Origin of the sequence: Fodinibius sp. Rm-B-1B1-1 (assembly GCF_038594945.1) — a bacterium.
Classification (GTDB): domain Bacteria; phylum Bacteroidota; class Rhodothermia; order Balneolales; family Balneolaceae; genus Fodinibius; species Fodinibius alkaliphilus.
In genome coordinates this window covers 1,211,100-1,268,770 of the sequence record NZ_JBCFYD010000001.1, presented here as the reverse complement: position 1 = coordinate 1,268,770, position 57,671 = coordinate 1,211,100, and the positions used below count along the sequence as shown (strand labels likewise).

Sequence of the window (57,671 nt, the reverse complement as noted above, 5' to 3'; positions counted from 1 at the left end):
ACGATAAGCCTGGAGTCTGGTTTTATTTTAGCCATACTTTTATCCATAAATTGTACCAGCGCAAATCCATTTTGGTCGGTACGTAGTGTATCACCATCAAACAAGGGTCGGCCTCGCTCTTGGATATCCGTAATCGTACCATTATTCTCAAGACCTACACTCGGCTTAAATTTTTGCACAAAAGCCAGCGGACGATCATCAACACTGTATATAGTTGCTCCAATACCAATAATACCTATAACCAACAGCGGTACGATATATGCAATTGCTTTATTCATATTGCCAATCAGTTTTCAATAATTATTGATACGTCTCCCTGATTATTCTTTCTCGCAAGCTCCATAAGCTTCTGCATAGCTTGACTACGTCGAAACGTTTGCCCTTCAATTTCAATTGATTCCAAAGAAAAACCATTTTGCTGCAACTCCTCGAACCGATCTCCCAAAATCTGTTTCAGTGCTCTTACTGTTTCGCCAGCTTGCGAACTATTTGAAGCAGAGCCCACATCACCCAGCGTAAAACTCCAAATCTCCGACTCCCTTTCCTGTTTACCACTACCGGTTTTTAGCTGATTAATAATACGCCAGTAATATTGTGTATCCTCTTCTAAATCCTGCACCCCCGAATTTGGGTACTGGTATCCAGATCCATTAACCACAACATCCAACATCTCGTAGTCAACCAAAGAACCACCTCCATTGGTACCCACTGATTCTATTGGCTCGGTACTAAGTGCTCCTTCCATAAGCGATTCTGGACTCTCATTATTTCGGGATTCAACGACAATAAGTCGATAGGTACCTCCCGTCCCACCTTGCCACTGAAAGTTAGGATATCGGTTCGAGATAACGATTCCTGATCCAAGCTCATCTCCCGGCGCAAGCAGATAAAAATCACGGGTATCTTCTGCAATGTTTGCTCCTATTTCATCAGCCTGGGAAGCCAAAAGCTCTCCACTCGTCGACCCCCGGTATACTTCAACACGCACCTGATAACGATCAGCTGGAAGTGAAGTTGTACCCTTTAAATTGTTATAAAAGTTACGACCTGCTTCGGTAAAATGATGTTCAAAACTGAGTGTTTCTTTAATCCCGGGCAATCCATCAACCGAATTATTATTAGTCGCATAAACCCGCTGCCCCGCATCCAGGCTAAAGGGCGTACCTGCAACCTGTCGAACTTCTAAAATTCGTCCAATTTTATTGGACTCAAAAACTATCCGAAAATAAAGATCTTCTATACGTTCTGAAGTATTGTTATTTTCAAGAGATAACTGAAATAAGGTAGGCCCCTGCAAATCATTCGCCAATAATGACTGGATACTTATAAATTGAGCATTCTCCAACGTTTCACTCACCTCAAAATCCAGCGTCAGCTGCCCATACACAAGGTTAGAGCTACTTGCGCATAACAAAAAAAACAGAATCCCACTTATTGTTCTATAAACCTTTAACCACATCGCCATAACCCCTCAAAATTATTTCATCCCACCGAACCAACGGCATTAATAAGTTGTATTCTCTTGATGCAACATCGTTTATCAGAATACCCGGAACAATAACCTTTGTCACAAGTATTAAGCAGTGTTAGTCAAGAAATATGGTATTTGGCAGAAATGCAAAAAAACAAAAAGTGGAGCTACGGGGACTTGAACCCCGGACCTCTTGCATGCCATGCAAGCGCTCTAGCCAACTGAGCTATAGCCCCATTTCGGAGTCGATAAATATAAAGAAAATTTTATTGAATGTAACACCTCTTTATAGATTAACTTTATTTTGTTTTTGACTATATTAGATAACATATTGTAACCAATATATTTAACGAGCATTTATAATTTTTCTGGAAAATTCTATCTTTCAACTGATCACACTTCAACTTTAAACCTATACTTGTAACACGATGATAAATAAACAATTAATACTACTTCTTTCTTCCGTGTTTCTTGGGATGGCGTTGCTCTCTGGCTGTGCTGGTTCCGAAGAACTTAGAGCCCCCTCAGAACGTGATATGGAATATCTCCAATCATTAGATGAGGAAACACTCCGGTCTCTTGACACCGACGATGATGGCCTGAGTGACTGGGCAGAAATGAATGAACACAATACTGACCCTTTAAGTGCCGACAGTGATGGTGACGGCCTTACTGATGGCGAAGAGATCAACGAATACGAAACTGATCCTAATAATGAGGACAGCGACGGTGACGGGCTAACCGACGGTGACGAAGTTAATTCGTATGAAACTGACCCGTTAGAAGAAGATACTGATGGTGATGGCCTAACTGATGGTGAAGAAGTTAATGAGTATAACACTGATCCATTGAGCGCTGACAGCGACGGTGACGGACTCACTGACTACGAAGAAGTTAATGAGTATAACACCGATCCTAACAACGCTGACTCTGATGGCAATGGCTTCACTGACGGCCAAGAGGTTGAAATGGGTACAGATCCCAATGATGCAAATGATCCTCCCTTCATCAAAAAAGGTGATCTTGGAACCGTAAACTTCGACTTTGATAAGTCAAATATTGATGAAGCTGCTGCAAAAGTTCTTAATGAAAACATTGAGCAGCTGATGAACTCTCAGAAGTTCAGAATTCGAATCGATGCGTATACTGACCATGTTGGTGGAGACCAGTATAACTTGCGTCTCAGTAAGCGTCGTGCAGAATCTGTTAAACAATTTTATATCGAAAACGGTGTTTCTGAAAACCGTATCGAGTCTCGTGGTTTAGGCAAAGCTCCTCAACCATGTATGGATCAAACGGAAGATCAAGGTTGCCGCGAAAACCGCCGCGCCGAATCTCATCCGTTGAATCCTTATCAGTACGAGCCTAATAACTAAGGCTTATACAAAGTATTGATCTTTAAAAGGCGACCTCATTTCGAGGTCGCCTTTTTTATTATACGGTTCCCTATACCATATCTTCTTTTACGCAGATTTATCCCCTCATATAAAATAGATCCTCCGCCATTTCGCAATTAACCCAAGACAAGAATAATAATTACTGCTGACATCAGAGGTTGGCTCAAAATCCGATGCAGTAAAGCTTGCAGGTAACCACACATAATAGATCTTCATAGGTGATCTAACAGCTAAACACACTACTAAATCAGGGGTGGCAGATAACTAATTTTATACTCAGACCTCTCTCCATTTCTCTTTGGATACATCCAATAAAAAATCCTCACAGAATTAACTGTGAGGATCTAAAAATACGCTTTGTAAATTTTTTAGAAGATATCAGAGCTTCCAGCTCAGTGTACCCAAGGCCCAACGGCCAGGCATTTCGGCCCCAAGCACATCCTGATTTTTCTGATCAAATATATTATCAATCTGTAGCCCAAGTGAAAAATTTTGTGTTATTTCGTAGCCAAATTTCACATTCCACAAACTATAGATTGAAGACTTAAATACTCCAATAGTTTCGTTTTGGACAGACTGTCGTTTTTTCCAAACCATACTAACTGTTCCGTCAAAGGCTCCTTTATCAACAGTAACAATCGCATTTAGCATATGTCGGGCATAATTGGATATATATTTTGAGGCTACATCCTCACCGCCAAAAAAGTCTGTAAAGGAGTACCCTAACGTACCATTTGCCAACCAGTTATTACCCAAGTTTTTATTTATTGATAACTCAGTTTCTAATCCGGCTGTTGTGACACTGTTAATATTTTGGGCATATAAATAGTTCGTACCTGCTTGTAGGTTCTCATCATTGCGAATCTGATTAGAATTGGTAACCACATAGTCTATCAAACCATCCGACTCACGAACAAATCCGGTTGTTGAGAAACGCACATTTTTCCACGGAAACAGATCTATACCTGCTTCACCAGACCATGCACGTTCTGCCTGCAACCAAGGGTTACCAACATTTCGTCCCCCCGCTAACGGACCTGCTAAATTAGTAGATATAAATCGCTCTGTATAGCCCGGAGCGCGAATGCTGCGCCCCCCTGAGGCCCGTAAAATCCACTGCTCTTGCTGATACGAGAAACTAAGATGTGGCATAAGCTCAGTGCCATAATTATCATCGTGATCCAATCGCAAACTACCCGAAACTGTCATCGGATTTGAGGGCTGCCATTGTAACATCGTAAAACCAGCATAATGCCAATTGCTGTGGTCACCACGATCACTACTCCGAATCATCCTGTTATCCAGCTGTATTCCATATGTAACATCCCAATCAGTCGACAGCTTTCGGTATTGATACAGCTGCATCGAACCCATTGTGGTAGTATGCCTATTGCCCGGGAAATCCGGATTAAAAATATATTCATCATTGGTACGCTTCAGAGATCCTTTTAAAGTCGTAACACTGTTTTGGGTACTCCGCTGCAAACGCATCTGATTCCACCATACCGAAACCGTTTCCGTTGCCTCATCCAAAGGACTCGCGGTATAATAGTATTTTGCATTAAAATCACGATAATCATAACCGGTTCGAAGTGCCAGATCCCAGTTATTATTTAACTTAACCCCTCCAGATACAGAACCATTGGCAATATTAAAGCGATTCTTGTATCCACCCGATAATTCTTGACCGGGACTTCGGTGCCACATGCCCCCGCCACTAAAACGAGCATTTTCTTGGCTATGATAAAATCCTCCTTTTCCCATTGTGAGATCGGCCTGACCATAGCCACCTTTTATTTGAGCAGTGGTTTTCTGTTCACTCGGCTGGCTACCAAAGGTATGGGTAATAATATTAATCACACCTCCAACCGCATCCGCGCCATATTGCGCAGCTGCCGGCCCGTGTAATACCTCAATGCGTTGAATTTCTGATGAGGCCACCGGAATATTAGAATTGAGGTGAGCAGTCAAAGGTTCATTAATACGCATTCCATCTACCAATACCAGCACTTGTGAAAACGTACTCCCACGGAGACTAAAATCTGACTGAGTACCAAAAGCTCCACGCGACTGTACTTCCACCCCTGGAATATAGCGGAGTAGTTCATCAGGCGTGTGAGCGGGCGTATCATTTATCATCCGATCAGAAATAGTCGTAATGCTCCGCCCCGATCCTGCTGCAGTTTGAGGCACTCTGCTTGAAGAAACAACAACTTCCTTAGAAACTACAAGCGTGTCTAACGTTTCACCGTTCTGATCCTGTGCTACTGTTGTTGCAGGTATGACCAAAAACAACAGTAGCACTATTTTTACTCCAAATAATATCGAAAAATTCATTCTTGCTTTGAATCTCATAACTTCAATTTTTTTAATATTTCGTTAACAAATACTCTGTTTTAACGGTGCCGAACTTATCGTTTATTCACTCACAAAAAAAGTTTATTGATTCACTTAAGCATTAAAATCGGATGGAAACTTATTTGATAGAATAGTTGAACCAGAGATATATGTTTTAACATTATTGATCCATCCACCATCATGATGATTACTTGGCCGAGCCTACAATCTATTTTATATGAATCATTAAACATCTCTCTAACACTCCCAAAACAAACGCAAACTACAGCTCGCTTTTTTCTTTTCTGGGATTACATTACCCAAAAACTTCTATTCTTGTCATCTTGAATTCATTTCAGAATCTAAGGGACAGATTGCGATCAGATAAATCCATAGTAACACTTATTGATATCCCAAAATAAAAAGCCCCGGCAGAATACCTACCGGGGCTTATATTATCAGTCACAACAAATATTAATAGCGATCAAACCACTCTAAAATATGTGCAACCTTGCTCATCAGGTTACTGGGTCGGCTGGCAATACCATGACCGGAACCTGGAATACGGACCATTGCTGATTCCACTTTTTGCAGCTGCAGGGCCCTGTAATATTGCTCCGTTTCAGACATAGGCGTACGATAATCTTGCTCACCGGTAAGCAACATTGTAGGCGTCGTGACATTGCCCACCAGCGAAATCGGTGAACGATCCATATAGTGATCGCGATTTTCCCATGGGAAACCAGGGAACCAATACTTGTGATATGAAGAACCATCTGAGGTCAACACAAAACTATACCAATTAATCACTGGCTTTGCCACGACTGCTGCATTAAAGCGGTCAGTCTTGCCAATCGCCCAGGCCGACAGCACTCCGCCACCACTACCCCCAGTAACATAGAGGCTATCAGTATCCACATAACCTTTATCAATCACCGCATCTACACCGGACATTAAATCATCGTGGTCTTCGCTGGGATAGTTTTTATCTATATAATTACCAAACGCTTTGCCGTAGCTGGTACTTCCACGCGGATTGATATACAGAACCACATATCCCTGCGCTGCCATCAATTGTAGCTCAGCTGTAAAACGATCACCGTAATTGGTATGCGGACCGCCGTGAATTTCTAAAATCAACGGATACTTTTTATCAGGATCAAAGTGTGGCGGCTTTACCACCCAACCCTGAATTTGTTGTCCGTCATAAGAAGATTCGTACCAAATCTCTTCCACTTCGCCCAGCGTCTTATGCCCAAACAAATCCTTATTGACCTGTGTCAATCGCCTCATTTCGCCGGTTTTATTCGCTACGGCAACATCTCCGGGATGTGACGGAGTGGCATACGTATAGGCAATTCTTTCATTCGCTGTAGTATAAGAACCACTGCCATAGGGTCGCCCAATCGTTGTGCCTCCACGATCATCAAGAATTTTTTGAACTTCACCATCTCCATTCAAAGACAAAAATCCAACCTTTCCATTGCCTTCATCATCATACTGTACAAATACGCCGCTTCCATCATCAGCCCATTGCAAATTACTTACGCTACGATCAAAATTATCGGTCAACGACCATTTCCCAGAGCCATCCGCATTCATCACATAAGCATTGCTTAGCTGATAACTTTCCATCGTGTCATCATAACCAAGGTAGGCAATCTGCTCTCCGTCGGGCGAAATCGTTGCGCCGTAGTCTGGACCACGCCGATCAGTAAGCTGTGTCATCGTACCATCATCAACAGAAACCTTATAAAGCTCGGTATCGCGCTCATTATATTGCCAATCTTCTTTTCGGTTAGACGATATTATAAGATGTTCTCCATCAGCCGTCCATTCAGGAGCACTGTGGTTATAGTCTCCTTCCGTAATTTGTCGGGGTGTTCCTCCCTCGGCAGGAATGACAAACACATGCGTAAAGCCATCTTTGACAAATCCCGAAGCCCCATCGCGCCGATATTCGAGGTCATCAATAACATTTGCCGGGTCAGCCCAGTTTGCTCCATTAGGCTTTCCGGGCAACGAAACCATCGGCTTATCACTGACAGGCACAAACATGGTAAATGCGATATAGTCACCATTAGGCGACCAACTTATAGAACCAGGAGATTGTACCAGATTTGTAATCTTTGCTGTTTCACCCGTATCCATCCAACGAATGTATAACTCATTGGAACCACTCTGGGTAGATGCAAATAATAGCCGATCTCCACTGGGCGACCATCGTGGTGAAAAGTTGTTATTATTGCCCGAGGTTAACGGACGATGACGACTACCATCCGCATTCACAATCCATAAATTAGAACGCCGCTGATCTTCCATGATATCCATAAAGTTACGCTGGTAAACTACCTGTTCACCGTCCGGTGAAATTCGCGTATCCGATACGTATTCCAGATCAAAGACATTTTCGAGCGTCAACACGTCCGATTGGGCAACGGCCTGATTGGAATAAACCAAAGCCAAGACCACTACCAACATAGAGAGAATTCGTTTTTTCATGATTATTTATTTAGATGATGAATTAAAAATCAAAAATGAGGGTTTCCTCATCCGCCGGCTGGCGGACAAGATAGTACATTAATTAAAAATCTTATCTGGTTCCGATGCTCCGCTTCGGAACCAGCAGTATCCCCATTGCATCGAAATCGGAGATGAGAGTTACAGAAACCTTAATCTCGTATCAACCCTGATGGATAAGAAACCACGCTTTCGTGTCCATTTTTACCTACGGCCGAAACCCCAAAAAGGTAATTGTCAATGACAATATTTTCGAGTGTAAATTCACTCACATTTCCTACATATCGCTGACTTTCCCAAAGAGATTCAGATGTTGGCCGCCAATAAATTTTATACCCCTTAATGAGGTCACTATCAGGTTTTTCCCAACGCAACGTCGTTGACGGCTGAACTGCGCCGCCAATTTCAACATTTTTGGGCGCAGGTGGAGCTTTGGCTAATGAGGCCATAGCAAGCGCATTCACAGCTGTTAATTTCTTGGCATATTCGAAATTAACGTGCTCAATTACGTCCCCATATTCAATACCATCTTCGGTGCGGATATCCTGATGCTGCTGCGTATAATTTTCATGGGCCTCCATAATTCGAACACCGGCAAATCCGGCTTCGTTAAATGGGCGATGATGCCCGCCACGGCCAAAACGATCCAAACGATAAATCAGCATCGGATCCATCTGTGGCATATAAAGCTCAGTGGTTTCGTAAATATAGCGTGCTAACTGTCGCGAAATGCCATCATTTTCTCCACCGTAAAAACGCTTCATCTGTAGATCACGCTCAGAGGCCTGAGAAGAATAAGGCTCTGAGAAGATGCGAAATTCACGATTATCAATTACCCCATCAACGCCCTCAATATTTCCGATCATATCATTATTGAGAACGCCGATGATGTTCCATCCTTCTTCTTTGGCCATCTCAGCCATATGACCTCCGCCATAAAGCCCCTGTTCTTCGCCCGAAAGCCCGGCCAAAATAATGCTGTTTTCAAACTCATAATTGGATAGCACCCGTGCGAGTTCGATAGCCCCCGCCATTCCAGTAGCATTATCATTGGCGCCCGGTGCATCAATTTCTTCATCCATAATATCAGAGGCACGGCTGTCTATATCCCCACTCATAATCACGTAGTTATTGGGATGCGTATTACCTTTCAGCACGGCGTACACGTTTACCACCCACGTATCTTCATCAATGCGACTGTCGGGATCAGCCTCCACAAGGGTACGCTGATATTTAACCTCAAGGCAACCGCCGCACTCTTCGCTAATTTTTTCAAATTCCTGTTTAATCCATCTACGAGCAGCGCCAATGCCACGATCGGATGAAGTAGTATCCGACATCGTATGGCGCGTCCCAAAATCAGCCAGGGTTCGAATATCGGATTCCAACCGATCAGCACTTACCGCATCAATAATTTCATACATCTGGGGATCAATCGTAAAATCCTGTGCCTGAGCATTCTGAAAAAACGCAAAGAAGAAAAGTAGTGGAAAGAGCAATAATCGTTTCATTATAAAAGTAGTTTATTTAAAATAATTTGGAGTACACTATAACCAGTAGTGCTTTCCAAAACTTACATAATTCGAACTTTTATGCGAATTGGTTTTACAAATTAATACTTTTGGAATCGTTACCGCCATCAATGATGATTTTACAGAAATTAGCGGCCCATAGAATCTCTTATGACAAACGAAGAAAACAGCTTAGAGTCCACAACCAATAATACTCGACAAATATCGAGCAAGGAGTTAATGCTACTCTCCATTCTTTCAGCATTAACCTACCTTCTAATCGCTTTTCTTATTTTCCAATATATCCACGATGAAAACGTATTCACCGCTTTTGAACACGGCTACTCACCCAGCTTTCAACTTTTAATTGGGATACTATCCGGTATCTTAGCAGCGGGGATCATCGGATTTACCATTAAGCGTCCGCCGGTAGCCGACGTGCTTAATGATTTTTATATCGTAGAGGCAATTTCGAAAATGAATCTCACCAATTTTGACCGTGTTCAGCTATCAGCCTTTGCAGGAACTGGTGAAGAACTGCTTTTTCGCGGTGCCATTCAACCACTACTTGGCAACTGGGTAACTTCCGCTATTTTTATTGGCATCCACGGCTACTTTAAATTTAAATCTATCGGTCACATTATTTTTGGCGTGATGATGTTTAGCCTCAGCATGATGTTGGGATACCTTTTTGAACACGCTGGACTTATCGCTGCCATGAGTGCCCATGCTATTTATGACGTAATTATGTTGCAATTAGTACAAAAAGGTAAGGAATAAAGAAGGGGTGAAAACGAATTCTTCAGGAAGGAATTTGGGAATATAACTGGTGCAAATATCAGTACGATTCCAATGCCATCATTTTACTACTTCATCATCGGCAAGGGATTAAGAGGGTTCTTCAACGTTTGTTTGGCCGTTCTTTTGAGCAGCATCTTATGAAAATTTCATTGAAAAATTGGTTCGTTACACTTTTCGAACTTACTCTTTTGGTAACCCGAACCGGACCAGCCCCAACGAGAAATCAACCACATCTCCTTTCCGAAATAGTTCTATTAGCGGCGAATCATACTCTTCAATTTTTCTGATTTTGTGGTGTCTGAGAATCATTACTTTGATTTCTTCGGTCCAGATCTCGATATCATGAAAACAGACGGCAATTTCTATTTTTTGCTGCTGCTCGGAAGGACAGTCGTTCAGCATGAAGCAGAAGGTAACCATGCGAACCACATGATTCCTATACCCGGCAAAATCAAAACCGATGGTATCTTACCAGTCTGAAAGAATTTCGTCGATTCGTTCCGTATTTGCTTGTTTGTTCATGGCGATAAAACTATGATTACCACACAGATCCTATGTTTCCATCTTCAGGAATCGAGCATTAATCGCTACAATCACGGTACTCAAAGACATCAAAATAGCGCCTAACGCAGGACTTAAGATAATGCCAAAGGTATATAGTGCCCCGGCCGCCAGCGGGATTGCTCCAATGTTATAGCCCGATGCCCACCACAGGTTCTGCACCATTTTTCGGTAGGTCGCTTTGGAGAGTTTGATGAGCGCCGTCACATCTTCGGGATTGTCTTTCACCAGCACAATATCGCCGGTTTCCACCGCCACATCCGAGCCAGCTCCAATGGCAATGCCCACATCAGCCGTTGCCAATGCGGGAGCGTCATTTACGCCATCGCCGGTCATGGCAACCAGCTTGCCCTGATTTTGTACTTCTTTTACCTTATCGGCCTTTTCATCGGGTAGCACTTCAGCAAACACCTGATCGATGCCCAGTTCTTTGGCAACATATTCAGCAGTCTGCTTGTTATCCCCGGTGAGCATGATGCATTCGATACCCATCTCGTGCAGGGCATTGATGGCATGTTTGGAGGATTCTCGAATCTCATCACCCAGCGCAATCGCTCCGGCCAGTTGATCGTCAATGATCACAAAGACCACAGTTTTTCCCTGCGAAGATATTTCCTCAACCTCTTCTTCCCGGTAACTCAATTCATGCTCGCGGATATAACCAGGACTTACCACTTTTACCGACTTCCTATTCACAGTTCCTTCAATTCCTTTTCCGGTGATGGAATTAAATTCGTCCGGTTCCCAAGTCTCGTCCGCTTTTTCAAGAATCCCCTTCGCCAGCGGGTGCTCGGAATTGGTTTCCAGCGAAGCAGCATATTTTAGGATCTCATCATCGGTGAAATCATTTCCAAAATTGAGAATGTCAGTAACAGTGAAAGTGCCTTCTGTCAGCGTTCCGGTTTTGTCGAAGATAACGGCATCCAAGTTTCGGGCCTGCTCAAAGGCGGCACGATCACGAATAAGAAATCCATTGGTCGCGGCAATACTGGTGGAACGGGAAACAACCAATGGGATAGCGAGGCCTAATGCATGGGGGCAGGTAATGACCATCACAGCCACGGTGCGATTCATGGCAAAATCAAAACTTTGTCCGGTGAAGAACACCCAGGCTCCAAAGGTAATAAGTCCGGCGGAAATGGCCACAATGGTCAGCCAGAAAGCCGCACGATTCGCCAGATCCTGGGTGCGGGATTTACTTTGCTGTGCCTCCTCTACCAAATTCATAACCTGGGACAAAAAGGAGTCATCGCCGGTCTTGGAAATTTCGATCGTTAGCGAACCTTTTTCATTGACCGAACCGCCGATCACTTCATCGCCTTTGGCCTTGTCCACCGGCTTCGATTCTCCGGTGAGCATCGCTTCATTCACACTCGATTCTCCTTTCACTACGTTGCCATCAGCAGGAATTTTCTCACCCGGTTTGATGAGTACTCTGTCACCTTGCTTCAATTCTTCGACAGGCACATCTTCTGTGGAGCCGTCCTCTTTCACGCGATGTGCCTGGCCGGGTAAAAGTTCCGCCAGTTCTTCCAGCGCAGAGGATGCGCTTAATACCGAGCGCATCTCCACCCAGTGGCCCAACAACATAATTCCAACAAGAGTAGAAAGTTCCCAGTACAGCAGGTCGCCTTCGAACCCAAACACCACGGCCGTGCTGTAAAAATAGGCGATGGAGATAGCCAAACCGATCAGCGTCATCATGCCGGGCTGCTTTTTCTTCAGTTCATCCACCAGTCCGCTGAGGAACGGCCACCCGCCGAAGAAAAAGACGACGCTTGACAGTACAGCGAGAATCCAGGAATCACCGGAAAATTTCCATTCTACCCCCAGAAAATGTTGGATCATTGGAGAGAGCGCCAGGATGGGCAGGGTCAGCACAAGTACCCACCAAAAACGGAACTTGAAATCTTGCACCATCTGCTTGTGGTGTTCGCGGTGAGAGTGTCCGCCATGATCCCCGTGATCGTGATCGCTATGATCAGCGTTTCCTTCATGACCTTTATGATCATCGTCGTTGTCATGCTGATGATCTCGGTGATCCTGCTTCATATCATGTTCTTGATGTTGACTATGGTCGTTAGTCATAGAATGTCCCTCAATAATGTTAGCGTTACTTTCGTAAGTGAATTGATACAAGACAGTAGCGCTGGCAAGTTATTTAATACCTACAAAATCATAGCCGGCTTCTTTGATGGCTTGTTCAAAATCATCTGTAGAAACAGCATCCGGATTATAGGTCACCAAAGCTGTGCCGGATTCCAGATCCACAGCTGCTTCAACAGCACCTTCTTTGCTTGCAAGGGCTTCCTGTATGGTATTGGCGCATCCGGAGCATCCCATTCCGCCAATATTTATGGTTATTTGCTTAGTTGATACTTCTTGTGTACTCATAACTAATATCCTTTAGTATTCAGTGTTATTTCGATCATAACCTAAGTGTTTCAAGGCAGGCCCACGTTACAGGATTCTGAATAAATGTTACAAAATTTTTGGGTGGTATATATTTTGTATAGATATATAAGAAAGGAGCTATTACCCACTACTTTCAAAAGAGCTTTTGTTATCTACTTATTAAAATGCTTCTCCAAACTGTAAATAAAACCCTACAGACTCTTTACTCACGCCAAAATCAATCCGTACGTTGGTAGGGTCGTCTTTATTGATATTAAACCGCAATCCCGCGCCGGCGGTCCACTTATAATTTCTCAAAGTAAACGAATCAAAGCGATCCCAAACTTCTCCGGTTCCAGCAAACACAGTAAAACCGAATCTTCCTATGGCATGCTGTCGGAGTTCCCCTTGGATTTGGGCCGAATTTTGATCTCGATAGCGCCCCCCGTAATACCCCCTGTTGATACGATCACCACCAACCATTGCCATATCGTTGAACGGAGGACTCCCGGAATTAAGCTGAATAAGGCTTTGTATCGCCAGAACAGAACGAACGCTACTACTCAGTGGAATGTATTTCCGGGCATCCAGCTCATAAAATGTAAAAGAACGGGAGTTGCCCAGCCATGAAGGATTTCCCAGCAGCGAAAACTGCACGAAGCGATTTTCAGTCGGAGTCATGTTACTATTTCGGCGATCCCATCGCGCGATCCAGCCTATTCCTGCTGCGATATTTTTATAAGCATCTATATCCCCGGGAATAGCCACCCGTTCTCCTTCGGTATTTTCAAATTTAAGATTATATAACTTCGACCAGCGCAGGTACGGACCGGCAAAAAACCCCGGGCGAATTTGTCGCAACGCGTTCTGTTCCAAGTTGATTTGAGTATAGAGCACTGTAAGTTCATTAGACTCTGTTGTAAAAGGTCCCACACCCCAGTAGCTTTCCGGGAAATAATTGACAAAATAATTTCCGTTTAACATCCACAATTCTTCCGGCAAAATAATATCAGGTAGTACACTCACAAGAATTTGGTTCTTCGTTGTATAAATAGCCGACATCATTATGCTTGAGGAGCGCGTTTTTTGGTCGGCCGCTCCAACTTTAAATTGCGGAACCACCACAGCTCCAAACATGAATCCTGTCTCCGGACTTGAACCAATCGCCGGCAGCAAAAGCACTTTATTTTTGTAATCAGATTGCACCGAAGTGCTGTCCTGTGCGCTGACTGTTTCAAGTCCCATAAATAGGACTATCAATAAAGGGAGGATGATTTGGGTTTGGGCTATTTCCAAGGTTCTTTTACCTCATTGATTCGCTTTACGTTTATCACTTCCCCATTAAATTTATCTTGTTCTGCTATAAAAGGTGTGTGCGCAGATTGGTCAAAAACCACCAGTGCTTTACCTTCAGGAGCTTCCACAAAACGATAATACTCCTTGACCAGCTCATGAGGAGTATTGTAATCCTTGGCACCGGTGAAAAAATGTACCGGCACATCAAGAGTATCAATTTCGGTGAATAAATCGGTGTTATTAGTTTCCACCCACATTGGTCCGCTACCCCGATTGGCGCCATTAAACCATTGCTTAAAATCAGCGAAAGTATATTCATCAGCCCCTAATGCTTTCCATGCAAGCGTAACAAAACCTGCATCCATTCCACCGCCAAAAGCATCAATCATTTTTGCAAACTGAACAAACCGATCGTGGTTATCAAACGGCGGACTCCCGAGCTCCCTGAACTTTCGCTTCTCTTTTCGAGATCCATCTTGTTCTATCTCCTGACCTAGCCACTGATAAGAAAGCGTGTCGGCTTTACGGGCATTTACCACTTGGGAGACCGAAATAAACGCATCATAATCTTCAGGATATCGGTCCACCACATGAATACCTAATAATGTCCCCCACGAATGACCTAAAAGGTAAATCTTTTCGCGGTCGAAACGCTTTTTCAAATATTGCGTCACTTCGTGTGTATCCAGAATAAAGCGGTCAAGACTCATCGACTCTTCTTGAAATCCGCTGTGGTTTGATTTCCCCGCACCGCGCTGATCCCAGTGTACAACGATATATTCCTTTTCAAGTTCTTTAGTATAGGCATGGTGGATTGGCATTTGGGCGGATCCTGGTCCACCGTGAAGCCAAAGCAGGATGGGATTATCCGCATTTTCACCTCTTATCAGGAGCCACTGCTCCATCTCCCCAATTTCAACCGCAAGCAAATCTGCCACAGAATTTGGCGCATCAATTTTTGATGTATGGGCCCCGCATCCTGCTAACACAAAAAACCCTAATAGGTATAAGTTCTTTTTCCACATTACAGAAAAAGAAAGAAGATCATTTTTCATTTTTTGATTCAAAGCTAATGTTACGCTTGACCATTTCTACCTTTAACTTTTCAGGTATATCCCGGCATTCACAGTTTTTAACATGCTCCAAATGCCATTCAATACGTTGTTCTGTTGTTGGATTCTTTGGCATAGGATGCTTCTTATGCCAGCTGGCGTTTATATTCATAGGAAACCTCTCATTTTGTGTTACAAATTACCTGATCCAAATCCCTTCGAAACGAATACGGCATCTTATCCGAATAGCCAAAGCGGATAAGTAGCAGCGGATGTTTTGAACCAAGATTAAACTTCTCAACAAGTTTTTGTCTTACCTCTAACTCCTCACACGGCATATTCACATGGGCATGACTGATATTCAATTTGGTGGCTGTAAGTCCAAATCGCTGAAAAGCACGTCCAAGCGTAACCCATTGAGAAATTTCGTTCTGATCTACAGTGAATAAAGCAAACCCGGCAGTTGCATCGATTAGTTTCTTCCAGCGCTTAGCTTCACTGTTTGCAGTAACAAAATATTTCATCACAATATTACCGATAAAGCTGTTCATATTGGGCAGACCCATGCTCTTAATCCATAGACCATCGCCTTTCTTTTCAGCTTCAGCCTTAGAAAAACGAAACCAGTCAACCAACTCTTCGACAAACTCCCTGTTTTGAAACTGATTATTACTCCCCTCAATAATAAGTGGCTCCAATTTATTAATTTCACTTTCTCCGGTCAGGACTATCAATTCAATGCCTTCAAGCTCAAAGGAATTGCTCAATACACTTAAATCAGCTTCCGGCACCTTATAGTCGGAATATTCATTTCTGGTGGATTGTCTGTCTTCTATATACGCAAAGAGCGGGTCTTTTTTAATGGAATCGTCGGTAGCAAGAGAGATTACAATAAACGGTTTACTGTCTTCTACTTCATTGGTACTCACATTGGCCTGTAGCCCGTAATAAGTAGCGGCAATAACAATATTTTCGGCGGCACATCCCAAGCTGATGTAAAGCGCATGATTGTCACTATCTACTACGGGCAGCGCACGCGAGAAATCAGGGTAAAGATTAATTTCATTTTCATTCACAGAATAAAGCCATGGCTGTGTGTTATGTCCCGAAGGAGCTTGTATTCCATAGCGGATGATTTCTTTTAAGTCAGTTAGGGGTTCCATCTCTTCTAAAATTAGGTTCAAATAAAAAACGTATAGCTGGTAATTGAACAATAATGAATAAACCTATTGCCAATAATCCGTAAATAAGCTGTAGCGGCGGATCAGAATGATAACCCACCATTGCTATTTCAACACCTATCCAGATAATCAGTGCCATACTTACCAAAAGTGCTCCCCACCATCCCCAGAGTTTCCGCTGCCACAACCCAAGGCACACTATTAGCGGGAAAATCCCCAGAATCGTGAAAAGAATAATTCCCGGAATCAGGTAGTCGCTGAAAAGCGATCCTTCAAGAAGACTGATTGGCATCTGTAATGCGCTGCCGGTTGGATTCCATATAAGAGCCCCTCCACCGAAAAGACCACTTATTCCCTGGAAAACAAGAAAAGCCAGAAGAAGGTAATAGCTTACTGGTTTTGACTTAAATGTGCTCATCATGATCCTCCTTTATATTCCTTAAAATGGCTATTACACAACCAATTGAAATCAGCCCAAAAAGAGGAATAATCACAATGGCTGGCATCACCTGTTGTCCGAGCAGTCCCATAGCAATGACCTTTGCCGTAAGAGCGGTCATTAATATGGACAGAAATATGAAGTAGACGGGAGTAAGTAGATATCCGAGCGGTCTTTTTTTCCAAAACAGCAGTCCAGATACAAATGCAAGCGGCAGCAATAAACCCAGATCAAGTCCCTGTACAATTAACGTAGTGTAATGCTCGACCTCTTTAGGGATGATCGATCCATCCAGTAGCGGCGGAACCACGATACCCAGCCACATAGCTGCAATAGCTACGCTCTGAAAGATCAGGAATCCACCTGTCCATCTTACCGGTGTTGCTTCTCTGTACCGGTCGGCAAGGTTATCCACGTCAAAGGAGAGCAATGTCTGTGCCAAGGCAAAAAAAGATGTACCCAACAACGCTACATAAACCAGAAACATCATATTATACATCCCCATCACCAGGTAAAAAAGATATGTCACTAAAAAATATCCGAGCGTGCCCGCCAATAGGTAGCGGCCTTTTGTAGATCCTTTTCGCGCCCATAAAAGCGATAACAATAACAAAGGAACAGCCACAAAAAATGTGATATAATCCTGGGCAATACCCTGTGGTGCCACATCCTGCGACATGTGCTTGTAAAGCCCCGTACCATAAACGGTTACTGTTTCACCGCGGACGGTTTCGATTGCATACGGACCCGGACCACCCGACGAAAAAATACCCGATGATGCAGCAACAATAGCAAGTATCATAATGATAGAGGAAAGCAGGGTAATGGATTTCTTATTATTCATATTATTTATCCCTATTTGATGATTACTTCTATACTTATTTGTACTACAAAATTAATGCCATTCAGATAGCCTCTTAATTATTACTCCTTATAGCAAAACCAGCTTCTGTGGGCTTTTGAGTATGGCAATCCTGCAAATTACAAGTTGACAAGTCATGCATTAATGCACAGTAGAATTATCTGAACAAAAAACCACAACAAAGTAATAGAGCGTTACAATGCTCCTTTCATCTTTTTCTTCATTTCTAAGTATTCAAATTAGTTGGGTACATATTTTGCACTTCTAATACTTATGAGAAACCTATTCTATTTTATATTGATTGTAGTTATCACTGCCTGTGGAAGTATCAGCAATCCGGACGTTGCCGTAAATAACCTGCAACCACGTTCCAACATATCGAATAATCAACTTGACAGCATATTCCAAACGCTCCGTTACTTTCCAAACAAAACCCAGCTTTCTATAGCATTGGTTGATGATAGCACAACCACCTTTTACGGCGCAATACGGGAGAATGACACGGTAAAAACCATTAGTAACCAGCCGAACGTATTTGAGATTGGGTCACTGTCCAAGGTATTTACCGCTGCCTTGCTTGCAGACCTGGCAACCGAAAATAAACTTCAGCTCAATCACCCTATTCAGGCATATCTGGATTTCCCTCTGCACGACAGCCTCCAAATTACATTTAAAGAATTAGCCAATCATACCTCGGGCTTGCCTCGCATTCCTTCAGGTTTTGTTTGGGAATCGCTTTGGCATATGGATAATCCCTACAGAGATTACAATGAGGAAAAACTACGAGAGTACATGAGCAGTGAAATGGAACTCGAAGAAGATGGAAGCTCTTTTCAATATTCCAATATCGGGGCTGGCATCCTGGGATATGCACTCACACAAATAGAGGGAAAATCCTACGAGGAGATGCTACAGCAGAAGATTTTTGGTCCTCTGGACATGCAGTATTCTACTACCCAACGAGCATTAGTCGAAGATAAACTCGTGCCGGGTCTCAATAAACGAGGAAACCCAACTACCAACTGGGATCTGGGAGCCATTCCAGGCGCCGGTGCCATTCTATCCACGGCTGAGGATCTGGCTAAATATGGAGAGGCTAATTTTGATCCGGATAACAAAGTCATGAGACTGCAACAAGAACCTACGTTCACCATAGATGAAGAAAAGGATATAGGCCTCGGCTGGTTCATCATAAAACAAGATTCTACAACATCTTGGCATTGGCATAATGGAGGCACAGGAGGCTACCGTTCATCCATGGTGTTGAATATTGCTGACAAAAAGGGCGTGATCGTTTTATCGAATATCTCCGCCGGGCATTCCCATGCTGGGAATATCGATTCACTGAGTTTTGATCTACTCAAAAGTATGGAAAAAGCAGTGGAGCAATCATCAAATTAAATGGGGCTATCATGTTAAAAATATCTATATCAATAATTATTCTTATGCACGGGCTTATCCACCTGATGGGGTTTGTCAAAGCTTTCAACCTCGCAGAAATTGAAGCGTTGACACTTCCTATCTCCAAAACAGCCGGACTCTTCTGGTTGCTCACTTGTTTACTGATGCTGGGAACCGCAAGTGCTTATTGGACCAAGCTTGATTGGTGGCCTATAATAGGCATTGTTGCCATTGTGCTTTCACAAGTACTCATTTTTATGAGCTGGCAAGATGCCAAGTTTGGAACGATAGCCAACGTTATAATCCTAACAGTTATTTTATGGAAATACTTTTCTTGAAATCTCTATTGGTGTAGAATCTAAAAAAAGTTTGTCCGAGACTGTACCCCCACCCGGAATCGAACCAGGATTTGAGGTTTAGGAAACCTCCGTTCTATCCACTTGAACTATGGGGGCAAATTGGCCCGTTATTTATAACGATAAGTAGACTGGCTACTAATATATAAGTTGTGTTTAGAGGGAATCGTAGGTCTCAATATTCAGAATACAGAAGTCATCAGCCCTCCCTCTAAATCTAACTACCGGATTTCTGTATTTTATTACTTTTACTGTAACTTAATATCCGAAAACCAGTACAACCTTCCTTCCGATTCAGAAAATATGTTGTCCATGTCTATAAGTAGTAAAACCGCTTCGTTGCTCCTTCTCCTGCTACTAATTAGCTCATCAGTATACGCCCAAAAAACAATTAACGGCACCATCACTGATATCAAAACTGGTGAAACGCTACCCTCGGCAAATATCCTGATCGAAAATACATATAGGGGTACCATCACCAATAGCAACGGAGAGTTTTCATTGACGATTCCCGATTCTCTTCTTCCCGCCACACTCATTGTCCGCTATATCGGATATGAAACAAAAGAGCTGTCAATTACCCGTAATTCATCATTCAACCAGCATATACCGCTTACTCCATCAGTCACTGAAATGCAGGAAATTGTGGTCACTGATGAAGATCCCGGCATGCGCATCATGCGCGAAGTGATCAAACGCAAACAGCAATGGCGAAAAGAGCTCGAAACCTATACAGCAGAAGCCTACACCCGCCAATCATTATCGAACGACACCGCCATTGTTTCAATTACCGAGTCAGTTTCTGAGGTATTTTGGGATAAACAGCAAGGTCACCGCGAGATACAAAAGTCTAAACGACAAACGGCTAATATAGAAGCAGCAAGTAATTTTGCTGGGGTCAGTTACCTCCCCAACTTTTATGATGATGACATTGAAATTGCTGAGTTCGAGCTGGTGGGCATTACTCACCCTGATGCACTCGATTACTACGATTTTAAACTGCTTGATCAAACATCCATTGATGGCCAGGCAGTGTACAAAATTGAAGTTAATCCAGCCCGTAAGCTGCAACCCCTTTTCAAAGGCACAGCCTACGTGCTGGCCGGGGAATATGCCCTGCTCCAGGTTGACCTTGAACCCAATGACGTCGTTAAATTTCCTGCACCTGTAAAATCATTCAGTACCTCATACCAACAGCAGTTCAATAATTTTGGACAAGATTTTTGGCTGCCTGTGGATGTCCGAATCGGCGGGGATATTAAAATAAAAATTGTGGGACTCGATTTTCCCATGATCAAGTTCAAACAGCTTTCACGCATCACAAATTACGAGATAAATACCACGCTGCCCGACTCTCTCTACGAACATAAAGATCGCTTCAGCGTTGACAGTACGACCGTTCAATCCGATTCGCTGATCACCCAGCAAGTTAATACCGTCCCCTTGTCCTCTGACGAAAAACAAGCCTATATCACGCTCGATAGTACTGCAACACTGGAAAAAGCATTCAAACCCAGTGGTTTTCTGGCCAACATGATTGATGATGAGGACGACGGTAATGATTCTAATTCCGGCCCCTTTTCCTTTTTGGATAATATCCCCGGCAGCATCAAACCCGATGCACGTTATAATCGTGTAGATCAAGCTTTTGTTGGATTACGCTATAACGTTGATCCAGCTGAAGAGTTGGAATTAAGAACCAACGTTGGATATAGTACTGGATACAACGACTGGAATTACGGTGGAGGACTTTCATTACAGTGGCTCAAAAATGACTTTATTTCTTCGTCTATCAGCGGAGATTATTATTCTGGGACAAAAACTCGTTTCCAATCACCAATTTACAATACATATTACACTATCATTCCCAACCTGATGGGACACCAAGGATATTTTGATTACTACAAATCCCAAGGTTACCGTTTATTTTCGACGTGGGAACTACCCGAAAAGCTTTCTGCAGAAATGGGATTCAACCGCCAAGAACATAACTCCTTATCAACCAACACCGCTTATGATGTACTGGGCATCTCAGATAATTTTCGGATAAATCCCCAGATTCCAGAAGGTACTCTCCAATCGATAGATTTGATAACTGGCTATAATCTGGATGAAGGCTACAACTTTGGTGTGACCGGACAGAAAAAAATACGGCTCAAAATCGAACACACATCCGATGCAATAGGAAGTGACTTTAACTTTACCAAGTATGCCGGACTTATTTCCTGGTCTTTCCCTACGTTCTATCAACGTAGATTCTTATCCAATACCCTCGATATCAACCTCAAAGCAGGAACCCATAGCGGAACACTCCCTCCACAAAAATGGGGTATCATTGATGGGACTATTGGTTCTACTGCGCCTTTTGGAGTGATGAAAACCCTTCGCAATCGCCCCTACGAAGGCGATCAATATATTTCCTTTTCGGCAGAACATAACTTTAGAACAATTCCCTTTGAAGTTTTAGGAATACAACCACTTGTAAATCGAGATATCGGATTTATTGTTTTTGGCGGGATGGCGAAAACCTGGATCCAATCACCAAATCGTTTTACCAACAGCATCTATCAACCTTATACCACCCCGAAAATTCACTGGGAGATCGGGGCTTCACTAAATGGAATATTGGATGTATTCCGTATTGATCTCGCTACCAGATTAGATCAGCCGGCTATTATGTTGAATATTAGTATAGCAAGATTGTTCTGACACCCTATATTCCAAAAATCGCTACATAAACATTCCACCTTAGCCTATTTTTTTATATACTTGGATTCATTCTAAATAACGAAATATTTTTTGTCATGAATCATACGCTTGGTGCCGTTCAGAAATTATCCTCAATTGTCATATTGGCCTTTTGCACCTTTTTCTTCATTCAGTGCTCGTCTCCCGACTCTGAAACTAATGCCTCCGAACCTTCACAAGAGATTCAAAAAGCGAAAGACGATGTACCTGAACTTGCTGATGCCATGGGGCAACTACAACGATATTTGCACAAATATTCGTTAGCCGTTGAAGCAGAAAACCATGAATTAGCTACGTTCTACTTTCATGAAGTCCGAGCCGCTGCAGATGGAATTAAGGAAAATATTCCTGGATACGAAGGTTATGATATTAAACGATTTATGAATCTAATATTCGAACCCACGGTAGAACCTGTTGAAACAGCATTAGCCAATAGAAACTGGGAAGAGGTTCGGGCAAAAACTATTAATTTAGTTGATGCCTGTAATGCTTGTCATAACGCAACATCGCACGGTTTTGTCAAAGTCACCCCGGGATTTGACAATAATCCCTTTAATCAGGATTTCTCCGGCTCCAACTAACTGATTTTTACTTCTTTAAAAGAAATAAAGGCCTGATCATATTCTGATCAGGCTTTTGTTAATTGAACTATTTCTTCATTGGACTCTTCCCTCTCGTTATCACTCCAATAGTTACCGCAAACAGGGCCGAGCCAAAAATCGACCAAATGATAGGAAACGTTTCCCCATTTACTTCAACTGGGATTAGATAGGGAAGCCCCATTTCTGTTGCCAACCATTTTCCTATTAATGCACCAATAAATCCAACGACAGTCGTAATTAAACAACCGCCCAGGGAATATCCTGCAATACTTTGTCCAATAGCACCACAAATGGCAGCGATGATAAGCAATAGCAGAAAACTCATATCTAATATTATTTATTTATCAGCTTCGTCTAATATAACCGCCGATTCAAGTGGCTTAATAACCACAGCATCATTAGGCTCAAAAAGCACCCGATTATCGGTATGTACTAAGTATTTTTCATCCCCAAGTTGTACATGATAGGTAATATCATGCCCCTTAAACTCACGTCCCAATACTGTGCCTACATCTTCCGGCTTTTGATCGGTGGGTTTTTCAAGAGTTAGGTGCTCTGGCCGAATAGAACACAGCACACGTCCACAGGCATTACAATTTAAGTTCATAGGACCAAGCTTTGTCGCTACTTGTGAGCCGCCAGTTGCATCAGCCTGAAATATATTAGTCCGCCCTAAAAACTGAGCCACAAATTTTGTTCTGGGATTATAATAGACCTCTTCAGGCGTTCCTACCTGCTCTATTTTGCCTTCATTCATTACTGCTATTCGATCAGCAAATGAAAGGGCTTCTTCCTGATCGTGTGTTACCAAAAGAGCACTCATGCCTGCTTTTTTAAGTACCTCACGTACTTCTTTACGCATCGTATCGCGCAGCATTGCATCGAGATTAGAAAATGGCTCGTCGAGCAAAACCAACTTAGGTTTTGGAGCTATAGCCCTTGCAAGAGCAACCCGCTGCTGTTGACCTCCCGATAACTCACTTGGATTGCGATCTTTATAATCTCCCATCCCAGTCCTGCAAAGCACCTCCTCAGCATATACCGATCGCTTATGCTTGGGAATTTCCGTAAGTCCAAAGGCCACATTTTCAATTACCGACAAGTGCGGAAATAGAGCGTAGTCCTGAAACACAAACCCAATGCCCCGATCCTGTGGGGCTACATGATCTTGCGGAGACTCTAAGAGCTTCCCATCGAGGCGCACCTCTCCTTGGTCAGCCCGTTCAAATCCTGAGATAAGTCGCAGGCACGTGGTTTTGCCACAACCGCTTGGTCCTAACAACGCAAAGATCTCGTGCTCCTTAACTTCGAACCCAAGGTTATCAACAACCGGACCGGTATCATCGAACGACTTTGTTAGATTTTTTACCGTTAATAAATCATTCATTATGTCTTCAACTCCTTAGAAAATAAAAACCCTACAAACAGGGATGAAAATAACAAAATTACCAATGCAAAGGGAGCAGCTTCAGCAAACATTGCCTCTCCCGTATATGACCACACGTTTAGCGCCAGAGTATCAAATCCAATGGGTGATAATAAGAACGTTATGGATAATTCTTTCATTGCAGATAAAAAAACCAAAGATGCTGATGCAATAATTCCACCTCGCAAAAGGGGGAATGTAACTTTAAAAAATGACTTTATAGATGAATACCCCAACGACTGGGCGGCTTCTTCAAGCTGTTCTGGGGCCTGATACAATGCACTCCGTACTGGACCAATGCCTTCTGCCAAAAAGTGCAGGGAGTAAGCGATAACTAATAGTGCAAGTGATTGATATAATACGGTAGACACTTGCAGAGAGAAAAAGACAAAAGCCAAAGCAAAAGCAAGTGGCGGCGTAGCATATCCCAGATAAGCAACTCGCTCGATGGGACTACTTAATTTTGATTTATACCTAACACCAATATAGGCAAGTGGTAACGCAAGCCCGGTTGTAAGCACCGCTGCCGGGGCTGACGCTTTTACAGAGTTAAAAAAAGCATCAAAAAGATTACCTGCCACAGCTGTAAAAGCTGTTTGATTAAGCCAAAATACAATGGAAGACACCGGTAGAACTACGGCGACCAAAAAGATGACACCCACAAAAAGGTAGGCAGGTATAGCCCAAGGACCTAAATCAAGGTAACTTTTCGCTTTGGATACTCCCCGTCCCAACCGGTGATAAATAGCCTTTTTAAGCATCTTATATTCCAAGACAAGAGCACCTGTTGTAAGGGCCAATAACATCAGCGCCAACCAAGCAGCGTAAATACGGTCGTAAGCAGCAATATACTGCAAATAAAGTGCATAACTGAAGGTCTCGAATCGCATCAGCGATACCGTACCAAAATCACCGATGACATGTAAGCTTACCAAAAGCGATCCTGCTAATAATGCAGGACGAAGCTGTGGTAAAATCACCTTAAAAAAAGTAGATTTTGCATCATGACCTAATGACCGCGAGACTTCTTCAATCGATCGATCCATACCAATAAGCGCCGTCCGTAAATTCAAATATAGATACGGAAATGTACATAGTGATAAGACCAGCAAGGATCCTCCGAAGCCGTTAATACGAGGCAGAACCCACCCGAACCAAGCCTGAAATGTCCCATTATAGCCTCCCATCCCCAAAATAGCATATGCCATTACATAACCGGGAATAGCTAAGGGTAATACTCCTAATAACGTGATAAATCGACGAGCTTTAATCTTAACTCGGACTGATAAATAAGCCAGCGGCAAGGCAATTAAGATATCCAGTAATAATACACCGAATGTTAATAACAGGGTATTACCAAGCAAACGCAGATTCCGCATCCTGAAAACAACATTATTGAGCATTTCCGGGGATGCGTCAAAGGCCCTGATTAATAGATAAACCAATGGTAACAATACTCCAGCTGCAATAATACCTGCAACCCCAAGGAGATACCATGGCGGCGACTTACTATTTATGTTTGTGCCTATAATAGCGCTTATCCTTCGCTGAGACGTGAAAAATTTAGATCAAATCTAAATAGAATACCTCTTGATAGCAACCCTTAAGAAGTAATAATTACTTTTATAGTCTTCTTAAAATTACAGCAAATTCGTCGATAAATCTTTTTAGGTAAATCGTTTTGTACCAACCCTATTTTTGAGTAAAATTATAACTGTACAAATCAAAACAATTCACTCCAATTCATTAATTACTAAAGACTTATGAAACGAATAGTCATTTTTCTTATAACGTCGGCAATTGCAATCAGTATGTTGCAAGCATGCGGGCCCAGTGAAGAAGAGATTGAACGACGCGAACAAGCTCGTCAAGACTCGCTGGAACGTGTGGAACAACAACGTCTTGAAAAACAACGCCAAGACAGCATTGAACAAGCGCGTCAAGATAGTATAGAAGCAGCTAAAAGAGAGCGTGAACGCAATCGAATTGAATACGATAGCAATGGTAAATTTGCTGTACAAGTTGAAGCATGGCGTTCAGAAGTAAAAGCTGAACAACAAGTACAAAAATGGGCAGACAGAGGTTACGAAAATGCCTATGTCGTAAAAATGGGTAATGAGGAAACTGGTGATGTATGGTTCCGTGTTCGACTGGGCCGCGTGGCTACTGAAGCGATGGCTGAAAAACTACAGGATAAATTAATGCGCAACTATAATGAAAAATCGTGGGTTTCGCTTCTCAAAGAAGAAACGGGCAGTAAATCTGAAGAGATGAGCGAAGAATAACTTCTGTTACAATCTTTGTATAAGCACCGTGGTTAACTCTGCGGTGCTTTTTTATTTACTCAGATTCATTATCCCAAGGAATAGAATCTCGGATGGAATACTTTCCCTCACATATACCTTCTGACCTTGCTAAGCTTGATAATTTCATAGCTAATCAAGAATCGCAATACAACCTGAAGAAGGGCACAAATGCTCAAATTATCTGGCAAAATTCAACCCGTCGGGTAACTGACAAAGCTATTGTTTATCTACATGGCTTTCGTGCCTCTCACCCTGAAGGCCATCCCGTACATAAAACCATTGCTCGGGAATTTGGTTACAATCTCTTTTTAAGTCGTACAAAAGAGCATGGCATTAACAGCGATTATCCACTGCTACATCTCACCGAAAAAAAGATGCTGGAGTCAGCTAAATTTGCGCTTGAAGTAGGCAGGCGATTAGGTAATAAGGTTATTTTGATGGGTACTTCTACAGGGGCTTCGCTAGCTCTTTATTTGGCTTCAAAAGCTAAATATCAACAACACATCTCTTCGCTGGTATTATATTCTCCACTTATAGACTTCCATGGCATATCCTCAGGATTGCTCACAAATCGGTGGTCTCGAAAGTTATTAAGTATAGTTCCCGGCAAAAAGTATCTTATAAAGTCAAAAAAGTCGACCTATGCAGAGGATAAAATCTGGAATAAGGAGTATGCTTTAGCTGGTGCTTTGCAATTAGGAGCATTCGTACAACATCATATGACACCCTCCCTTTTCCGCAAGGTAACCCACCCTGTTTTTGTGGGTTATTATTATAAGAATATAGATGAACAGGATACCGTCATCTCGGTGAATGCCATAAAGAAAATGGTTGATTTTTTGGGTACGCGCACAAATAAACTGACTATATCAAACTTTCCTGATGCCAAAAACCACGTAATCTGTAGTAGCCTGCTTTCAAAAAGCGTAGATAGTGTTATCGATAACACCCGAAAATTTCTCAAACGTATTGACTCCCATACACATAGCTAATAACACTATAAAAGACCTATTATAACCCCCAGGATTATTACAGAAAAGCAAAAAATTTGTAGAAAAACCCGAAATTAACGTATATTGAAATGCGCTCAAGTAGCGTCTCTCTTGATGAATAGTCAGGGCCTCACGACTGATACTCGTGAGGCCTTATTTATTTGAATCTTTTTTTCCCTCCCCTCGTATCCTCATTGTATTAATACTATTATCATACACCGGCATTGGGCATCCCGAATAAATTTAATCCTTTACTCATTTTTGCGTACCATGTTCGTAAATTTTTTTATGTTTAGGCGTTCATTCCATTCGGGAATAGTTTTCTAATAACAAATCCGCAGCAATGAAAAACTTTAAAATCAATCACAAAGAAGTTCAGACGTATGATGTTTTGGAACTTTTTGGTGAACTGGATGCCCACACCGCATCACAGTTAGAAGACTCGCTGAAAAAGCTAATTGACCAAGATAAACATCACATCATCGTAAACTGCGAGGAGTTGGATTACATTGCAAGTGCCGGCCTGGGAGTGTTTATGGCATACATTGAGGATGTACGATCACTTGGCGGCGATATCAAATTGACGAATATGAACCCAAAGGTTTACAACGTGTTCGATCTTCTTGGCTTTCCCTCGCTGTACGACATTTTAGACAACGAGAAAAAAGCTATCGAACAGTTCGAAAACGACGAAGCTTAATCTCAAGAACCTTGGCAAAATCAACCACTACATATAGTATTTCTGTACAAGCTTCTACCGAGCACCTGGCAGAAGTACGTGATTTTGTGGCAAAGTATGCCAAAGAGTTTGGTTTTGGCAAACAACAGGTAGCAGATATTCGTCTTGCTGTAGATGAAGCCTATACTAATATTATCAAACATGCCTATAAACACGATGATAAAAAAACGGTGGATATCGAATTAGGTTATAACAGTAACAAGTTTTGGGTTTCTCTGCTTGACACTGGCGATGCTTTTGACCCAAGCGACTACTCCAAACCCGATGTTCGTCAAAAAATTAAAGAAAAAAAACGGGGCGGGGTCGGTGTTTACCTAATTAGAAAACTTATGGACGATGTAGAATACAATAAACAGGGGGCCGTCAACGAAATTCGGATGACCAAAAACAAGTAATACTTTGAACAGTTCTTCTAATAAACACGACGAGGAGCATTCCCGTTTTGAATTAAAAACACTGCTTGAGACCTCCCGCCTGCTCATTGAGTCTCAAGATATGGATTTTGTACTCAACAACCTCCTACTCATCACCATGGGCAAGTTGATGGTAAGCCGAGGGATGATTCTGCTCTATCACCCGGGCAGTGACAATTATATCATTACAAAATCGAAAGGACGCCAATGTCCACCAGAAGGAGAAACCATCTCATTTGATTGGGATGAAAAGGTTAAAAAACAGTCGGTTATTCAATGTGGTGTAGATGATTTTGAAATGCCCGACCTTATTGAAGATGATAAGCATTGCACCTTTTTTAATCTCCAAACCAGTAACGATCACATTGGTTTCTTATGCCTGGGATCAAAGGGCAATAAAAACCCGCTCCAACAGCGCGAAGTTGACTTTGTTGAAAGCCTGAGCATTATATCATCCGTTGCTATTGCCAACTCAAGGATGTTTACCGAGCTGCGACGCATTAACCGAATGCTCGATCGTAAGGTATATGAATTAAATACCCTGTTCGACCTAAGCAAAGATTTTAATATTCTTGTTGATCGTAGCGAAATTATTCGCATATTCAAATTTGCGATGCTCGGACAAATGCTAATCCGCAAGTTCTTTTTTGTTCTCGAAGTTGATGGCAAACGCAAAATGATGACCACCAGTGGCATCAGTGGAAATCTTTCTGATAACGAATTAGAACAACTTTTTTCACTGGATGACGATCTTGTTGAGGTAGATGAACAACTAAAAAATGATATTCCCTTTTTAGCTAACAATGACATAAAAGCCGTTATCGGCCTTCAATTTCAAAGTGAACGCGTAGCCATCGTAGGGGTAGGTAAACGGGCTAACGAGGAGGAATACAGCAGCTCTGACTATAACTTTTTACAATCGCTTGGAAACCTTGCCGTCCTCTCAATCCAAAAAACATATCTGTTGGAAGAGCGGATTGAAAAAGAACGGATGGAAGAAGAACTCAATATCGCCAAAAGTATTCAAAAGGGCTTGTTGCCAGATCCTATTCCCACGTGTGATAATCTTGATATTTCAGCCACAAATATTTCATCGTACCAAGTAGGAGGTGACTATTTCGATATTTTAGAAGCGCCCGAAAACCGTCTTCTATTTGCTATCGGAGATGTCACTGGAAAGGGCATGCCAGCCGCACTTCTCATGGCAAACCTTCAGGCGATGTTACATGTTCTATTGCCTGTCGATATTCCCCTTGCAGATGCTACTGGACGTATCAACGATATCATTTATCAAAATACACCAAGCGACAAATTTATAACATTCTTCTGGGGCATCTTTCATCCGAAAACAAATGAATTTCGTTTTGTAAATGCCGGACACAACCCTCCTATTCTGCTTCGGTCGGATTCGGAAGAAGTTAAAGAACTCACTGAAGGCGGGCTTATTTTAGGAGCTATGACAACGATGACGCCCTACGAAGAGCAAGTATTATCGCTCAAAAGCAATGATATCTTAGTGCTTTACACGGATGGAGTTACGGAAGCCAAAAATGAGAGCGAAACAGAAGAATATGGCGAAGAGCGGTTATTTGAATGCATTAAACAACACCGGGAAAAACCATCAAAACAAATTCAAGAAGCAATAATTAAGGATATTCGATCCTATTCAAAGGATATACAAGCAGATGATGTGACCATCATCGTCATCAAAGTTAATTAAAGAGTCCCATAACTCCCGGCCCTGTTCCCGAATTATTGCGCTCGGCCATCGTCAGTACACTTTCATAAGTTTTATACCTATTCGTTATCTCTTTAACATAACGAACTGTTTCAATTCCCCTACAGAATCCATAACGAGCATCTTTGTAATACTTTCGCTGCATAAGTTTAAGCAGGGCATCTTCAACATTTTCCCACTCGTTGGGATCTTTATTGTGATCAATAGCCAGTCGACGAGCATCCGCAATATGTCCTGGACCAGCATTATATGCCGCTAAGGCAAAAGCCCATTTATTGGTACTGTCCATATAAGCATAATGCTCGAGATGGTCTTTTATAATGCGCACCCCCTCTTTGATATTTGTACGCACATCGAAAAGTTCTTCTTCATTACTAACCTCCGAAAATCGAGGCATCACCTGCATTAACCCTACAGCACCAGCCCAACTTTTGGAATTGGGATTAAATTTAGTTTCCTGCGCTGCTATAGACGCTACTAACAACCAATCAACCCCTACCGAGTCGGCGACCTCTTTAATGAGATCATCATACGGAGAAATAACTCCTGAGCCCCGACTGGAGGCATCCGGGTTATAATACTCGGCAATTTGCTGTCCCGATTCGAAATAGCGTTTACGCAACACGTTTAAAAAGGTAGAGCGTTTGGGCTCTTCCCCAGCATTCCCAAACCGAAAATGCTTATATAAAAAGCGATTTAATTCTGTTTCCAAATCTGAAGCATTGTTACGAATAGCCCACGCAATAGTATCACTCTGAGCAATAGTTGGTCCTTTAACAAGCCCTTGCATATACTTATTAGAGGCATTAAAAATATTATCATCTGCCACTGTAGCTAAATACTCATTCTTAGATACATCAAACAAAAGTGATTCAGTATCCTTTGTATTGGCCACTTCGTTCGTTTCCAACGAAATACCCTGATCTCGCAAATTTTGCAGCCGGTAAAAATAGGAACTATTTCGACGAACGGTGATCGGTATTTTTCGCTCTACTACCTCATCAATAGTTTGAGGAGGGTTCCCAAGCCCTTCCGAAAACACCAACACCTGGTCTACCAAATTATAAGGACGGGTAAAATTGACATACTGCTTTCGTTCTTGTGTCGCAGCATAGTTTGCCGCAATAAGATCCCCTTTGCCACTATTTAACAAATCATAGGGATTTTCATTTGGCCCCACGACCACTACTTCCAAAGCCAAGTCGTGCTCTTTAGCAAACTTTCGTACAAGTTCATATTCAAATCCCCATTCCAACCCTTGGTGCAAAAAGTAGGTATTCGAACTATACCGGGTGATCATACGCAGAGTTCCCTCCTGCTTAATCTGGGGATAGTCCCGATCTATCGGTTCTGTTACCGTTACATTTAGCCCCTTTCCCGAATTTGTATCAATATACTGATCTACATCATTTGTATTAATACAACTTGTACTCAGCAGGAGCACAGAAAAAGCTCCAACGACCGTGTTACGGATGTTTGATGAAATTTGTGTTTTGCCTTGCATAAATACATCAATTGGTTAACGCCAGATGAATCGAATATGCAAACTACTTTACCAACGTAATTATTATTTACTCTAAAATACCCAAATTTCATGGGAATTCGGTCATTTCAAAGATTTTCTAATATTCATTAACCAATCTTTAATAAACCAACATACCTTCCATCAAACAGCCTTAGATGCAAAAACGTTTACTATATTTGGGCACGTAACGCTACCCGAATATTTCTACCTGGTGCACTAATACCTGATGAATACGGTCGATAGTGCTTATCAAAAATATTTTCGATCCCAATATTTATCTTCGTCTCCTCTGTAATCTGATAAGAAGTCCTGATATTTAAGGTTGCCCATCCGAGCGTACCTTCTGAAGTATACAAATGCGTTTTACTCCGTTCTGACGGAGAAAAATCTGAAATAGGCTTTTCAGCATTAAACTCAGAAAATACCTCTACCATTATCGGATTATGTTCATACGTTAGAGAAGTCGTTCCAAAAAATGGTGCTACATGTCGCAACGGCTTATCATTCGACTTATCTCTGCCCTCGGTATATGTACCCTGAGCACTGAATGAAAGCCCCTTCCCTATTTGTGTTGAAAACTTTGCTTTGACGCCATAGATATATGCCTTTCCTGCATTTACAACCGCTTCTACATTACTCATTGTACCATCATATACAATTGAATCCTGACCAAAGGAATCCCCGAAATCGCGCCGCACCATAGCGTCTCTTAACCAGGTATAAAAACCATTGACTTCAAATTTTGCTGCATCTCCGAACCCCTTGATGACCGCCAGGTCTACGTTATAGGTATATTCCGAATTTAGGTCAGGGTTCGGAACAATGACTGTTCCGGGCTCAGAGTCAAAAACTTTGGCCACATCATCTACATTGGGAGCCCGAAAGCCGGTAGATCCATTGAGGTTAAATTGCAGCTGGTCGGCCGGTCGATAGGTAAACCCTACATTTCCACTCAAGGCTCCGGTATTCAATGAAATTTCCCTAAAATCAAAGTCGTAAAACTGATCACTGAGTTGCGCATTCAACAAAATATGACTATACCGCGATCCGATTACTGCAGTAAGATCAGATGTAAGTTCCTGCTCATATTTCGCGTACGCAGCCAGTTGCGTAAAATGACTTCCACCACCAGGATAACGAGTAGCTACTGGAACCTGACGGCCGGTAGCAATATTCGTAGACTTTGCTTCTGATCCCACATGGTTGTAGATCCCCTCAATGCCGTAATACAACTCTTTCTGCTCGTCAATATGTTTATCAAAATCGAGCTGACCAATATAAACGTTTACATTCTCTTCGCGATTTCGGAGCCAGTCATCCTGGAAATCTCGATCATTGCGACTCTCCTGGAACCATTGATGAGAGAATGTAGCCGTAATATTATCATAGATGTCTGTTGAACCAAAATAGTCGACACGCAGCGTGCTATTCATCCAAATCTGTGGACCATAATACCATTCGGCATTTACTAACGGCCCCGTATCACCATTTTCGCGTTCTATCAGCCGATCATACCGTGGAATATCTGTAGTGCTGCCAAAATGAAACCCATATTCAACATCCCAGTTCGGAGTGGGTTTATAGCGGATTTTCTGCATCAGGTTTAATTGCTCATATCCTGAAAATCGTTGCACAGTTACATCTTTGTTGGGTACTACAGCATCAAAACCACCGCGGCGAACCACATACTCCTCTCGTTTACCGAAATTGGGAAACTCATCATAAAAGTCACTGCCCGACCTCAGATCATCAAAATTACTATAGGTAATGCTGGTTGTACTGCCCCACTTTTCAAACCCAAAAGAAGCATCGGCGTGAATAGTGCGCTCATTATTGGCCGAACCATATCTCGTTAACGCATTAAAATTAGTAACTGTAGTGCTATCGAACGATAACTCCGGCGAAATAGTCTGAAAATCCATCACCCCGCCCAGTGCATCACTACCATAAATAACAGCCCCCGGACCAAATAGCACCTCCGTCGTTTCAATGGCATTGGGATCAATGGAAATAACATTCTGTAAATTTCCGCTTCGAAAAATGGCATTATTCATTCTGACACCGTCTACAGCCAATAACACTGAATTGGCAGCAAATCCGCGAATCATGGGACTTCCTCCCCCCATCTGACTTTTCTGCACAAACACTTCTCCCGAATGTTTTAGAAGATCTGCCGATGTCTGCGGATTTGTTAACGTAATTTCTTCTTGAGTGATCTGGGTAATGGGTTGTGGAATTTTTGAACGATCCTCGGCCCTTTTACTTGCTGATACATATACATTATCCATCAATACCGATTTACCTTTTAAAGCAACCAAGAAATTCTTCTGCGCTACCTCTGCAAGTGACAAGGACAATGGTTGATACGAGGGGTGCTGAAAGTTAAGCGTATCATTGACTGAAAACTTCTCAACAGATGCCTCTCCATCATGATTGGTAGCAACCATTTTATTACGCCCATTATTGTAAATATATACGTTTATAATAGGCTGTTCAGAACTTCCTGAAACCACCTTAACCGTTTGGCCAATAACCTCTGCACTAATAAATAATAAGATTACTACAAGTAGACCAAGAAACTTCCTCATTATATAATGATAGCTTTGCAATTAATTTTGATGAGTATACTGATAAGATTAGGAAAGATAAATACTATAATCATGCGATAAGGTTGGGGCAACCAGAAACATCAAGCTGATCTTCTCCAAGTCAATCCCACCCCGGCTAAAATGATCACCATCGCCAGTATCGAAGCAACTGGGGGTAACTCTGCAAACAAGAAAAAAGCCAACACCGATGCTAACAATGGTTCGACTAAAATGAGTGTAGAAAGTAGTGTAGGCGATACATATTTGACTGCGTAATTCATAGACCCATGCCCTAAAATTTGTGGTCCAAAGGCCAAACCGACTCCCGCCCAAACACCAATGGTTGAAATATCGAACAAATTCTTACCCATCACTACGGCGATAAGAACACAGGCCACCGCTGCATAAAAATAAACGGGAAACACATAATCAATCCACTCACGTTTTTTGCGGATTTTTTGTCCAATAAGTAAATAGACAACAAAGATAATAGCAGCCGTAAGGGCCAGGAAGTTTCCAAAAAGTGGATCAGAAAAATCTTGTTCTATCTGACTGTCCGATATTCCAAGCAGTACCGATCCCGCAAATGCCAGAAACACGCCAATCCAGGTCGTTGTAGCAAAGTTGCGCTTAAACCACAGCCGCTCTACCAAGATCATGATGATGGGATGAATAGTAACCAGCACCGAAGCCGACGCTACCGACGTATAATAAAGCGACGAAATCCAGAAGGTAAAATGAAGCCCCAAGCAAATGCCGGAAAGAGCAATCCACAGCCGTTCTTCTCCCTTGCCCGATCGTGCGGTTGAGTCACGCATCCACAGCCAAAACGGAAACAACATGAGCGCAGCAAATACCGTACGATACACCACCAATACCAATGGAGACGTATCGGAGGCATATCGAACCAAAATGGGCGCGAATCCAAAAGCCGTTAGTCCGGCAAGTAGTGCTGCCAGTACTTTTACTTTTGGATATTCTTCAGCCATAAAAGAAGCTATATTTCTAATTTAAAAAGGAGTTACCGGATACGATCCATTGACTTTACCAACTCGATATCATCCTTAATTTTTTTTCGGGCATATAGCTGAGCAACAAGAGCCAAAGCCAATAATCCCAAACCGATGGTTTCATCCCAGAGATAAGTTCCAAAACCGCCAAGAGAGATATAAATTCCAAGAGCTATCCCGATTACTATCACCTGTACAGCAAGCAGTATTGAAACCCACTTAACGTGGTTTTCTCTATTTTTATAGAGAAATATAGTGCCTAACGATCCCAGTGAAGCGATTGTTAAAATGATGGCAAAGCTCAGGCCCAACCACTGCTGGGGATCTTGCATGGCATGACTGTAGAGAGCGTTAAAAAATACGCTTCCGTTCAATAGAAAGGCTAAAAAAAGAAGTACTGATTGAATCCGTTGTATCACGAGTCGGTCTAAACTTTTGTTCTACTTAATTTGATAACAAAGATACTATTTTTTACTGAGTTGGTCATCCCCAAAAGAAAAAGGCCCGAACGGTCAAGTTCGAGCCTTTATCAGGGATTGTGTGGTGTTATGTTAGGGTAGTAAAGCTTTTATTTTTCGTTTGGTCTGTACGCCAATGTAGTACATCGAAGGCACCAAGAAGAGGGTCAAAAATGTCGCAAACCCGAGACCGAAAATAATAGTCCACGCCAGCGAACCCCAGAAATCGGCGTTATCACCGCCGAAATATATATTGGGATCAAAGCTGGCAAACAACCCATAGAAGTCAATGTTAACTCCCATTGCCAGCGGTATTAATCCTAATATCGTAGAAGCTGCTGTCAGAATAACCGGATTCAAACGCACCCGTCCCCCTTCAATAACAGCCTCGCGGAGACTTTTTCCTTCGTTTCGCAAAATATCAGTATAGTCAATCAGAATAATACCGTTCTTCACTACAATACCTGCAACGGCAATAATTCCCATACCAGTCATTACTACCGACACATCCAGCCCAAAAGTGGCAAAACCGATAAAGACTCCAATCAAACTAAAGACGACCTGAGACATGATAATAACCGGCTTGCCGATAGAGTTAAACTGTGCGACAAGTATTAAGAAGATAAGTGCTACTGCAGCAAATAACGCAATGGATAAAAAGTTGGCCGCCTCAGCCTGATCTTCTTGCTGGCCGGTCAGAGAGACCGAATATCCTTCAGGTACGTCAAAATCCTGCAGGGCTTCGCGAATCTGAGCATTAATCTCATTGGCGTTATATCCCTCAAGTACATTAGAGGATACCGTAACCACCCGATTTAAATCGATACGATTAATCGATCCCACATTACTAACATACTCTGCATCTGCTACCGCAGAAATTGGAATCATTCCTCCTGATGGGGTAGGAATCCTAAGGTTCATCAAATCTGTAATGTTTGAGCGATACTCTTCTTGCAGGCGCAATCGAATATCGTACTCCTCATCTTGATCGCGATACGTTGATATCGGCTGTCCCAGCAATGCCGTATTGAGCTCCATCCCCAATTGTGCATTACTCAATCCATAGCTATTGGCTTTAACCTCATCAATATCTACAATGATTTCGGGATTATTATTTTGCAAATCTGAACGCAACTGCTCAATACCGCCAATATTTTGCGATTCAATATAATTCGTTACTCGCTCTGATATTTGGATTAGCTGATCAAATTCATCTCCCGTTATTTCAATATTGATTGGCTTACCGGATGGCGGTCCCTGCTGCTCTTGCTCTACCGTAACCTGGGCACTTGGAATGCCTTTAACATTCTCTCGGATTTTGTCCATTAAAGCCTGTGTAGAAACGCCATCGCGATATTGATAATCTACAAATGATATTGCAATTCGACTCCTGTTGGGGCTGGGCGTTTGATCAATAGAATTCGGAGGAGCAGCTCCAACAGCTACATTGGTAATAATTGATTTTACTACGGGATTATCACGACCAAGCACATCGTAAACACGCTCTTCAAGCTTTTTGGTCACATCGTTGGTTACCTCCAGATCGGTGCCGGTAGGCATCTCATTATACACATACACCGAATTAGGTTCACTTTCAGCAAAAAATACCACCTTCGGCGACCGGATAACCAGTAGTACAACACTTCCGATTAAAAACAAAATCGTGGCTCCCAGAGTATACCAAGGACGACGTCCTTCTAAAATCCACGCAATAAGTCCTTTGTAATTATCTTGAATCCGGGGCAGTACCGACTGATTAAACTTGACAATCATCGGACTTAACACAAATCGCTCTAAAAGATACAGCCCATACAAAAAGATTAGCAGATTCGCCGCGAATGGAATTCCAGCGAGATAAAATATGCCAGCAAGTGCACCAAAAACACCACCGGCAATCCAGACTCCCTTGTTATCTTTATGCCCTGCATCTTCAAGGGTCTTCCCATCGGTATCATCCATAAACGAAACAGCGAAAACGGGATTCATAAACAAAGCCACAACCAGCGAGGCGGTCAGTGTTAAAATAATCGTAATTGGCAGATACACCATAAAACGTCCCATAATACCCGTCCAAAAAAGCAGTGGAACAAAAGGTGCTATGGTAGTAAGCGTTCCGGTAATCACCGGCAACGCAATTTCTCCTGCCGCGCGCTTGGCCGCTTCAATCTTGTCGTACTCGGTAGTGGTAATATACCGGTAGATATTTTCAACGATTACAATGGCATTGTCAACAACGATACCAAGTCCAAGGATGAGTGCAAAAAGTACTACGATATTGATGCTGTATCCCTCCATCGCGGGCATGACCGCAAAAGCAATCAGCGATGAAAGCGGAATAGCTAATCCTACAAAAATAGCGTTCTGGACCCCCATAATGAACATGAGCACCAGCACAACGAAGAAGAATCCAAGGATAACCGTATTAAACAAGTTGGCTACACTATCGCGGGTATCCTGGGAGCGATCTCCGGTATACGTAATATTCAATCCATCCGGAAGTTGCGCCTCTTTAAGTTCATCTACTGTTTCGACGGTAAGCTCTGACATTTCAATGAGATTGGCTCCACCCTGCTTTTTTACATTGAGGGTGATCACATCCTCACCATTGAGACGCGCATAACTTTCGCGATCAGCAAATCCATTGCGGATTTCAGCCACATCTTTCAGATAAACCTGTCGGCCCGAATTGTTGGTAATCAGCAAATTCCTTAAGTCGTCAGCGCTGGTAACCTCACCGTCAACCCGAACAGCCCGCTCCATGCGTCCAACATCAAGCCCTCCGGCCGAGATCGTTACATTTGTATTTGAAACCGCTTGGCGTACTTGCTGAAATGTGACACCGGCAGCAAGCATTTTCGGCAGATCCATATTGATCTCGATCTCGGGCTCTAATGCCCCCACAATTTCCGCCTCATTAATACCCGAAAGGCTTTCCACTTTATCTTGAATCTGATCAGCAAAACGCTTCAGCTGTACCAGATCGTAATTTCCAGACAAGTTAATGTTGAGGATCGGCTGGTCATCCAGGTTGATATCAGTAACTTCGGGATCTTCAGTAAGACTCGTAGGCAGATCGCCCCGGGCCTTTTCAACCGCATCATTCACCTCTTGCTGGGCCACCAGCTTATCCTTACTGGTCTCAAACTCAATCGTAATAATTGAGGCCGCCTGCTTTGATACACTGCTTATTTTATCAATGCCATCAATGCTGCGCAGTTCCTGCTCAAGCGGACGTGTAATCAAGTTTTCCACATCGGCCGGTGAAGAACCCGCCTGGATCGTCACGACATTAAAAATAGGGATCTCTACTTCCGGAAACTGCTCTTTGGGAAGCATGATGTACGAAAAGATCCCAATAATGGTCACTAATACCGTCACCAGGTAAACCGTCGTCCGATTATTTATCGCAATACTGGAAGGCTTAAACTCTTTAAAACTCATTATAGAATAATCGTTTTACATTAATTTTCTTGGATAGAAAGCGCGTCGCCATCGTTTAAACCATTGTATCCAACCGTAATAATTTGATCGCCAGCCTGCAGCCCTTGTTCAATAACTATTTCATCCTGATAGCTACTCCCAATCACTACTTTCTTTTGCTTAGCAACCCATCCGGAATCTGATTCCTGCGCTACAAACAAATGGCCGCCTCCATTCGAAGACTGAACAATATCAACCGGAACCGTTAGTGCATTAGCCCGCTGATAATCATTGATTTTAAGCTTGGCCAACATATTCGGGCGTACCATTCCATCGATATTAGGGATGTATACTTCAATACCAAATGTTCTGTTTAGCGGATCAATAACATTCCCGACTACATCGATAGGCTTGGTAATCTGTCGGTCAATACTTGGCAAAGTGATCGTCACACTGTCCGTCGTTTCAACCCGATTGATATAGGATTCTGAAATCTCAGCCGTTACCTTCAGTGCCTCAGCATTCGAAATCTGAAAGGAAGGTCCATTGGGCCCAATATTTTCTCCTTCTTTGATATATACCCGATTAACCGTTCCCCCAATTGTCGCTCGCATCAAGTAATTGTCGTATTGCTCTTGAAGCGTTGCCAGCTGGTTTTCCAGTGACCGAACCTGTGTTTCAATTTCCAAAAGCTGTATTTCTGATCCGATATTATCTTCACGCAGATTCTTTTGCCGCTCATAGCGTGTTTTCGCCAACTCAAGCTGAGATTTAACCTCCTCAATCTGGGTACGCGTAACCTCCCCATCTAATCGGGCAAGCACCGTTCCCTTTTCAACCTGATCGCCGGCCTTTACATTTATTTCTTCGACCGTTGCGGTAACTTTTGGGGTTATCGAAATGGTTTTATCTGATTCTACTGTCCCCTGTATATTCAAATAATGCTTGAAGGTAGAAGGCCGAACCTCCTCAGTAGTTACGGCAACAGCATCATTTTCGGTCTCATTTTCCGTTGCCGGTCCATTTCCACAAGCTGATGCAAAAATCAGCGTGCTAAATGCAAGTACAAATAATTTCTTCATTGTTCGTAGGTTCGTTTATTCGAGTTCAATCTTATTTTTAATAGGTTCTACATCTTCTTCGACGAAAGGCACCTTGCCAACCGCCTGATCGTACTGGGCCTTTGCTGCCAAATAATTAAACACCATCTGGGCATACCCAACTTCGGCCTCACGTAGCTGAAGCTCTGCATCCGTCACTTCTTGTTGTGATCCGAGTCCGGACTGATATCTCTTCAAGGCACGATCATATCCCTCTTGAGCCAAATCCAGCGCCCGCTTACGCGCAGACTCAATCTGAAAAGCTTCTCTTATACTTTCTTCTGCCGATGTGATTTCACTCTCCGCGGTTCGCTTAGCTTGATACTCTTGCAACTGCAGATCCTTCTGTTGAATTTGCGCCTGCTGGATCGCCGCATCGCGTCTGAATCCCTGAAATATTGGTAGCTGCACCCCCACCATAAAGGTTTGTGACCGGGCTCGCTGCTGTTCTGATCCAAAAAAGACGGGCGTTCCAGACTGGGCAGCCGTCCACTGCATATTATAATTGGCCTGCACGCTGGGTAGATACTTACTCTTTTCAGCCTTTATTCGCTTCTCCTGCAATTGCTGCTGTACATCAAGCACACGCAAGTCTCCACGCATTTCAAAAGCCCTCTGTAATAATGCTGAATCTGACTCTAATGAAAGGGCGGTCATACGATCAACCTTTTTAATGGCCTTATTTTCTATTTCAGATGCATTAGCAGACTGGATGTCATAACCACTCAAATCCCCTTTTACCTCTAAACTCAAGCTTACAGGTAGCCCCATTGCATCCAACAAGTTACGTATGGACTCTTTTTCGGAAAATTTGGCACTTGTTAAGTTGGGTTTAATATTTTCAAGCTGGACTTCGAGCTGCGTTACTGCATATTTATCAACAAGCCCCTGCTCATAACTCTTACGAGTATCATCTAAATTTTCTTGTACACGATCTAATCTGCTCTGCTGCAACCGCACCTGTTCCTTTGCAATTAACACCTGGTAGTAGGCCATCCGCGTTTGCGTTACAATTCCCTGGGCCGTAGCTCGCATTCCTTCTGATTGAGCTGTTTTAAACAAGCCCGAGGTACTAACACCTACAAAAGCCTGTCCATTGAAAATAGTTTGAGAAATGGTAAACCCTCCCTGCCAGTTGTTATCGGTTCCAAATGCCACAGGCACCAACTTATCAGGGTCGCCATTGGGATCAAAAACAACTTCCGGAATAAAGTTAACCGGTACCTCCAGGTTGCGTGTATAGTTTGCCGAAGATGTAATTTCCGGCATTACGTTACTCCATGCTGTGCGTACTTGCTGGTCTGCATCACGTACGGAAAGGAGTGAACGCTTTATTTCGGTATTGTTAGCCAGTGCTATCTGTATAGCCTGATCAAGTGAAATCGCACCGGGATTTTCCTCTATCTCTTCAAAAGCAGTTTGCGTTGAATCTTGCTGCCCCAAAACCGTAGTCGATATGGAGAGTGACAAAATTACTGTTAATCCAATTTTCAAAATATTCGTTGGATGCATAGAAATAATATAGTTACAAAGTATAGTTTTGCGGTTAAATATTGTGCATAACAAGGCATGTCATTACGTGACTTATCTCCCATTGTTACAAACAAAATGAACGACAGTCATTTCTAACCATTTTCAGAATTTTTTAATTCATTTGGAGAAGCCATCCCCTTCACTAATAGGTTCAGAAAGTTTTCGAATATGGTACTCACTCCCACTTCAATTTCATCCAAAAGCTGAGCATGATGACCTCTTCCACTGGCATGAACCATGGCCGTAAGTCCTCTTGTACTGGCAAAAATAATCGTCGCCAACTCTTTAGGCTCATATTGATCATCAACAGAACCGTCCTGCATACCGATCTGCAAAGCACGTATCATAAAGTTCAATGCTTCACGCCTATTTTGATCACATTGTTCTGCATAGGTGCTATCTTCAAGGACTTTTACGTCACTCAGCGACTCATAATACATAAATGCCGTAAAGTAATTGGGATATTCACGAACAAAATCCAAATAGGTTTCGCCCATTTTTCGAATTAGCTCGAGCCCAGTATGGTCATGAGCTCCCGAAAATACTTTGGCGAATTTGCTGTTCAGCAGATCCGACCCGCGTTGGGTAATAGCAATATAAAGTTCCGTTTTATTTTTAAAATACAGATACAATGTACCCTTGCTGAGCTCGGCTTCCTCGGCAATTTCATCCATTGTTGCTTGCTCCAGGCTTTGAGAAAAAATAACCTTTTCCGCAGCATCAAGTATTTGATTCCTTCGACGCTCTTTCTCACGCGCCTTTCGATCCTTTTTACCCATTTGTTCTTATATAAATGACTGTTAGTCAGAAAGTGACCAAAGTTAAGGGTAACTATTAGAAAATCCAACACTTGATATTAAAATATTCCCATTCCCACATTAATAATTGTAATACTCCAAGACACTTTGCCAATTATCCCCTACCTTTATGGTTTAATTTTCTTTTCTAATTACATCACTACCATTGAACCTCTCCAAAAAATCTCTTGTAGAATTATCCCTCTTTTTAGTAGCCGTTATTTGGGCACTCAACTTTTCGGTCGTTAAGTACTCACTGGCAGAAATCGACCCGCTCAGCTTTAATGGTCTCCGGTTTTTGTTTGCAGCGGCCATCGTCTGGATTGTTCTTTTCTATCGAAATCAACTCTTTACAATTCCCAAAAGAGATTGGCTTCCCCTGCTGGGTATGGGCTTGCTGGGCAACCTCATTTATCAAGGGCTCTTTATTATTGGCATCGACTATACCTATGCCGCCAATGCAGCAGTCATGCTTGGAACTATCCCTATCTGGGTCGCTATCATTAGTCACTTCTTCAACCTCGAGCGGATGAACATCTTTAAAACATTGGGTGTTATCGCTGCTTTTTCCGGCATCATATTCATTGTATCCGGAGGTAAAAACCCTTTTTCATTTGGATCAGATACTTTTCTTGGTGATCTCATCATTATTGCCGCAGCAGTCGTTTGGGGCGGATATACCATTTTATCCAAGTCATTTTTAAGCAGATATACCCCCATTCAATTTTCGGCCATTATGGCTACTATCGGGGCCATTGTTCTTTTTCTGATCGGCTTGCCAAACATTATCCAACTGGAATGGACACAAATTTCGGCGGCAGCCTATGGTGGAGTGGTTTACAGCGGCTTACTTTCTATTGGAGTAGCTTACCTGATCTGGAACTATGGCCTACAAACAGTAGGAGCTGTTCATACCGCCACCTATCAAAATCTTGTTCCGGTGCTGGGCCTTGTGTTTGGCGTAGCTCTGCTCAACGAGCAACTAACGCTGTTACAGTACGGCGGATCGGCACTGGTTATTGTCGGGATTGTATTAGCTCGCTGGAAAAGAAAAAAAGAACCCAATATTACTACGGCTGGGGTGAAGGATGAATAACTCTTTCTAAAATCGATAGGACACGTTTGCCTTCATACTTAATCGTTTTCGTACAAAATTTGGATACTCCGCGGAATCATATCCAATATTTCCGCCCAGAAACCAACGCTCTGAAAGCGGGAACTGTGCATCGATTCCTACTGACCACGAATTCAGAGCCTCAATATCGTTCGAAAATTCTATCTGTGTAGGAGCAGAACCGTATCCAGCATTGAAACTCACATACTTTTCAGCCGTCCCAAAATATCGTCGACTGGTAATATTAATCGATTTTGAAGTACCACTCGATGACGGTACCAAATACGATCGACCTGTAAAAAGGTAACTGCCCAAATACTTGGTCAGCGAAATGGTATAGATATCCGTTTTTGAACTTCCAAAATCCAGATATCGCATACCGGCCTCCAACTCAAACGCTGAGGGAAGGGACTTATACAACGAAAGCCCAAACCGATAATCCGGGTAGATAGAAGATTGCGAATATCCCCCACTGACATAAGCATAAAGCCCTTTGGCTATTGACGGATACGAATCTATATTAAATTGAGCTCCATCCGAACCAAAACGACGAGCGTATTCAACACGGCCTGTTACCGAGCCAATGGCGGTCTGTCGACTAAGTCCAAACTGCGTAAAATGCCAGGGATCAAAAATGGTCCGAAATCGATCATAACGATACGAAACAGTAGCCCGATACTTCATTTGTTGCAGCTCCGCACTCTTTAATCCTTCCCGAGCTTTTCTATTACCCGGATCATCTGTAAGAATGGATCGATATATCGTTTCAGACTGGCTATAATTTTCTGCCCCATAAAGGATATCTGCTTTTTTACGTCTAAATTCTGTATCTCCCGGATAATGTGCCAACGCACGATCTATCGTCTTTAGGGCAGTCTCTAACTGTCCCGACCATTGCTGAGCATCTACCAAAGCAAGCAAAGCCTGTCGGTTTTCAGGATCTTTATCCAAGACATAATTAAGCTCTTCTTCGGCCTTCTCATAGTTTTGCTCCCAACTATATAACCGCGCCACAAAAATACGAATACCATGATAATCAGGACTTCGATCTAATGCAGCATAAGCGTATTTTCGCGCCGCCTGATAGTCTCCCTCATCAAATGCCAACGTCCTTGCTTGCTCATAAAGCTGATCCACGGAAAGCTCATCCATTTGAGCTTGTCCTCGAATAGGGATGCATCCTATCAGAATTACTAACAAAAAGAAACAGCATATTTTTTTCATGTCTTTAACATCTGTAGTAAGCAACGGTAAACAAAACATATCAATTATTCTGCAATATACTTTTTTAATTCCTGCAGCCCTTTGTAATCTGGATTAGCCTGTCGCAGATCATCAAATAACTGTTGGGCCTGATCTTTACGCTGCATCGCGTAAAGTATTTTTATCTTGCGTTCTAACAGCTGTTCATCCTTGGGATGATACTCCAATCCCCTGTTTATTACATCCAGTGCTTTTTGGTGATCCCCCTGCCAAAATTCATTATCAAAGTAAGCGTTATAGATATCGGCATAGCTTGGGTCTCGTTGCAAGACTTCCTCAAAATAACCTGCGGCCTCATCATAATTTCCCTGCCATGCATTTACTCTACCTAATAAAATCCTCACATCATGATAATCGGGAGCCTGCAATAAAATTCGTTTAGAAATAACTTCTGCCACCTCATAGTTACCATTAAAGGCAGCTTGGCGGGCTTCTTGAAATTGCTCATCAATTGATAGCCCGGCCGAATCAAGGCGGGTAAATAGCGTATCGTAATCTGATATAAAAGCATAAGGACTACTTTTGGCATCAGAATTGTCCCTGTACAAACGATTTTGCTCTACCACATATTTATTAATCGATTTAAACTCATTCAGCTTTTTCTGCAACTGATTTTTTGCAGAAGAACTATCTTGTGGAATAAGCCTGAGGCCATCACTAAGCTTGAAGAGTTCATCCCCATACAAATAATGATCTTTATACAAGTAATCAGAAATCTGGTTTTTATTTCGCATGAGGGGGGCCGACTGTGTACTTCTGAAATGACGAGCCGTATCCATCATCCCACCCATCCAGTGAACCGACCCAGGCATCTGCATTGCTGTGTTCTGATCAAGCAGTGCCAATAACGACGGCATTACTTCGGCATGGGTATTTACCGACTTAAAATGCGCGGCCTCTTTCAATTTTGGCGAATAGATCATTATAGGCACATGATATCGAGAAATAGCCGATGTTTGAGGTACCGGAATAAGCCAATGGTCGCCCGTTATGACAAATATGGTATTTTCAAATTCGGAGTGTCTCCGATACGACTTCATAAATTCCTCAACTGCCTGATCAGCAAAAAGAAGCGTCGTTAACTCGGCCCGATACCGTTGGAAAGCGTTTCTACGTTCAGCTGACAGATCAAGCTCATTGATCCTTTTGTGAAACTCCTGCTCGTACTTTTGGGAATTCGGCACATTAAATGGCGAATGGCTTTGCAGAGTGTGATAAATTTCCAGCCGGGGAAATGCTTGCGCCGTATCTAACAAGCTTGCAGAGAAATCCAACATCGTCTTGTCATCAACGCCCCAATAGTTCGATGTACGGGCCGCTTCGGGTAACAGCTCTCGCAATTTCTCTTTATTTAACACAAAATCAGTCTGCTGGTAATCAAGGAAAAAATCGAGACCATCAAAATATGTATCATAACCGCTATAAAATGCGGTGTAATATCCTCTCTGATTGAGAATACTGATAATAGATTGGTGGCCGGGGTAGTTGGGGCCAAGCTCCATAAAACCATGATTGCCGAAAGGTAACGATCCCAATAGGGATGGCACCATACCGAACGTACGTCCCGACAGGCTCAACCCATTTTCCCAATACAATGATTGTTGGGACAAGGAATCCAGATAAGGCGCAAAGCCTGTCCACTGTCCCGACGGCCCTACAAATTCTCCTCCCAGGCTTTCCACCAGCAGAAACACCACATTTGGGGATCGATCAAACTCTTCGAAAAATGGGCCGAGTGTATCATCCTCATAATTGGCATCGCGTAATAGTGGGTATTCACCTACATCACCAGCGAATTGCTGCCCTTCTAACCAATCAACAGAAGCAATACTTTTTGTTACAAAAAATACCAGCTTGTTCGTCTGCTTATCATTTTGAGCTGGTGTAGCTTCTTCATCAACAGAAACAAAAAAGGAACCCCCAAAAGCCAACAGCACAATCGCTCCAAAAATTAAAGGGCGATTTTTCTTTTGGGGTGGGAATAGCTCGACCACCAGTAACTTTTTTATAATCCAATAGCATATCACATACACCACCGGATAGAAGAGCCACCCCACCAACGACACTCTTTCTGCGGCAAGAACGGTATTGGTCATTTCACTAACAGAATACGCCCAAAATTCAGCTCCCAAAGGGATCTGCGTTGCACCAAAATAGGTTATCAACAAAAAGTTAATGAGAATGATAAGGGCGGCAAGGTAAGCAATAATATTATACGATATTTTTCCAGCGGTAAAACTGAGGGCAACAAATAGAGCTCCCAAAACCATGGCTAAAAACACGGTCAACTGGAAATCATGAACCAAGGCAGAACTAACATATCCCGCCGATACAAACTCAATCCCGTAATACCATATCCCTACCAAGGCTTCATAGACACGAGAAATTGCTACTGTTGCCCATAATCCTATTAATAATCTAACAAAGGTACTGATATCAACTATTTTGTTATTACTTCCACACATATCCGCTACTGCATTGATTCACATATATTTACATCTACAAAAACCATAAATAAATTAATGTGTTAGATTATTACGACACAAAATATTAGGACTTCAATGTAACATTAAGATTTTCTAACAAAAAACATTACATTGGCAAAAGGGATTACTAAGGTTACTGCCCAAATAAAATAACAACGGCAAAACATAGGCAGTTATGAAGAAAATAAGTTCGTTCCACAAGTTAGCAGGTATCAAAAAGAATTCAGCACATAATGGGTTTAGTGGATCTGAAAAATCATCAGTAACAAAAAACGAAATATTAGTTGTTGATGACGACGATCTCAGCCGAAAATTGATCAACCGGCTCATTGCTAAAGAATTTGACTATGATATCGTGAGCAAAAGCAATGGAATAGAGGCCTTAGAATATGCAGAAAAAAATATACCCAAACTTATCATTCTGGATTTGATGCTACCGGGCATGAATGGATTTGAAATCCTTAAAAAGATCAGAGAAAATTCTTGCTTCGAAAATACCAAAGTAGTTTTGGTCTCTGCCAAATCACGATCAGAAGATATTGAACGCGGCTTTGATCTCACCGCTGATGAATATATTACCAAACCATTTCAACCGAAAGAATTTACGGCCCGTATTCGCAAACTGTTGACACAGGCTGCGTAGCCTATATATTATAGCATGCTTGACTTTGACATTGCTATACATACCCTAATAGGCCTGATCGTTACCCTTTTTGTATTATTTACCTTTTTGCTGGGCTATACCTATTGGACCCGCAAAAAAATGCAGTATTGGGACCAGTATGAACAAAAGTTTCGAGACTATTTCTTTTCACTGCTTTTAGATTATGCCGAGTCTTCTACCCCACAGCTTTCTGCCGATAAAATCATAAAAAAAATCACTCAACGATCTAAGGACTATTCCTTCTTTATCCAACTCCTTAAAGAATTGGATAACTTATTGGATGGCATTGAACGAGAACGACTCAACAATCTAATTGAGCATCCCTTATTCGTTGAATTTTACAAACAAAAGTTGTTTGAGTTCACCACAAACTCAAAAATATATGCTTGTCTTTACTTTCAACATATTGGCAGTCAAAGCAATCACGTACAAGCCAAGCTTGTATCATTAAGTCAATCGTACAATCTCAAATTAGCTTTTGCAGCTACCAAAGCACTACTTTCAGCCGAGGGGTGGCCGAACCGTCGAAAAGCCCTGCTTCGATTTTTCAGAAGAAATGATGTCTCCGATTTAATGATTTCGGAACTGCTTCACAGCTTCGACACCGGTAAGATTGAAGACCGTCCCCAATTACGCAAGGCTTTTGAAGAATTATTACAGACAGATCTTGATCCTCATACTAAAAGTATTATCGTTCGATACATGGGATTCCAACAATTTCATGGATGCAGCGAGTTCTTGCATCAATACCTCAAGCGTATTAACTACAGTACCAAGAACGTATTGCTTGTCCGAGCACTTATTACCGCACTGGGTGAACTCCACCATACCGATTCGGCATCTATCATCCGAGATTATACTAAGCAAGGAAATGATGTATCCATACGACTGGCTGGCGTTAAAACACTTAGTACATTCGGAACATCTGAAAATCTTTCATTTTTATTGGATACTCTTCTGGATGCCCCCTTTTCCATCCGAAAAACTATTATAAACGAATTTATAATGGGAAATGAGCTAAAACTGAGGCTTTTCACTGATTTCATTCACAAAACCTTACAAACAGTAAAAAATATGCGGGCTCAAAAGCAGGTAAATGGGCAAATAAATGCCTATTTAGATTCTATTTTAGAAATAACTTCGGGTGTTAAAATTGCTCTCAATAACCGTCAACAGAATGCCCATGCTTGAAAATTGGACGCTGTTTAATACCATTGAACAATTTATTCTCGCATATTTTTTTACGGTCAACACCGTTTACCTGGCATTGGTAATCGGTGCTCTTCTTTACGTTCGAAAACAGTTTTTACATAGTAGTGTTGTTCAGCCTGATGCTCTTTTTAAGACCGACCTTTTCAAATCAATAAGCATTTTAGTACCGGCCTACAATGAGGCCGACAATATTATTGAGTCGGTAGAATCGCTGTTGAAGCTCGAGTACCCCGCTTATGAAATCATTGTGATCAACGATGGAAGCCCAGATGATACCTTACAGCGACTTATTGACCATTTTAGTCTTGTTGAAACCGATATTTATTATGAAGAGCAAATTGATCATCAACAGATACGTACGATCTACCGCTCAGAGGATATCCCAACCCTTACGGTGGTAGACAAAGAAAATGGAGGCAAAGCCGATGCTCTAAATGCAGGCATCAACATTGCAGAAACCGACCTAATTTGCTCTATTGATGCAGATTCTATTCTTGAACAAAATGTGTTAAAAAAACTTATCCAAACATTTGTAGAGCATAAAAATACGGTAGCTGCCGGAGGAGTAGTTCGGGTTATAAACGGTTGCAAACTCAAAAATCGAGAAATCAAAGAAATTCATACCCCGAAGAACTTTTGGGCTCTACTGCAATCAGTAGAATATATCCGCGCCTTTCTCTTCGGCCGAGTGGGCTGGGATTATTTTAAAAGTCTACTTATTGTATCGGGGGCCTTTGGCATTTTTGACCGTCGCGCCGTTTTAAAAGTGGGGGGATATCTTACTGATACGGTGGGCGAAGATATTGAACTTATTATTCGCCTGCACAGCTACCATCTGCGCAATAAGGAAGACTACCAGATCCGATTTTTACCCGAACCTATTTGCTGGACCGAAGTACCCACGGACTATCAAAGTTTGCGTAACCAACGTAACCGCTGGCATCGCGGTCTGGCTGATTCACTTTTGAAGCATGCATATATGCTTTTCAATCCCACTTATAAACGTATTGGTATGTTTGTGATGCCTTTTTTCCTCATTTTTGAACTATTGGGCCCTATTATAAATATCTTGAGCTATATCTACCTGATTGTTGCCCTTTCTCTGCCCGCTCTTTTCAACCTCAACTTTATTCTCCTGTTCTTTGCCTTGTCCATTATCTATGGCATGATTGTATCCATGATAGCAGTACTGGCCGAAGAAATAACGTTCAAGACGTACAGTAGCTTTAAAGATGTTATTATACTGGGCTTCTACTCGTTTATAGAGAACCTCGGCTATCGCCAAATCCACTCTTGGTGGCAAACAAAAGGGCTTTTCGACTTTTTAAAGGGCAAAAAAGAATGGGGGGAAATGATCCGAAAAGGATTCGAACAATAAGGCTTTTTTATACTGTCAGAGATTAGCCAAAGCAACTGTTACTGTAAACGTTGATCCCTTGCCCTCTTTACTTGCTACAGTTATCTGGCCTTTTAACTCCGACACCAAATTGCGTACATGCTGCAGCCCAATCCCAAAACTGGCTTCGCCCTCTGTACCCACAGAACCGGTCACTTTTTTGCCCGAATTAAACTTTTCCACTTCCTCTGCCGGCATTCCGGTACCGTTATCTTTCACCTTAATCTCTGAATACTGTTGGTCATCTTCTTCGTAGATCTCGTTCGCTACTGTTACCTCCCCACCACTGCCAGTAAACTTGATAGCATTTGCTACCAAATTGCTTAAAATTTGCACTAACAGCCTGGAAGCATATACCGAAATAGGCTGATTGGAATCTTGACCATAATCTATCTTAAAATCTATTTCTTTATTCTTCGCTTGAGGCAGGCTCAGGTTTTCCACTTTTGAAAAAACCTTATTCAACATGATACTGTCAACACCATTTGTTAAAGCCTGGTCATCATGTATCATTACCCCATCAATTTCATCCACCATAGCTTTAGCGCAATCTTTAATTGTCAGCAGGTCTTCGGTGTCCACTTCCACAGTATCATCATCGCTCATTAACAAATCCACAATACCTACAATGCCATTTATGGGACTCCTCAGATCGTGATTAAGGGTCTTAAATCGCTCCTTCAATTTATGAACCTGTTTTTTAACCTCATACGTTGTACGATCTTTTTCCAAATGCTGCACAACCAGATCGGCCAGATATTGCAGTTGCCTTTTCTGGCGGTCGCTAATTTCTTTTGTTTTCTGATCGAGCACGCAAATAGAACCAATACTTCTATCTTCTTCCGTGGTTAGCTGTACCCCACAGTAATAACGAAAATAAGGCTCATCCGTAACATAATCCCGATTCTGATAACGACTATTCTCTTGGAGATCAGAAACCTCATAAGGTTCATTCTGCTGAATAGTATCAAAACAAACACTTTGCTCCCGGGGAATAACTTTCAGCTTCTCCTCCGTTCGTGAGATCGTCCACTGGTTAAAAGCATCGATAATATTGATCTCGCAAACAGGAGAATCTGTAATTTCTTTGGCAAGATTTACGAAAGGTTTTAATTCATGATGATACTCACCATAATCTAAAGCAAAAGATGACAAATGCTGTAATCGACCAATTTCCTGATCCATACCTCAAAAGATTTGTTAACCTATTCACTGAAACCTACCCTGTATACTTCGCCCTAACCTACAGATCAAACAACAAAATTCTAAACGCGTGAACCGCCACTAAGCAAGTAGAGAATGGCCATACGTACGGCAACCCCGTTTGTCACCTGACTCAAAATAATAGATCGGTCACTGTCAGCCACTTCACTCTCCATTTCTACGCCACGATTTACCGGCCCGGGGTGCATAATGGTAAAGTTGGAATATTTTTCGAGATGCTTCATCGTAATCCCAAAAAGCTGGTGGTATTCACGAATACTGGGAAAAAGTTCAGTGCCATCTTCTTGGCGTTCCAACTGAATGCGTAGCGCCATCGCGATATCACACCAATCCAACACTTCTTCAAGATGGTACGATACATTTACCCCAAGTTCATCAACATAAGCTGGCATCATTGTTTTGGGACCACAAACGGTAACGTTGGCCCCCAGCTTCAATAAACCGATAATATTGGAGCGCACTACGCGGCTATGCGCAATATCCCCAATAATAGCGATGTTCTTACCGCTTAAATCAGGATATACCTGCTGCATGGTAAACATATCGAGCAGCGCTTGGGTAGGATGTTCATGTGCACCGTCGCCGGCATTGATGATGGCTGCATCCACGCATCGCGTTAAAAAGTGCGGCACACCTGGACTCGAGTGACGGGTGACTACCATATCAATTTTCATAGAACTGATATTGCGAATGGTATCTTTTAGGGATTCTCCTTTCTTAACACTGGATGACCCCTTGGAAAAGTTTACAACATCAGCACCCATTCTTTTTTGTGCCAACTCAAACGAGAGTCGAGTGCGCGTACTATCCTCATAAAATAAGTTCACAATCGTTTTATCGCGAAGCGTAGGTACTTTGGGGACAGGACGATCTAAAATTTCGCGAAAATATTTGGCCTGTTCTAAGACATATAAAATATCCTCCCTGGAATAATCGGCCAATCCCAACAAATGCTTGTGAGAAAAATCGTGGTCGCTATTCTTCAGCTCGATATCTTCAGTCATTTATTTAGCCTCCTCATCGGCATTTTCTACGACATAAACAGCATCTTCATCATCCAGCGCCTTCACTTTTACGCGCACTTCTTCCTGCACATGCGTAGGCAACTTTGTACCAATATAATCGGCACAGATCGGCAGCTCACGATGACCGCGGTCAACCATACAACAAAATTTGATTGTCCGGGGACGCCCGTAATCCATCAATGCATCCATTGCAGATCGAACAGTACGGCCGGTATAGAGCACATCGTCTACCAACACTACATCACGATCGTATAAATCGAAAGGGATTTCGGTCACTTTTACCTGCGGCATTTTCAGTCTTGTTCGAAAATCATCGCGATAAAAAGTAACATCCAACACCCCAAAATCGATATCATAACTAAACTTTTCATTGATATGCTGCACAATGCGTTTCCCCATATACACGCCACGGGTTTGCATTCCAATGATCGCTAATTGTTGAGGATTATCATGTGGCTCCAAAAACTGATGAGCGAATCGCAAGTACGTGCGATTCAAATCGTCGGCCGACATTATTTTCACTTTATCCAAACGAAGCCTCGTCTTAGGTGTGTTTTAGCTGCATGAATTTATGGAATGCCTCCAAGTAACTCAATTCTAAAATTTGTTCTTCTTGGTTTGTATTTTAGGATGCATTACTTCACTGCCAATTTTTATATACGCCCCCTATGAATAAAGCTTTTTTTCTCGATCGCGACGGCACCATTAATGTGGATTACAATTATGTACACACCCCCGAAGAATGGACGTGGTGCGAGGGCGCTATCGATGCGTTACGCTGGATGAAAGAGCAAAATTTTAAAATTATTGTAGTAACCAACCAATCCGGCATTGCCCGCGGTCGATACACCGAACAACATGTCCAAAAGCTCCACCGGTGGGTTGGTGATAAGCTTGTTGAAAAAAACTTACATATTGATGATTGGTACTATGCTCCCCATCACCCTGAGCATGATCCCGATCAACAATATGCTCCGGAAGATCGCAAGCCTGGCACGGGCATGTTCGAGAAAGCAGCAACCAAATACGATATCGATTTTAGCAACTCATTTATGGCTGGCGATAAAATTTCAGATTTAAAACCAGCGATAAAACTTGGAATAACCCCGTTCTTTATTCGGTCGCGTCACGAACCCAAGCAAGACAAAAGCTGGCTCGAACAACACAATATTCCTATCTACGATAATATTGGACAAGTTATAAAATCCATTTAATCGACCATCCATATCCTGTATGTACTAATCACGAAAGTCTAACATCAATAGTGACTTACAGAAAATTATTTAGTAATATAAATTCGATGCTTACTAAATAATGAGGAAGCTATGAAATACTTCCTGGTATTTTTGGGGTTACTCGTTCTGCCACTATCCAATATCGGAGTTGCCCAACTTATATCGCCAGACACCTCGGGCTTTATCCATCCTTATTGGTCACCCACAGGAAATGAAATTGCTTTTGCAGCATCAATCAATGGAAATTACGACATTTATGTGTTCGATCTGCAAACGCGAGACGTACATAATATAAGCCGTCATCCGGCCAACGACTACTACCCATCTTGGGCACCAAACGGCAAACATGTAGCCTATTTTTCTGAACGGGAACGTGAACACTATTATGACTTCACTTATCAGGGCAAAGACCAGCATGAAAAAGAATTTCCGATTAACTCTGCCCGCGATGTAGATATGCCCTCCTGGTCGCCTGATAGTCGCAATTTAGTCTACCATTCCAGTGAGGATGGAGATATGGAAATCTATCTTCGCGACTATAAAGGTGAGAATATTCGAAAGCTTACCGATAATGACTCAACCGATGTATATCCTTTTTTCTCTCCCGATGGCAGATACATTTTATTTCTTTCTAATCGGGATGGGAACTTCGAAATCTATTCCATGCGTCCCGATGGACGCTCCCAAACGCGTTTGACCTATTCCCCGCATTCTTACGAAGTGGACCCTATTTGGTCACCGGATGGCTCAAAAATCGCTTTCGCCTCTGATCGTAATGAAAGTTTCGATATCTATATCATGGATGCGGATGGTTCCAACGTTAAACAACTAACCACTGATCCCCACTTTGACTTGGGGCCACAGTGGTCTCCCGATGGAACTCAGCTCGTATTTTCATCCAACCGGTTTGGCAGTTTCGATATTTTTACCATTAAAGCTGACGGCAGCAACCTCGAACGACTCACTGGTCACCCAGGCAAAGATCATTATGCCTCGTGGTCTCCCAATGGCAAGGAAATTATTTTCAGTTCCGACCGAAGCGGGACATTCGAAATCTATATTATTGATGTCGGGTCAATGGGTCTTCGAAAAGTCCGAATTACTTATTAACCAAAACAAACTGGCTTTAAACCACCCCATGTTAGATGTAGGAAAATAAGTTAACCCTTACCTTTATCTTTCTCCCTTCTGGTTAGTTTCAAGTTGATAAACTGCATTAGGCGCTGTTAGAAAAAGGGTACTAAAATCAGATCCGCCCCACGCTAAATTGGTAATACGTTCTGGCATCTCGACCTGCTGTAACACCTCTCCTTCTGGCGAAAAAATCCACAAACCGCCCGGACCTGTTGAATAAAGATTTCCTTCGCTATCAACTTTCATCCCATCAGCTGCGCCTTCGGCGTTGGATTTCATTTCGGCAAATATTTTTCCGTTTGCAAGCGTCCCATCCTCTTTAACATCGAACACACGGATGTGATTATGACGGGTATCATTCACATACAACCGTTCCTCATCGGGAGAAAATACTATGCCATTGGGCAGGTCAAAATCTTCAACAAGAAGCGTCAAACCATTCTCTTCCGAGTAGCGATATATGCCATTCATACCCAGCTTTTTATCTTCATCTGAAACACCAAAATCGGGATCAGTAAAATAAATTGCCCCATCGGACTTTACTACAAGATCATTGGGACTGTTTAAGCGTTTTCCTTCATATGAATCCACAACGGTTACAAGTTCTCCACCTTCAGCCAAATGGCCGATGGCTCCATCGTGTTGTGCCAATAATAAATGTCCATTCTCAGCAAAGGTAAGTCCGTTGGAATGCCCACTGGGATTCAAAAACTCTTCTGCCTGTCCTCCCGGAGCCCACTTATACACGGTATTTGCAGGAATATCGCTAAACAACAGATATCCCGAATCGTGCCAAACAGGCCCCTCTGTAAATTGGTAGCCATCCGTAATCTTTTGAGGCCTCGTATCCTCATCCACAATAGATTGTCCCTGAATCGTTCCAGCGATTAGAAAGATAAATCCCAAAACACCTACTGCAATGTTGTTTAGATGATTCATATCAGTCACCTTATTTAATATTAATCATAATTTTCTGATAGCAATAATATGCACGTTTAAATACTTGCCATGAACAACTATTAAAAAACAAAACCGACAAAAACAATTCCCCTTTAAACAAGTAGAATTATATCGATACAGCAGTATAAATATTTACTGGCAAAGCCCTAAAATTCTTGTGATTCATTTGTTATATTAAGCGCTCAATTTTGATACGGTATCCTGGGATGTCAACATCATCCCTTACGACGAGTTAAACTGAGGTAATTACTAACTATACGATTGTTGTTATGAAAATTCATGAGTATCAAGCGAAAGAACTTTTAAAAGAATACAATGTTGCTGTTCCAGCCGGTGCGGCGATGACTTCGGTCGAAGAAGCGGTTGAAGCAGCTAAGAAAATGAAAGAAAACGGCGCTACCCTTTTTGTGGTAAAAGCTCAAATTCATGCTGGTGGGCGCGGTAAGGGTGAAACCAAAGAAAGTGGCGTAAGCGGTGTTATTCTCTGTGATACTATTGATGAAGTGCGCGATGCAGCCGAATCACTGCTTGGCGATGTATTGGTGACCAAGCAAACCGGCGAAGAAGGACAGAAAGTTGATCGCATTTATGTAACCGATGGTGTCGAAATTGAACAGGAGTTTTATCTCGGTATTCTGCTCGACCGTGCAAAGAGCAAAAACGTAATTATGGTTTCTACCGAAGGCGGTATGGATATTGAAACCGTCGCCGAAGAAACGCCCGACAAGATTGTCAAGGAATGGGTTGAACCTGGCATGGATCTGCAGCATAACCAAGCACGTCACCTGGCGTTTGCATTGGGATTAGAAGGTGATGCCTTTAAGAAAGCAGTGAAATTTATCATGGCGTTATACAACTGCTACCTGGAGACCGATGCCAACATGGTTGAGATCAATCCTTTGGTTCTTACTCCCGGCGGTGATGTGATGGCGCTGGATGCCAAGATGACTTTTGATGACAATGCGTTATTCCGTCATCCGGAAA

At 42.4% G+C, this 57,671-nt stretch carries 49 protein-coding genes and 2 tRNA genes (2 of these 51 cut by a window edge); 18 read left to right on the top strand and 33 right to left on the bottom strand.

All coding sequences use genetic code 11. The annotated features are described in order from the left end of the window. From AAFH98_RS05750 to AAFH98_RS05740, 3 genes are all read right to left on the bottom strand, one after another. Positions 1 to 278: the start of a FecR family protein gene (locus AAFH98_RS05750; protein ID WP_342521739.1), read on the bottom strand. The gene continues 433 nt to the left of window position 1, outside the view; 278 of the gene's 711 nt are visible here — the first part of the coding sequence; it begins with the start codon at positions 276 to 278; its stop codon lies beyond the left edge, outside the window. Positions 279 to 286: 8 nt separating this feature from the next. Further along, complete coding sequence (locus tag AAFH98_RS05745; protein WP_342521738.1) at positions 287 to 1,387, bottom strand: hypothetical protein; 1,101 nt, start codon at positions 1,385 to 1,387, stop codon at positions 287 to 289. 246 nt (positions 1,388 to 1,633) lie between these two features. Then, positions 1,634 to 1,707, bottom strand: a tRNA-Ala gene (locus tag AAFH98_RS05740). Positions 1,708 to 1,899: 192 nt separating this feature from the next. Here AAFH98_RS05740 and AAFH98_RS05735 point away from each other — a divergent pair. Next, on the top strand, positions 1,900 to 2,847 hold the full coding sequence (locus AAFH98_RS05735; protein ID WP_342521737.1) for an OmpA family protein: 948 nt from the start codon (positions 1,900 to 1,902) through the stop codon (positions 2,845 to 2,847). Positions 2,848 to 3,246: 399 nt separating this feature from the next. Here the strand turns inward: AAFH98_RS05735 and AAFH98_RS05730 are convergent, their stop codons facing one another. From AAFH98_RS05730 to AAFH98_RS05720, 3 genes are all read right to left on the bottom strand, one after another. Then, a complete protein-coding gene (locus tag AAFH98_RS05730; RefSeq protein ID WP_342521736.1) occupies positions 3,247 to 5,223 on the bottom strand; it encodes a TonB-dependent receptor plug domain-containing protein in 1,977 nt (658 codons plus the stop codon). 456 nt (positions 5,224 to 5,679) lie between these two features. Then, on the bottom strand, positions 5,680 to 7,707 hold the full coding sequence (locus AAFH98_RS05725; protein WP_342521735.1) for a S9 family peptidase: 2,028 nt from the start codon (positions 7,705 to 7,707) through the stop codon (positions 5,680 to 5,682). Positions 7,708 to 7,877: 170 nt separating this feature from the next. Then, positions 7,878 to 9,236 carry a M28 family metallopeptidase gene (locus AAFH98_RS05720; protein WP_342521734.1) on the bottom strand — a complete coding sequence of 453 codons (1,359 nt, stop codon included), beginning with the start codon at positions 9,234 to 9,236 and terminating at the stop codon, positions 7,878 to 7,880. Positions 9,237 to 9,407: 171 nt separating this feature from the next. Here AAFH98_RS05720 and AAFH98_RS05715 point away from each other — a divergent pair, with 171 nt between their 5' ends. Continuing rightward, positions 9,408 to 10,016, top strand: a complete 609-nt coding sequence (locus AAFH98_RS05715) for a CPBP family intramembrane glutamic endopeptidase (RefSeq protein WP_342521733.1) — start codon at positions 9,408 to 9,410, stop codon at positions 10,014 to 10,016. 201 nt (positions 10,017 to 10,217) lie between these two features. On the opposite strand, the gene AAFH98_RS05710 is transcribed toward AAFH98_RS05715, so the two are convergent. The 9 genes from AAFH98_RS05710 to AAFH98_RS05670 form a co-directional block, all read right to left on the bottom strand. After that, entirely contained in the window at positions 10,218 to 10,439 is a 222-nt protein-coding gene (locus AAFH98_RS05710; protein WP_342521732.1) for a hypothetical protein, read from the bottom strand. A gap of 150 nt (positions 10,440 to 10,589) precedes the next feature. Next, positions 10,590 to 12,650: a heavy metal translocating P-type ATPase gene (locus tag AAFH98_RS05705; protein WP_342521731.1), complete on the bottom strand. Its 2,061-nt coding sequence runs from the start codon at positions 12,648 to 12,650 to the stop codon at positions 10,590 to 10,592. A 105-nt stretch (positions 12,651 to 12,755) separates the two neighbouring features. Then, positions 12,756 to 12,992, bottom strand: coding sequence for a heavy-metal-associated domain-containing protein (locus AAFH98_RS05700; protein WP_342521730.1), 237 nt, complete (start codon positions 12,990 to 12,992; stop codon positions 12,756 to 12,758). 180 nt (positions 12,993 to 13,172) lie between these two features. Continuing rightward, positions 13,173 to 14,237, bottom strand: a complete 1,065-nt coding sequence (locus tag AAFH98_RS05695) for a BamA/TamA family outer membrane protein (RefSeq protein ID WP_342521729.1) — start codon at positions 14,235 to 14,237, stop codon at positions 13,173 to 13,175. Between the two features lie 41 nt (positions 14,238 to 14,278). Beyond that, positions 14,279 to 15,343, bottom strand: coding sequence for an alpha/beta fold hydrolase (locus AAFH98_RS05690; protein WP_342521728.1), 1,065 nt, complete (start codon positions 15,341 to 15,343; stop codon positions 14,279 to 14,281). Next, the gene (locus tag AAFH98_RS05685; RefSeq protein WP_342521727.1) at positions 15,333 to 15,512 is read right to left on the bottom strand and encodes a hypothetical protein; all 180 of its coding nucleotides are present in this window, start codon (positions 15,510 to 15,512) and stop codon (positions 15,333 to 15,335) included. Before AAFH98_RS05685 ends, AAFH98_RS05690 begins: the two co-directional genes overlap by 11 nt. 10 nt (positions 15,513 to 15,522) lie before the next feature. Beyond that, on the bottom strand, positions 15,523 to 16,503 hold the full coding sequence (locus AAFH98_RS05680) for an Acg family FMN-binding oxidoreductase (protein ID WP_342521726.1): 981 nt from the start codon (positions 16,501 to 16,503) through the stop codon (positions 15,523 to 15,525). After that, complete coding sequence (locus AAFH98_RS05675) at positions 16,487 to 16,939, bottom strand: hypothetical protein (protein ID WP_342521725.1); 453 nt, start codon at positions 16,937 to 16,939, stop codon at positions 16,487 to 16,489. The genes AAFH98_RS05680 and AAFH98_RS05675 overlap by 17 nt, the downstream gene beginning before the upstream one ends. After that, positions 16,926 to 17,804, bottom strand: a complete 879-nt coding sequence (locus tag AAFH98_RS05670; RefSeq protein WP_342521724.1) for a hypothetical protein — start codon at positions 17,802 to 17,804, stop codon at positions 16,926 to 16,928. Before AAFH98_RS05670 ends, AAFH98_RS05675 begins: the two co-directional genes overlap by 14 nt. Before the next feature lie 291 nt (positions 17,805 to 18,095). Between AAFH98_RS05670 and AAFH98_RS05665 the strand changes: the two genes are divergently transcribed. Both AAFH98_RS05665 and AAFH98_RS05660 read left to right on the top strand, forming a co-directional pair. Then, the gene (locus AAFH98_RS05665) at positions 18,096 to 19,223 is read left to right on the top strand and encodes a serine hydrolase domain-containing protein (RefSeq protein ID WP_342521723.1); all 1,128 of its coding nucleotides are present in this window, start codon (positions 18,096 to 18,098) and stop codon (positions 19,221 to 19,223) included. An 11-nt stretch (positions 19,224 to 19,234) separates the two neighbouring features. Next, entirely contained in the window at positions 19,235 to 19,561 is a 327-nt protein-coding gene (locus tag AAFH98_RS05660; RefSeq protein ID WP_342521722.1) for a hypothetical protein, read from the top strand. 44 nt (positions 19,562 to 19,605) lie between these two features. On the opposite strand, the gene AAFH98_RS05655 is transcribed toward AAFH98_RS05660, so the two are convergent. Then, positions 19,606 to 19,678 (bottom strand) — tRNA-Arg (locus AAFH98_RS05655). A 213-nt stretch (positions 19,679 to 19,891) separates the two neighbouring features. Here AAFH98_RS05655 and AAFH98_RS05650 point away from each other — a divergent pair. Beyond that, complete coding sequence (locus AAFH98_RS05650; protein ID WP_342521721.1) at positions 19,892 to 22,288, top strand: DUF5686 and carboxypeptidase-like regulatory domain-containing protein; 2,397 nt, start codon at positions 19,892 to 19,894, stop codon at positions 22,286 to 22,288. 95 nt (positions 22,289 to 22,383) lie between these two features. Next, entirely contained in the window at positions 22,384 to 22,908 is a 525-nt protein-coding gene (locus tag AAFH98_RS05645) for a hypothetical protein (protein WP_342521720.1), read from the top strand. Positions 22,909 to 22,975: 67 nt separating this feature from the next. Here the strand turns inward: AAFH98_RS05645 and AAFH98_RS05640 are convergent, their stop codons facing one another. Genes AAFH98_RS05640 through AAFH98_RS05630 form a run of 3 tightly spaced genes read right to left on the bottom strand, consistent with a single transcriptional unit; the run spans position 22,976 to position 25,734 of the window. Then, a complete protein-coding gene (locus AAFH98_RS05640; RefSeq protein ID WP_342521719.1) occupies positions 22,976 to 23,254 on the bottom strand; it encodes a GlsB/YeaQ/YmgE family stress response membrane protein in 279 nt (92 codons plus the stop codon). A 12-nt stretch (positions 23,255 to 23,266) separates the two neighbouring features. After that, positions 23,267 to 24,316 carry an ABC transporter ATP-binding protein gene (locus tag AAFH98_RS05635; protein ID WP_342521718.1) on the bottom strand — a complete coding sequence of 350 codons (1,050 nt, stop codon included), beginning with the start codon at positions 24,314 to 24,316 and terminating at the stop codon, positions 23,267 to 23,269. Continuing rightward, positions 24,316 to 25,734, bottom strand: coding sequence for an ABC transporter permease (locus AAFH98_RS05630; protein ID WP_342521717.1), 1,419 nt, complete (start codon positions 25,732 to 25,734; stop codon positions 24,316 to 24,318). Before AAFH98_RS05630 ends, AAFH98_RS05635 begins: the two co-directional genes overlap by 1 nt. Before the next feature lie 384 nt (positions 25,735 to 26,118). Between AAFH98_RS05630 and AAFH98_RS05625 the strand changes: the two genes are divergently transcribed. The 5 genes from AAFH98_RS05625 to AAFH98_RS05605 all read left to right on the top strand — a co-directional run bounded on the left by AAFH98_RS05625 (position 26,119) and on the right by AAFH98_RS05605 (position 30,525). Beyond that, positions 26,119 to 26,640 (top strand): SPOR domain-containing protein, encoded by a 522-nt coding sequence (locus AAFH98_RS05625; RefSeq protein WP_342521716.1) that lies wholly within the window; start codon positions 26,119 to 26,121, stop codon positions 26,638 to 26,640. A 92-nt stretch (positions 26,641 to 26,732) separates the two neighbouring features. After that, positions 26,733 to 27,653 carry an alpha/beta hydrolase gene (locus AAFH98_RS05620; RefSeq protein ID WP_342521715.1) on the top strand — a complete coding sequence of 307 codons (921 nt, stop codon included), beginning with the start codon at positions 26,733 to 26,735 and terminating at the stop codon, positions 27,651 to 27,653. A 343-nt stretch (positions 27,654 to 27,996) separates the two neighbouring features. Next, complete coding sequence (locus AAFH98_RS05615) at positions 27,997 to 28,353, top strand: STAS domain-containing protein (RefSeq protein ID WP_342521714.1); 357 nt, start codon at positions 27,997 to 27,999, stop codon at positions 28,351 to 28,353. Between the two features lie 11 nt (positions 28,354 to 28,364). Then, positions 28,365 to 28,787, top strand: a complete 423-nt coding sequence (locus AAFH98_RS05610) for an ATP-binding protein (RefSeq protein ID WP_342521713.1) — start codon at positions 28,365 to 28,367, stop codon at positions 28,785 to 28,787. A gap of 4 nt (positions 28,788 to 28,791) precedes the next feature. Continuing rightward, positions 28,792 to 30,525 carry a SpoIIE family protein phosphatase gene (locus AAFH98_RS05605; RefSeq protein ID WP_342521712.1) on the top strand — a complete coding sequence of 578 codons (1,734 nt, stop codon included), beginning with the start codon at positions 28,792 to 28,794 and terminating at the stop codon, positions 30,523 to 30,525. On the opposite strand, the gene AAFH98_RS05600 is transcribed toward AAFH98_RS05605, so the two are convergent. The 8 genes from AAFH98_RS05600 to AAFH98_RS05565 form a co-directional block, all read right to left on the bottom strand. Next, a complete protein-coding gene (locus AAFH98_RS05600; protein ID WP_342521711.1) occupies positions 30,518 to 32,047 on the bottom strand; it encodes an MltF family protein in 1,530 nt (509 codons plus the stop codon). The two genes, AAFH98_RS05605 and AAFH98_RS05600, sit on opposite strands and share 8 nt — an antisense overlap. 191 nt (positions 32,048 to 32,238) lie before the next feature. Beyond that, positions 32,239 to 34,656, bottom strand: coding sequence for a TonB-dependent receptor plug domain-containing protein (locus tag AAFH98_RS05595; RefSeq protein WP_342521710.1), 2,418 nt, complete (start codon positions 34,654 to 34,656; stop codon positions 32,239 to 32,241). Positions 34,657 to 34,757: 101 nt separating this feature from the next. Beyond that, the gene (locus AAFH98_RS05590; protein WP_342521709.1) at positions 34,758 to 35,645 is read right to left on the bottom strand and encodes a DMT family transporter; all 888 of its coding nucleotides are present in this window, start codon (positions 35,643 to 35,645) and stop codon (positions 34,758 to 34,760) included. Between the two features lie 32 nt (positions 35,646 to 35,677). Continuing rightward, a complete protein-coding gene (locus AAFH98_RS05585) occupies positions 35,678 to 36,085 on the bottom strand; it encodes a DUF4293 family protein (protein ID WP_342521708.1) in 408 nt (135 codons plus the stop codon). 132 nt (positions 36,086 to 36,217) lie between these two features. Beyond that, complete coding sequence (locus AAFH98_RS05580; protein WP_342521707.1) at positions 36,218 to 39,565, bottom strand: efflux RND transporter permease subunit; 3,348 nt, start codon at positions 39,563 to 39,565, stop codon at positions 36,218 to 36,220. Between the two features lie 20 nt (positions 39,566 to 39,585). Beyond that, entirely contained in the window at positions 39,586 to 40,626 is a 1,041-nt protein-coding gene (locus AAFH98_RS05575; protein ID WP_342521706.1) for an efflux RND transporter periplasmic adaptor subunit, read from the bottom strand. A 15-nt stretch (positions 40,627 to 40,641) separates the two neighbouring features. Further along, a complete protein-coding gene (locus tag AAFH98_RS05570) occupies positions 40,642 to 42,156 on the bottom strand; it encodes a TolC family protein (RefSeq protein WP_342521705.1) in 1,515 nt (504 codons plus the stop codon). A 113-nt stretch (positions 42,157 to 42,269) separates the two neighbouring features. After that, positions 42,270 to 42,956, bottom strand: coding sequence for a TetR/AcrR family transcriptional regulator (locus AAFH98_RS05565; protein ID WP_342521704.1), 687 nt, complete (start codon positions 42,954 to 42,956; stop codon positions 42,270 to 42,272). Between the two features lie 184 nt (positions 42,957 to 43,140). Here AAFH98_RS05565 and AAFH98_RS05560 point away from each other — a divergent pair, with 184 nt between their 5' ends. Continuing rightward, entirely contained in the window at positions 43,141 to 44,070 is a 930-nt protein-coding gene (locus AAFH98_RS05560) for a DMT family transporter (RefSeq protein WP_342521703.1), read from the top strand. Between the two features lie 6 nt (positions 44,071 to 44,076). Here the strand turns inward: AAFH98_RS05560 and AAFH98_RS05555 are convergent, their stop codons facing one another. After that, positions 44,077 to 45,288 carry a YaiO family outer membrane beta-barrel protein gene (locus tag AAFH98_RS05555; RefSeq protein WP_342521702.1) on the bottom strand — a complete coding sequence of 404 codons (1,212 nt, stop codon included), beginning with the start codon at positions 45,286 to 45,288 and terminating at the stop codon, positions 44,077 to 44,079. A 68-nt stretch (positions 45,289 to 45,356) separates the two neighbouring features. Continuing rightward, positions 45,357 to 47,816, bottom strand: a complete 2,460-nt coding sequence (locus AAFH98_RS05550) for a sulfatase-like hydrolase/transferase (protein ID WP_342521701.1) — start codon at positions 47,814 to 47,816, stop codon at positions 45,357 to 45,359. Positions 47,817 to 48,012: 196 nt separating this feature from the next. On the opposite strand from AAFH98_RS05550, the gene AAFH98_RS05545 reads away from it, so the two are divergent. From AAFH98_RS05545 to AAFH98_RS05535, 3 genes are read left to right on the top strand one after another with little or no spacing between them, the layout of a single operon-like run. After that, a complete protein-coding gene (locus AAFH98_RS05545) occupies positions 48,013 to 48,480 on the top strand; it encodes a response regulator transcription factor (RefSeq protein ID WP_342521700.1) in 468 nt (155 codons plus the stop codon). A gap of 15 nt (positions 48,481 to 48,495) precedes the next feature. Beyond that, the gene (locus tag AAFH98_RS05540) at positions 48,496 to 49,692 is read left to right on the top strand and encodes a HEAT repeat domain-containing protein (protein ID WP_342521699.1); all 1,197 of its coding nucleotides are present in this window, start codon (positions 48,496 to 48,498) and stop codon (positions 49,690 to 49,692) included. Beyond that, positions 49,679 to 51,091 (top strand): glycosyltransferase family 2 protein, encoded by a 1,413-nt coding sequence (locus AAFH98_RS05535; RefSeq protein ID WP_342521698.1) that lies wholly within the window; start codon positions 49,679 to 49,681, stop codon positions 51,089 to 51,091. The genes AAFH98_RS05540 and AAFH98_RS05535 overlap by 14 nt, the downstream gene beginning before the upstream one ends. A 15-nt stretch (positions 51,092 to 51,106) precedes the next feature. Here the strand turns inward: AAFH98_RS05535 and AAFH98_RS05530 are convergent, their stop codons facing one another. The 3 genes from AAFH98_RS05530 to pyrR form a co-directional block, all read right to left on the bottom strand. Next, a complete protein-coding gene (locus AAFH98_RS05530; RefSeq protein ID WP_342521697.1) occupies positions 51,107 to 52,294 on the bottom strand; it encodes a GAF domain-containing sensor histidine kinase in 1,188 nt (395 codons plus the stop codon). Between the two features lie 80 nt (positions 52,295 to 52,374). Beyond that, complete coding sequence (locus AAFH98_RS05525) at positions 52,375 to 53,337, bottom strand: aspartate carbamoyltransferase catalytic subunit (protein ID WP_342521696.1); 963 nt, start codon at positions 53,335 to 53,337, stop codon at positions 52,375 to 52,377. After that, a complete protein-coding gene (pyrR, locus tag AAFH98_RS05520; protein WP_342522053.1) occupies positions 53,338 to 53,880 on the bottom strand; it encodes a bifunctional pyr operon transcriptional regulator/uracil phosphoribosyltransferase PyrR in 543 nt (180 codons plus the stop codon). Positions 53,881 to 54,026: 146 nt separating this feature from the next. Between pyrR and AAFH98_RS05515 the strand changes: the two genes are divergently transcribed. Both AAFH98_RS05515 and AAFH98_RS05510 read left to right on the top strand, forming a co-directional pair. Beyond that, positions 54,027 to 54,572 (top strand): D-glycero-alpha-D-manno-heptose-1,7-bisphosphate 7-phosphatase, encoded by a 546-nt coding sequence (locus AAFH98_RS05515; RefSeq protein ID WP_342521695.1) that lies wholly within the window; start codon positions 54,027 to 54,029, stop codon positions 54,570 to 54,572. Positions 54,573 to 54,683: 111 nt separating this feature from the next. Further along, a complete protein-coding gene (locus AAFH98_RS05510; RefSeq protein ID WP_342521694.1) occupies positions 54,684 to 55,703 on the top strand; it encodes a hypothetical protein in 1,020 nt (339 codons plus the stop codon). Between the two features lie 63 nt (positions 55,704 to 55,766). Here the strand turns inward: AAFH98_RS05510 and AAFH98_RS05505 are convergent, their stop codons facing one another. Beyond that, positions 55,767 to 56,666, bottom strand: a complete 900-nt coding sequence (locus tag AAFH98_RS05505) for an SMP-30/gluconolactonase/LRE family protein (protein ID WP_342521693.1) — start codon at positions 56,664 to 56,666, stop codon at positions 55,767 to 55,769. Positions 56,667 to 56,956: 290 nt separating this feature from the next. On the opposite strand from AAFH98_RS05505, the gene sucC reads away from it, so the two are divergent. After that, positions 56,957 to 57,671, top strand: partial view of an ADP-forming succinate--CoA ligase subunit beta gene (sucC, locus tag AAFH98_RS05500; protein WP_342521692.1) — the 5' portion only. 500 nt of this gene lie beyond the right edge of the window; the window shows 715 of its 1,215 coding nt (coding positions 1-715); its start codon is at positions 56,957 to 56,959; its stop codon lies off the right edge, out of view.

Bases quoted from the DNA above. Each gene is read 5' to 3' on its own strand.
- AAFH98_RS05685 (WP_342521727.1), bottom strand. From the start codon at position 15,512: ATGAATATAAACGCCAGCTGGCATAAGAAGCATCCTATGCCAAAGAAT.
- AAFH98_RS05595 (WP_342521710.1), bottom strand. From the start codon at position 34,656: ATGAGGAAGTTTCTTGGTCTACTTGTAGTAATCTTATTATTTATTAGT.
- AAFH98_RS05535 (WP_342521698.1), top strand. From the start codon at position 49,679: ATGCCCATGCTTGAAAATTGGACGCTGTTTAATACCATTGAACAATTT.
- AAFH98_RS05640 (WP_342521719.1), bottom strand. From the start codon at position 23,254: ATGAGTTTTCTGCTATTGCTTATCATCGCTGCCATTTGTGGTGCTATT.
- AAFH98_RS05650 (WP_342521721.1), top strand. From the start codon at position 19,892: ATGTCTATAAGTAGTAAAACCGCTTCGTTGCTCCTTCTCCTGCTACTA.
- AAFH98_RS05695 (WP_342521729.1), bottom strand. From the start codon at position 14,237: ATGGGACTTGAAACAGTCAGCGCACAGGACAGCACTTCGGTGCAATCT.
- AAFH98_RS05515 (WP_342521695.1), top strand. From the start codon at position 54,027: ATGAATAAAGCTTTTTTTCTCGATCGCGACGGCACCATTAATGTGGAT.
- AAFH98_RS05645 (WP_342521720.1), top strand. From the start codon at position 22,384: ATGAATCATACGCTTGGTGCCGTTCAGAAATTATCCTCAATTGTCATA.
- AAFH98_RS05565 (WP_342521704.1), bottom strand. From the start codon at position 42,956: ATGGGTAAAAAGGATCGAAAGGCGCGTGAGAAAGAGCGTCGAAGGAAT.
- AAFH98_RS05570 (WP_342521705.1), bottom strand. From the start codon at position 42,156: ATGCATCCAACGAATATTTTGAAAATTGGATTAACAGTAATTTTGTCA.
- AAFH98_RS05675 (WP_342521725.1), bottom strand. From the start codon at position 16,939: ATGAGCACATTTAAGTCAAAACCAGTAAGCTATTACCTTCTTCTGGCT.
- AAFH98_RS05545 (WP_342521700.1), top strand. From the start codon at position 48,013: ATGAAGAAAATAAGTTCGTTCCACAAGTTAGCAGGTATCAAAAAGAAT.
- AAFH98_RS05625 (WP_342521716.1), top strand. From the start codon at position 26,119: ATGAAACGAATAGTCATTTTTCTTATAACGTCGGCAATTGCAATCAGT.
- AAFH98_RS05590 (WP_342521709.1), bottom strand. From the start codon at position 35,645: ATGGCTGAAGAATATCCAAAAGTAAAAGTACTGGCAGCACTACTTGCC.
- AAFH98_RS05580 (WP_342521707.1), bottom strand. From the start codon at position 39,565: ATGAGTTTTAAAGAGTTTAAGCCTTCCAGTATTGCGATAAATAATCGG.
- AAFH98_RS05510 (WP_342521694.1), top strand. From the start codon at position 54,684: ATGAAATACTTCCTGGTATTTTTGGGGTTACTCGTTCTGCCACTATCC.
- AAFH98_RS05615 (WP_342521714.1), top strand. From the start codon at position 27,997: ATGAAAAACTTTAAAATCAATCACAAAGAAGTTCAGACGTATGATGTT.
- AAFH98_RS05710 (WP_342521732.1), bottom strand. From the start codon at position 10,439: ATGCTGAACGACTGTCCTTCCGAGCAGCAGCAAAAAATAGAAATTGCC.
- AAFH98_RS05705 (WP_342521731.1), bottom strand. From the start codon at position 12,650: ATGAAGCAGGATCACCGAGATCATCAGCATGACAACGACGATGATCAT.
- AAFH98_RS05735 (WP_342521737.1), top strand. From the start codon at position 1,900: ATGATAAATAAACAATTAATACTACTTCTTTCTTCCGTGTTTCTTGGG.
- AAFH98_RS05575 (WP_342521706.1), bottom strand. From the start codon at position 40,626: ATGAAGAAATTATTTGTACTTGCATTTAGCACGCTGATTTTTGCATCA.
- AAFH98_RS05690 (WP_342521728.1), bottom strand. From the start codon at position 15,343: ATGAAAAATGATCTTCTTTCTTTTTCTGTAATGTGGAAAAAGAACTTA.
- AAFH98_RS05635 (WP_342521718.1), bottom strand. From the start codon at position 24,316: ATGAATGATTTATTAACGGTAAAAAATCTAACAAAGTCGTTCGATGAT.
- AAFH98_RS05720 (WP_342521734.1), bottom strand. From the start codon at position 9,236: ATGAAACGATTATTGCTCTTTCCACTACTTTTCTTCTTTGCGTTTTTT.
- AAFH98_RS05630 (WP_342521717.1), bottom strand. From the start codon at position 25,734: ATGCGGAATCTGCGTTTGCTTGGTAATACCCTGTTATTAACATTCGGT.
- AAFH98_RS05660 (WP_342521722.1), top strand. From the start codon at position 19,235: ATGTTAAAAATATCTATATCAATAATTATTCTTATGCACGGGCTTATC.
- AAFH98_RS05725 (WP_342521735.1), bottom strand. From the start codon at position 7,707: ATGAAAAAACGAATTCTCTCTATGTTGGTAGTGGTCTTGGCTTTGGTT.
- AAFH98_RS05670 (WP_342521724.1), bottom strand. From the start codon at position 17,804: ATGAATAATAAGAAATCCATTACCCTGCTTTCCTCTATCATTATGATA.
- AAFH98_RS05715 (WP_342521733.1), top strand. From the start codon at position 9,408: ATGACAAACGAAGAAAACAGCTTAGAGTCCACAACCAATAATACTCGA.
- AAFH98_RS05620 (WP_342521715.1), top strand. From the start codon at position 26,733: ATGGAATACTTTCCCTCACATATACCTTCTGACCTTGCTAAGCTTGAT.
- AAFH98_RS05730 (WP_342521736.1), bottom strand. From the start codon at position 5,223: ATGAGATTCAAAGCAAGAATGAATTTTTCGATATTATTTGGAGTAAAA.
- AAFH98_RS05680 (WP_342521726.1), bottom strand. From the start codon at position 16,503: ATGGAACCCCTAACTGACTTAAAAGAAATCATCCGCTATGGAATACAA.
- AAFH98_RS05600 (WP_342521711.1), bottom strand. From the start codon at position 32,047: ATGCAAGGCAAAACACAAATTTCATCAAACATCCGTAACACGGTCGTT.
- AAFH98_RS05540 (WP_342521699.1), top strand. From the start codon at position 48,496: ATGCTTGACTTTGACATTGCTATACATACCCTAATAGGCCTGATCGTT.
- AAFH98_RS05665 (WP_342521723.1), top strand. From the start codon at position 18,096: ATGAGAAACCTATTCTATTTTATATTGATTGTAGTTATCACTGCCTGT.
- AAFH98_RS05550 (WP_342521701.1), bottom strand. From the start codon at position 47,816: ATGTGTGGAAGTAATAACAAAATAGTTGATATCAGTACCTTTGTTAGA.
- AAFH98_RS05505 (WP_342521693.1), bottom strand. From the start codon at position 56,666: ATGAATCATCTAAACAACATTGCAGTAGGTGTTTTGGGATTTATCTTT.
- AAFH98_RS05530 (WP_342521697.1), bottom strand. From the start codon at position 52,294: ATGGATCAGGAAATTGGTCGATTACAGCATTTGTCATCTTTTGCTTTA.
- AAFH98_RS05525 (WP_342521696.1), bottom strand. From the start codon at position 53,337: ATGACTGAAGATATCGAGCTGAAGAATAGCGACCACGATTTTTCTCAC.
- AAFH98_RS05700 (WP_342521730.1), bottom strand. From the start codon at position 12,992: ATGAGTACACAAGAAGTATCAACTAAGCAAATAACCATAAATATTGGC.